This window comes from Clostridium sp. CAG:221, from assembly GCA_000435835.1.
Taxonomy (GTDB): domain Bacteria; phylum Bacillota; class Clostridia; order Clostridiales; family Clostridiaceae; genus Clostridium.
The window spans coordinates 30,899-88,569 of the sequence record FR883384.1 but is presented as its reverse complement, the minus strand read 5'-3'; the positions used below and the strand labels follow the sequence as shown (position 1 = coordinate 88,569).

The window sequence follows — 57,671 nt, the reverse complement described above, 5'->3', positions numbered from 1 at the left end:
ATTTATTCCTGAGTATAATCCATAGTCATCTGCCATTTTCACTAACTCATTTTTTACATCTTTCAATTCCTCTATAGAATCTACTGCCTCATTTCCCAAATTACAAATTTGATCTAGCCCCTCTTCTTTTATCTGCTTTGTTCCATCCACAAGCTTACCTGTGGCTTCTAACACCTGTTTTGATTTATCTCTCAGTGTGCTAGTACCACCTGCTAATTCACTACTACCTTCAGCAAGCTTTCCTACTGCATCACTTAACACTGATCCTCCATCAGCAAGTTCATTTCCTCCTTTTGCCAAGGCTTCAACGCCTGTACTTAATTCGCTTGAAGCAGACTCTAATGTCTTTCCTCCTTCTGACAAGCTATTGCTTCCTTCTGCCAGCCTACTTACTCCATCTTTGAAAGTACTAGTTCCTTCAACTAACTTACTACTTCCTTCCGCTAACCTATTTACTCCTGATTCCAATTCACCAGAAGCACTTTTTAAACTTGAGCTTCCTTCTGCTAAATTACTTGTTCCTACATATAATTCATTAGCTCCATTTACCAAATCATTACTTCCAGCATATAAATTAGTAACTCCTTCTTTAATTTGCAAAGCACTTGTATTTATATTATCTGCTCCATTAACAAGAGCATCAAAATTTTCCATAAAAGAGTTAGAGCCCTCTGACACTTCACTTAGCCCTCCCTCAAGCTGACCTGCTGCTAATAATGCTTCATTAGATTTACTTATAACTTCATCTATTCCTTCTCTCTGTGCTGTTGATACATAACTTAAAGAATTACTTATATTAAGTAATTGTTCTGCTGCCTCTGGATTTGATTCTTTTATAGCTTCATATACCTGATTTATTTGAAGATTTAAACCATCTATAGTATCAGTAGAATCTCTTAGACGTCCTATATCATTTATTCCTTCACTTAGTCCAATCTTAAGTTGGGAACTGCCATCTTTTGCTGCCTTAATACCAAAATCTATTTGATTATATCCATCTCTTAAACTCTTTATACTAGATGTAAATCCATTTACCCCTTCTGTAAATATACTTTCTGAATCATTTAAACTTGCTAACCCTTCATTTAATGAAGTAGCGCCAGCAGCTAATGTTTGCATATTATCATTGACAGTATTTATTCCATTATCTACTGCAGTTATTCCTCCTTCAAGTCCTGGAATCTTACTTTGCAATTCATTTAATCCACTATTTAGTTCTGTTGTTCCATTATATAATTCCGGTGCTTTATTATTTATTTGACTAATACCATCATTTAATTCTCTTGCTCCATCACTCATATCCTTAATACCCTGAACTAATTCAGGAGACTTTCCATACAATTGATTTATTCCATCCCTTAATTCTATCATTCCAGCTTTTATTGTAGGAATCTTATCATTTAACTGTGATAATCCACTATTTAAATCTTCACTGCCTGAAGCAGCCTTGTCTACCCCTTCATCGAATAAAATGTAATTTTCTTGTAACTCTTTTTGTCCATTTAGTAGTTCCTCTCCACCTTCTTCTAATTGATTTAATTTATCTTTTATATCTGAAAAAGATTCTACTTCATCTAATCCATCAAGTTCTTCATTAATAACTGTACCCACTAATGCTATATAAGGTACTTGAAAATCTGTAGTATTTCCTTCTATCTCTATACTATCCTTTAACTGAATATCAAAAATATTTTCCTTTTTCTTAATACCCTTGGTTAATTCATTTAAATTCAAAGACTCCTCTAACCCTGGTATGGAAATTAAAGTTATCATTGAATTGCTTCCATCATCTATAATCTTCCCTGCACTTACCTTAATATTAGAGAAAACATCATTAGGCAATATACATTCTGTGGCTGTCAATATTGGAAGATATATCTTTCTATCTTCTCCTTTAATCTTCTTTGTTTCATATTTATTATTCTTTACATTAATACTTATCTTAAATGATCCTTCTTTGCCTAAAACATCTTTAGGATCCACTTCTTTATTATTAAATTCATATTTTATTTCTATATTTAAAGGAAGCTCTTTTTCACTATTGCCTTCATAATATAATTCATTAGAATTAACATTCCATTTTAAAGTCTCACCATTTATCTTCGCTTTCTCATCACTTTTAACATTTTTTATATTACTCAAAGATGATTTATCTTCAAATTCACCTAATACCTCATCACTACTTATTTTATCTGATACAATATTACTTGTTGGTTTTCCATTTTCATCTAAAATTACATATACAGTTTCATCCTTATGCATTTCCCCTGCATAAGCAGTAAAATTACTCATTGTTGTTGCCATAACAACTAAAAATACTAATTTTTTAGATAATGACTTTCTTTTCATTTACTTTTCCTCCTTCTTACACATTATAAAATATTTACTTGTTTTTACAATTATACCTTCAAACATTAATAAAACTCCTGGTAATACAAATAGTATAACTAGCATACTTATTATTGCTCCTCTGGCCATCAACACACATAGTGAACTTATCATTTCCAATTCTGAAATAATCCCTACTCCTGCTGTAGCTCCAAAGAATGTCAATGCACTAGTTATTATTGATCTTGATGAACTTTGTAATGCTTTTATCATTGCTTCCTTCTTATCATTAGTGTTTGATAACTCTTCTTTAAATCTTGAAGTAAGAAGTATTGCATAATCTACTGTAGCTCCTAATTGTATTGTTCCTATTACGATTGATGAAATAAATGGAATTGTGGTACCTGTGTAATACGGTATTCCAAGATTTATAAAAATAGCTAGTTCTATGGCTAGCACTAATAGAACTGGTACTGATATAGATTTAAATATGACCATAATTATTAAAAATATTGCTACTATTGAAAATATACTCACCTTTTTAAAATCACTATCGGCTATTGTTACAAGGTCATTGGTAAGTGGTGCTTCCCCTCCAACTAATCCTTCTGGATCATATTTCTTCACAATCTCATTAATTTCATCTAACTGCACTGCCACTTCATTGGTAGCTGATTTATATTTTGAATTGACAATAATTCCTTCATAGCCACCTTTCTTTACCTGTTCTAATAACTCATTAGGCAAAAAGTTTTCTGGTATTCTAGATCCTAATACAGATTCTAATGCTGCCGCCATGGTAACACCATCTACATTATTTAATTCTTTAACCATTTCTTTAACCTTATATCTATCTAAATCATCACTCACCAAGATAATATTGGTTGATACCATATTAAACTCATTCTTCAACTTATCATTAGCAACTATTGAAGGTAAATTATCTGGCAGTGACTCATCAAGATTATAATAAACACTAACCTTTTCCTTACCTATAGCTGCTGGAATTAATATCAATAGAGAAATTAAAACTATTACTTTATGATGTTTAATAATAAAACTACTGCTTTTTTGAAAAGTAGGTAATATATTTTTATGTTTGTACTTATGAATTACTTTATCGAAAGTTAAAACTAAAGCTGGCAATATGGTAATTGTACAAACAACTCCTATAACAACGCCTTTTGCCATTACTAATCCTATATCTTTTCCTAAAGCTAAATCCATAACACATAGTGCTAAAAAACCTGCTACTGTTGTCAAAGCACTCCCCACAACAGATTCTATGGTAGCTTCAATAGCATTAGCCATGGCTTCAACCTTATTCTCTCTACTTTCCCTCTCCTCATCATACCTATGAAGCAAGAATATTGAATAATCCATGGTAACTCCAAGCTGAAGTACTGCTGATAAAGCTTTAGTTACATAAGATATATTTTCAAAGATCACATTTGATCCCATATTATAAATAATTGCTATTCCTATACTTGATAAAAAAACAATTGGTATTACATATGATTCCATGGTAATTGATAGGATTATAATTGATAATATTACTGCTATCAGTACATAAATAGGAGTTTCTTTATTGGCCAAATCTTTTGTATCCTTTATCACCCCTGCTACGCCACTAAGAAAAGCTTGTTTCCCAGCAATCTTACGGACATCACTTAAAGCCTTTTCTGTTTCAGTACTGGCATCTGTGCCAGCAAATTTAATTATCATTAATGTGGAGTTTTCTGAATAGAAAATATCTCTGATATCTTCTGGTAAAATTTCTTTTGGTACAGATAAATCTATTGCATCATCAATCCAGATAACATCATTAACCCCTTCTACCTTCTTAACTTCTTCTTTTAATTTGCTTACCTCTTTGTCTTCCATATTTTCTACTATAAGCATTCCTAATGATCCACAATCAAAATCATCTTTTAAAATGGATTGTGCAATCCTCGTATCTAATTCATCTGGTAAATATCCTAAAATATCATAATTAACATCTGTCTTTAAATATCCCAATACTGATGGTATTAATAAAAGAAATGCTATTACTAATATAAGCATCCTACTTTGGGCTATGGCCTTTGATACTTTATTCATCTCTATTCCCCCTCTCGTTGTGAGTTAGTGTAAAGTTTTTTACACTATTTTTATTTTAAAATCTTTATATATCAAGGTTTCGAAAGTTTTTTGCATAAAAAAAACAACGACCCCCTAATTTCATGTTAAAATTGAATCTCTGACCAAACAAAATCAACAATGAAAGGTTGTCGTTATCATGGATTCAATTATAACTTATTTACTTATATATAATTAATATTTAATTACCATTATCGGTGAATTACTTTTATTTATTTCACAACACATACCACTAAAACAAATGATATTTGATGATTCAAATAGCCCTGAATATCAAAAGTTCAAAGTAGATAGACTACCTACAATACTTAAATTTGAAAAGGTAGATTATAAATTACTTTTAGCTTATTACAAACATAAATATAACAAGACCTTAAAACCCGTCCAAAGACGGAACGGTAAGTCTATTCCTAAAAAAACTAAATGTCCTAAATGTGGTGCACCTCATGAATATATTTACGATAACAATGGCAATAAAGGTCAGTTTAAGTGTAAAGTTTGTCAACTTACATTTAAAGAAGCTAATTATGCTACTAAACCATTAGTATTTATTTGTCCTTACTGTGGTGCTACCCTTACTGAGCAAAAGCAGCGTAAGCAGTTTAAAATACATAAATGTAATAATTCTAAATGCTCATATTATCAAAGAAACATTAAGAAACTTCCTAAGGATCTTGATCCTGCCCATAAATATAAATACAAGCTTCACTATATATACCGTGAATTCAATATTAACTTCTTTAAGATGGATTTATATCCAATTTCAAAACATGCTGCAGGATTTAGTTTTAAAAAGTTTAATCCTCATATAATGGGATTATGCCTTACTTATCACGTTAATTGTAAAATGTCTACAAGACAAACTGCACATGTTTTAGAAGAAGTTCATGGAATAAAAATATCACATAGAACTGTTGCTAATTATGCTTTAACAGCAGCCGCTGTCATTAAACCATTTGTTGATACATTTAATTACAAACCATCTAAAATACTTTCTGCCGATGAAACTTATATAAAAGTTAAAGGAATTAAGCATTATGTTTGGATTGTAATGGATGCTTGTAAAAAGTCTATTCTAGGTTATCAAGTATCTGATACAAGAGCTACAGGTCCTTGTATATTAGCAATGCGTATGGCTTTTGATAAGTTCAAAAAATTTCCAGGAAAAGCTTTGAACTTCGTTGCCGATGCTTATAGCGCTTACCCGTTAGCGAAGCAACAATTTGAATTAGAAGAAAATAAAGAATTTAATCTAACTCAAGTTATTGACCTTACTAATGAAGATCCAGTATCTGAAGAATTCCGTTGGGTTAAGCAAGTAGTAGAGCGTCTAAATCGTACCTTCAAATCTTCCTATAGAGTTACTTGTGGCTATGGAAGTGATGAAGGTGCTCTTTATGGATTCTCTCTTTGGGTTGCTTATTATAACTTTTTAAGACCTCACCCATATAACTATCATCGTCCTTTAAATGAATTGGATGCTTTAAATATCGCTGATAACATGCCAGCAAAATGGCAAATTCTTATCAATCTCGGTCAACAAACCATATTAAATATGCAAGAATCTAAAACTTCTTGATAAACTATAAAATTAAATATTGATTTAATTTTTGCCTCCGATACCGAAGGTCTTTTTGTCATATTCAATTTTCGAATTTTAATTGATATTGCAAAGTTATTTTTCCATTATTATGCCAAATTAGCCCTATGCTATTTTTTCATACGAAACTTTACACTATCCGTTGTGATACATTTTAAACTGACTAGTTAGTTTAAGCAAAAGGAATTTTATGGTATTTTTTTACATTTAATCTATCCAACTTTTATTTTGCTTGATTATCACTGTAATTCTTTATTAAACAGCTTATATCTTTGTTTTTAATTAGTAGTACTAATTTTTATTAACTTTTTATTAATTAATTTTAATTTTTTCTGTATCAAGCTAAAAAGAGCCTATTTCTTATAAAATTTATTTTTTTATTATATTTACAAATTTGTAAAAGTTATTTTTAATTAAGAAATATTTTTTAACTAAAAATAAATGTTTCAGACTATTCTATAAATTATGATATTAAAGATATTTTAATGTATACTATCTTTAGAGGTGATTTTATTATGAATAACAATTTAGATATCATTACTGATTCTGGACATGAAAAAATAGCCTTAGTGCTAAAATCATTGATAGTTGGTATTATTACATCATTAGTTGTTATATTATATCGATTTTCATTATCATATGCAGAAAAAATAGCCTTTAATATTTATGAATATATCTCAGAAAATAAATGGGCTATTCCTCTGTGGTTTTTAGTATTATTTATCATTGCATACATAGTAGGTAAATTAATTGATAAAGAACCCTACATCAGCGGCAGTGGTATTCCCCAAATAAAAGCTATCATAGGCGGATATATAAAAAACAGACCACTAAGTACCATAATAAATAAATTTATTGGTGGAACTCTTTCAATCCTAAGTGGTCTTTCTTTAGGTCGTGAGGGCCCTTCTGTACAGCTTGGTGCTTGTACAGGTGACCTAATAAGCAAATTTTTTAATAGTTCAAGGCTACAAAGGCGCCTTTTAATAAGCAGTGGTGCTAGTGCTGGGCTATCAGCAGCTTTTAATGCTCCCTTATCTGGAGTGCTTTTTTGCTTAGAAGAAATATATAAATATTTTTCTCCTGTTGTTTTATTATCTACAACAGTAGCTGCTGTAGCTGCCGATTTTATATCTAAACACTTTTTTGGTTTAAATCCTGTGTTTAATTTTACTTCAACTACTGCATTACCATTAAAAAACTATTGGCTTTTACTTTTTCTTGGTGTACTCCTTGGAGTGCTTGGTGCCTTTTACAACTGGGCAACATTACTTACTCAAAAGCTATATGGTAAACTTAAGGTATCTACTTCTACCAAATTATTAATTCCATTTGCTTTAGCTGGTATATTAGGATTGATATTTCCAGTATTACTTTGTGGTGGCCATGCAGCTCTTGAAGAATTTTCACTAAGTAATACATTATTGCTTTTATTTTTAGTTTTTATTGGTAAATTATTATTTTCAATAATTAGTTTTGGTTCAGGTGCTCCTGGTGGAATATTCTTTCCTCTACTAATTATTGGTGGCTCAATAGGTTCAATTTTTGGATATATATGCATAAATTCTTTTGGTATCAATGAAACCAATTTTACAACTTTTATCATATTATCCATGGCTGGATACTTTACTGCTATTGTAAGAGCTCCTATAACAGGTATAATCTTAATTATTGAAATGACAGGTTCTTTTAACCACCTACTTCCATTATCAATAGTATCAATCATTGCTTATATCATTGCTGATTTATTAGATAGTGCTCCTATTTATGATTCATTAATGGAAAATCTACTACTTAAAAATAACATTAATGAATATCATAAAAATAGCAAGAAAAAAACAATAATCACAAATATGGTTCACTATGGCTCAACAATAGAAAAAATGGCTATAAAAGATCTTAATCTTCCTGAAAACACATTAGTTGTATCCATAAATCGTGGTGAAATATCTATCACGCCAAATGGTAATACAATAATTAAAGCTGGTGATGAAATTCTTACTATGACAGATCTTAAAGACGAATGGAAAATTAGAAATTTAATGGATAAATTAACTGAAAAATAACATGTTTCAAAAGGGAATAATGTTTTATTATTCCATTTTTGTATTTTTATGGTAATATTATCTTTGTAGATTATTTTTTTCATTAGGAGGTTTATAATGAAAAATAACACCAATAAATTAATTTATTTTGAAGAATATATACCTATTAACGGAATATCACAATATTTATTCCATTGTGGTACAGACTACAAAAATCCAGTATTGTTAATTTTGCATGGTGGTCCTGGTTCTGCTGAATCAATATTTTCATATACTTTTCAAGAAAAATGGGAAAATATCTTCACAGTTGTTCATTGGGATCAACGTGGTGCTGGAAAAACCCTTACTGAAAATCCTGATGAAGATACATTTCCAACCACAGAAATTTTACTTAATGATTTAAAAGAAATATGTGATTATTTAAAGAAAAAATATAATAAAAAGAAAATTATTTTATTAGGCCACTCTTGGGGTAGTATTTTAGGAAGCTTATATATACAATCTCACCCTGAAGATATAGAGTATTATATAGGAGTAGGACAAGTTGTAGATATGTTGGAAAATGAAAAAGTAGCTTATGATAAAACTAAAGAAGCTATCTTAAAAGCTAATAACAAACATGACTTAAAAAAACTTAATTCATTAGGTGAATATCCTGGTGAAAAATTAGATTTGACTTCTACTAAAACCATACGCAAGTTTAGAAAGATACAGGCCAAATATAATTTAGCAATAAATATTAATTTTTCACTTATTAAAAACTTTATAAAAAGTCCTATTTTTCAATTAAGTGACGTTAAAGCTTACTTAAACTCTTACAACGCTAATAAATCTATTTATAAATTTTTAGAAAACTTTACTCTTTATTCAAAACCATTAAAATATGAAGTACCTATTTTTTATATCTTAGGAGATAATGACTGGCAAACTTCATATAATATAGCTAGTAAATACTTTAATAAAATTGATGCTCCATATAAAAAACTATATGTTATTCCTAATGCTGGTCACATGACCATGATGGATGAACCTGAATTATTTTTTGAAGCATTAAGTGATATTAATACTAATTCTTTAATTAAAAAATAATAAAAAAAGCTATCTTCTATTTAAATTAAGATAGCTTTTATAATTTTCTATTTATCTATACTTTTAATAATTCTTGAAATATAACTTAAAGTATGGAAATCTCTATCAATATTTTCTTTTATATGTTTCATACCTTTAATTAACGTTTCTTCTGAAAATCTTTCCTTTAATATCAGTATTGATAATCCGTTTATTGAACCCTCTTTTGTATCTAGCACTCTAGATTTCTTAATATATTGATTTTCCATTGCAGAAAGAATTGCCTTTTCTAATTCATTACTAATATCTAATTTTGGCATTTCATCATAAACTCTAATTTTAGGACTGTTTATATCAAAGTTCTTTACTGTACTTAAATCGCAACCTACAAAAATTGTATTGATAAATTTAGCATCTCTAAAATCTACATTTGCAAGACTTGCACCTTCAAAAATTGCATCTTCAAACATAGCTTCTCTAAATTTACATCCCTTTAAATTTGATCCTATAAATTCAGCTTCTTTAAAACTACATCTGTAAAAATTACACTTTTTGAAATGAGCTCCCCTTAAGCTAGTAAAATCAAAATTTGATCCTGAAAAATCACAATTATAGCATTTGCTTCTTTTTAAATTTTTATATACAAAATTTTTATTAATTTTACTTGTATTATCATAAACAAAGTTTTCTGGTGTACTTCTATTTATTGCCATTACTGCCTCCATACATATAACTTTTAATTGGCATATTAATACCAATGCTTCTTTATGTATAGTATATGTAGTTTTGGCAAAAGTCAACGAAATAATCTAAAAAGCTTTATTTAAAAATTCTTTTTAAGTTGTAATTTTAATTTCTTCATCACTAAATTCTATTCTTTTTTTCTTAGGTTCTATATATCCTTCTGTCCTTGCAAATATATCTTTCTTATTTTCATTGGTATTTTCAATAATGCATGTCCCACCATACATATTACAGTTTTCCGATATATATTGTAACAGTTCTATAGCATCCTTAGAATAATTTAATAATTTCACTCTAACTAAAAGTCCTCCAGGATTTAACGAAAACCTATAACTAATGTCTTCATTGCCATAAATAAAGTCTAAGTCATTAAATACCTTAATATTATTAGGGAATTTTATGAAATGAAATTCTACAATTGAATTAAACCATCTTTTTATTTCAAAAAACATTTTAATAATATATTGAATATTGGCAGTCACTACCTCAAACTCATCTTCATGTATTTCTATAACTTTTTGATATCTTCTTTTAGATATCTTTAATATACTACTTAATTTAAACCATTGGTCTTCCTTTTCGATAGTGATAACCTTAAGCTTTCTTTGCCTTTTACTATTACTTTTTAAAATATAATTCAAAGTAACTCTAGGTTTACCATTAAAATGCTTAATTGATGATTCAAGCTCTCCAAAATCATTAGATTCTATATAATCAATTATTTTATACATATTTGTTTCTCCTTAGAAGTTTCTTATTTTATTATCGCCTTATATTAAGTTTTTTTAAGTATGTTATTAAAAATACATATTTTATCCTAATATATATTTATATTACAATATTTTTTTATTTTTTCAAATGTATACTTTTAGACTATATCTTCTTTTTCTTCTATATTTTTTTCAATATCTACACCTTCATAACTTTTGAAAAGTTTATATATTTCTGGACATTCTTTTGCTAGTGATATTGGTCTATGATCCCTGCCTAAGAAACAATGTTTTGTTTCTCCTGTAGTCTTAATCTCTCTTGTCTTAGCGTCTACTACCTTATATGATAAGGTAATCTTCACACCATTGAATTTTTCCACTTTTGGAATAATTATTACATCATCGTTGTATCTTACCATTCCTTTATATTCACAAGAAGCTGATAATACTGGACATATAATCCCTAGTTCTTCTAGCTTATTATAACCTAATCCAACCTGTTCCATCAAATCCGCCCTTGCCTCTTCAAACCATCTTAAATAATTTGAATGATGAATTATTCCCATTTGATCGGTTTCATAATATTGTGCTTTATGATTGTATAATTCTATTATCACAAAACCCCCTCCTTTACTCCATATATGGAAAATATTATCATAACATTATTATATATTAACTTTTTCAAGATTATAAGATTATACGAAAAATTATTTTGATTTTCAAACATTTTTACATTCCTATTTTATTAACTTTTATAGTTTAAAGCAAAAAGAAAAGCATTAGGTATTCCCTAATGCTTTTCATGTTGCGAGATAATCCATAAGCGGAGTTCTGTATTAAGCAATCATCTATCTAGGCTTACTGTTACCAGCAAGCTCAAGCGACACACCACATGGCGGGACGGGCCACCCCATAAAGCCATTACTCGGTCTTGCTCCAGGTGGGGTTTACATAGCCGATATGTCTCCATACCGCTGGTGAGCTCTTACCATCACCTTTCCACCCTTACCAGTTGCTTTAAGCAAACTCAAATCCTAAGATTTTCTGGCGGTATATCTCTGTTGCACTATCCTTCAAGTCGCCTTGACTGGCCGTTAGCCAGCACCCTGCCCTTTGGAGCTCCGACTTTCCTCTCCTAGCTTAAAGCTAGCAGCGATTGCATGTATCACTCGCAAGATTTATATTATCATAAATTCAATAATAAAACAAATGTTTTTTTAGATAAATTGTAAAATTATAAAAAGCATTATTATTATTAACCAACTGTAAAAACTTATGCCAGATAACAAAAGAGTCAATATCATTAAAACCAATACACAAATACGTGCTCTTGGATTTGGAGTACTTGGTACTTTAGGGCTGTTTTTAATTGCACAAATTACATCATTAACTGTGTCTCTAACCACTTTGCCCCAATCTGTTTTCTTAGACATATGTTCCTCCATATAAAATCTTGCTTATACTTATTTATATGCAAAAATAGAGCGTAATTCGCTCTATTTAATAACTATTTATATAAATGTGTATGGATCTTGACATTTTTTACTTTCCATAACTTCTACATCTTTAAAGTCTTTATATATGTTTTCCATAACCTTTAGGAATACAGTCCATTCTGATCCAAAATGCCCTATATCTATAATGTTTATTCCCATTTCTTTATAATCCGAAGCAAAATGATATGTAGTATCGCCTGTCACTATAGTATCTGCTCCCATGGCTACTGCTTTACCTATGAAATCTTGTCCGCTCCCATTGATTATTGCAATCTTTTTAGCAGTTTCATTACCTTTTACAAGTCTTCCATGATTAATACCTAATGATGACATCACTTTTTTAGCATATCTTTCTATAGAAACTTCTTCTTCCAATAAGCCTATTCTTCCTATTCCAGCTTTATTATCTTTAAAGTTTACTTCTATAAGCTTACTTTCTTTTAAACCTACTAATTTTGCTATAGTTTCATTCATCCCATTTTCAGCACTATCCAAGTTAGTATGAGCAGAGTATAATGCTATATCATGTTTTATAAGCTCCATAATCTTACTTCCTTGCAAAGTATCTGTTGTTATGCTACTTGGTTTTCTAAAAATTAATGGATGATGAGTAATAATTAAATCAACACCATTTATTTTAGCTTCTTCTATGACTTCATTTGTACAATCAAGAGCAAGTAATATTTTAGAAATACCTCTCTTCTTATCTCCTACCATTAATCCTACATTATCAAAATCTTCTTTGATATATTTAGGTGCAAAATCTTCTATTGATTTTATAATATCACTTAATAACATCATAATTATATCACCTTATTTTATAAATAATTCATCATGGAATTTATGATACTTATTTTTTCTTCTACTTCTTTCTTTCTTAAAATAGCACTTTCGCTATCTTCAGATATGAATCCTAATATTTTAGAATAGTTTTTTATTTTACTTTCTAAATATTCTCTCATTAAAGGATGTTTTTGTCTTAATAACATTGGACTTATTTCATAATAGATGCTATCTAGTTCAGTTGCATGACCTTCTGCTCTTCTAACTTTAAATAATTCATAATAAACGCCTTCATCAAAGCATAAATCTTCTTTAATTATTTCATAATTATTTTCATATAAGTATTCTCTTAAAACCTCTGGATTTTGTGCTGGAACTAATATTAATGATTCTAATGAATTGACCTTTTCCATATCAGCTTCAAGAATATCTCTTATTAAATTTCCGCCCATTCCAGCAATAACCACTGAATTAGCCTCTTTCATTTCCAATGGCTTTAGTCCAGAACCTAACCTAAAATCTATTTCATTTCCAACTATACCTTCAAGAATAGCATTTAATTTAGCCTTATCTAAAGGATCCTTATTTATATCACATGCAATTACTTTATTGGCCTTTTCTCTTTCTAAAGCTAAAAGGGGAACATATCCATGATCAGTTCCTATATCAGCTAAACATTCAACTTTATCTAAGTTATCAACTATAAAATCTATTCTTTTACTTACATCCATTTTTTGTACCGTTGCCAAAACTTTATAAATATCTATAAATCTTGTTTAATTCCCTGTTCCACGAGTGCGATTTTGAAAACTATATATAGCAATCTACTTTCGTTTGATATAACTCTCCAAGGGCGTAAATTCGGATACAACGCATCCTACATATCAGCATTATCTTGTTAATGATATTATGCTAATTTATATCTTGAAAGATTAATACTTGCATTTAAATCTCTATCAATAGATAGACCACAACTACATTTATAAACTCTATCTTTAAGTTTTAAATCCTTCTTAATCTCTCCACATTGACTACAAGTCTTTGATGACGGATAAAATCTATCTGCTACTACCAACTGAATTCCTCTAAATTTACACTTGTACTCCAGTTGCCTTTTGAACTCATAGAAACCTTGCTTTCTTATAGCATCAGATAAATGTTTATTTTTCATCATTCCTTTAACATTTAAATCTTCTATTACAACTCTGTATGGTTTGGTTTTCACTATACTTGTTGTAGTTTTATGAAGATAATTACTTCTAATGTTAGCCAATCTTCTGTATACTTGTTGTATCTGTTTTTCAAGTTTTATAATATTTTTAGTTTTGACATACTCCTTTCCTTTTTTATTTTGTTCGTACTTTCTACTTACTTGTTTTTGTAGTCTTTTTAATCTTTTTTCAATTTTTCTAACTACATAACTTTTATTAATATTTTTATATACTTTTCCATTGGAGCATATAGCAAGTTCTTTTAATCCTAAATCAATACCTAGTGATACATCTGTTAGCTCTTCTTGAATTTCTTCTTGTTCTATACCTATTGAAATATACCAATATTTATTATCATAGCTTATTCTTGGGTTACTGTATTTAACACCAATAGGTATTTGTTCATTAGTTTTTATCCAGCCAACTTTTTCAATATTAACAAGCTTTCCTTCTTTAACTTTTAGCTTCCAGTTATCGTTGTAGAAGGATTTTCTACTTTTTCTTCTACTCTTAAATCGAGGTTTATCTGATAGCCCTTTAAAAAATCTTTTATACGCATCACAACCATCTTTAACGGCTTGTTTCGCTACGTTATTAGATACTTTATTAAGCCATGATAATTCATCTTTTTTAAGTTGAGTAATCTCTTTTCTTAATTCATTATCTGAAATAAATTTACCACCATTTTTATAATTTTCTTCTTGTCTTGATAATGTCCAATTATATATAAACCTTGCAGTTCCTACTGATTGCCACAATTTTTGCTCTTGTATTTCACTTGGATATAGCCTAACTTTCTTCGCCAATATCATCTTTCAAAAACTCCTTAATAATTTTCTTAGCTTTATTGGCTATTTTGCCCTGAAGGCCACAACTAAATACGCAAACATATATATATATTTACATTTTCGACCTGTCTTTCAAGATCATCTTTTTGTTTATGTAAGATAACTCTACAATATCCAATAGTCTTTATATTTAGTTGTTTACCTTGTTTTAACCCTAAAAAATTATTAAGTTGTTCTTGGGAATAATATCTTGTTCTCCCTTCTGTTGCATGATGTGGTTTTAAAGTTCCTTTACTATCCCCATTTCTAAGTGTTTGAACTGTTTAACCTATTTTATTTATTAATGTGTCTTTTAATACTTTTTATTCTCTCATTATTTTCCACTAATCATAAAACATAAAAATTAGCACCTAAAGGTGCTAATTCTTAATCTAAATAGTCTTTTAATTTCTTACTTCTAGATGGATGTCTTAGCTTTCTTAAAGCTTTTGCTTCAATTTGTCTAATTCTTTCTCTAGTAACATTAAATTCTTTTCCTACTTCTTCTAATGTTCTTGCTCTTCCATCATCTAATCCGAATCTTAATCTAAGTACTTTTTCTTCTCTAGGTGTTAATGTATCTAAAACATTGATTAATTGTTCCTTTAACATTGTAAAGGCTGCAGCTTCAGCTGGTGCCGGTGCATCATCATCAGGTATAAAGTCTCCTAAGTGTGAATCTTCTTCCTCACCTATAGGTGTTTCTAATGAAACAGGCTCTTGAGCTATCTTTTGAATTTCTCTTACCTTTTCTACAGGTAAATCCATAACTTTTGAAATTTCTTCTGGGAATGGATCTCTTCCTAACTCTTGAAGTAATTGTCTTTGTACTCTTATAAGCTTATTTATAGTTTCTACCATGTGTACAGGTATTCTAATAGTTCTAGCTTGGTCAGCTATAGCTCTTGTTATCGCCTGTCTAATCCACCATGTTGCATAAGTAGAGAATTTATATCCTTTTCTGTAATCAAATTTCTCTACAGCTTTAATTAAACCTAAATTTCCTTCTTGAATTAAATCTAAGAATAACATTCCTCTACCAACATATCTTTTTGCAATACTAACAACAAGTCTAAGGTTAGCTTCTGCAAGTTTTTTCTTTGCGTATTGGCTTCCTTCTTCTATTTTCTGAGCTAATTCTATTTCTTCTTCTGAAGAAAGTAGTGGCACTTTACCAATTTCCTTAAGATACATTCTTACAGGATCATCAATTGCAACACCTTCTGGTATTGATAAATCTAAATCTAATTCTTCTTCCTCAACACCACTAACTTCATTCATATCTCCTTGAACTTCAATTCCCATTGATTCAAGAACTTCATAAATCTTTTCAATTTGTTCAGGCCCTAAATCTATATGATCTATTTCATCCATTATTTCTTTATATGTTAGTGTACCATTCTTTTTACCTTTTTCAATTAAATTCTTAACAATAACCATTTTACTGCTTCTATCTTTATTTTCTTTTTCCTTAGCTGCGTTTGCTTTTGTTTTTCCTTCCACTAATCAATTACCTCCTTCATGACCACTTACCCTCTTTTTCCATTATTTAACTGTTGCATTAATTGTGATAATTTAATAGCTAATTTAATGGACTCTTCTACTTCGCCTTTACCTTCTAATACCTTTTGCTGTCTTTTTAGATTTTCAATTTCTATTTTTAAATTTTGAGTTTTTATTTCATGAATAAAATCATCAATTTGCTTATTAACATCACCATCTAAGAATATTTTGCATTCTTTAATTTTTACCAATTCTGCAATTGTTTCTGCAGAATTCAATTTGGACTCTAAGTAAGATATAATATTATTAATATTTTCCCCTTTACCCTCAATAATAACAGTGAAAATTTGTTTATGTTCTTCCAAAATAAAGTCTTTTTTAGATATTCTCTCCATAATGTAGAATAAATACTCTGCTTCTGTAATCATAAACTTAAGTAATGATCTTTCTGCCTTTATATATCCTGCTTCGGCATGTATTTTTTTTTCATTTTCACTAATAAATCTGTTTTTATTATTGTCCATAGCACCATTTAGCTTTTTACCTAAAATATCATATAAAGCTTGCTCTTTAATTCCTGTATTTTCAGATGCCTTTTTTATGTATACATCTTTCTCTAAAGGGTTTAGATCTGCAATAATTTCCATAACATTTTGTGAGTATTTAATTATTGCTTCAGTATCTCTAAAATTAATACCTTCTTCAGCTTTTCTAAGCCTGTAATCTATCAAAGGCTCTGCGGTATTTACTAATTTTAAAAATGCTTCCTTACCATTACTTTTTATGAATTCATCTGGATCTTTACCTTTTGGTATGGATAAAACTCGTACATCAAAACCTGCATTTCTAAGTATCTCAAGTCCTCTCATAGTTGCCATTTGTCCTGCCATATCAGCGTCATATGATATTACTACCTTATCAGCATATCGCTTTAATAACCTAGCCTGATTTATGGTTAGTGCTGTTCCTAAAGAGGCTACTACATTAGTAATTCCACTTTGATGTAAAGCAATTAAATCCATATAACCTTCAACTATAATAAAATATCTTTCTTGCATATTGCTTTTTAAAGCAAAATTCAAACCATACAAATTAGTTCCTTTTTGAAAAACTAAAGTTTCTGGTGAATTCAAATATTTAGGTTTTGAATCATCTAAAACTCTTCCACCAAATCCTATAACTTTTCCTCGATAATCAAACACTGGAAACATTACACGATTTCTGAACCTATCATATTTTGTTCCTTTTTCTTTGTTAATAGATATTAATCCTGCTTCAGCCATAAGTTCCTCAGAAAAACCTCTTTTTCTTAAATGATAAATAAGATTATTCCAGCTATCATTTGCATAACCTAAACCAAACCTTTTTATGGTTTCAATCCTTATTCCTCTATTTAAGAAATATTCTTTAGATTTTTGATTATTCATTAAATTTGAAAAGAAAAATCTTGCTGCCTCTACATTTATCTTATATAACAAATCTTTTTTTTGTGCAGTCTTATTATTTTCTTTATTTCCAAAATCCAAATGAATATTCGCCCTATCTGCAAGATACCTTAAAGCTTCTAAAAACTGCATATTCTTTGTCTTCATGACAAATGAAATTACATTACCCGCTTCACCACATCCAAAACATTTATAAATCTGCTTTTCCTGTGATACAAAAAAGGATGGGCTTTTTTCATTATGAAATGGGCATAATCCACTGAAGTTTCTTCCTGTTCTTTTTAACTTAACAGTTTCTGAAATAATATCTACTATATCATTTTGTTCTTTAATTTTTTGGATAATTTCTTCTGAAATCTGCAAGGAGATTCCCCTCCCTACTTTTATTTAATTAATGCACATTATATAATTCGACATATTTTAATAAATTCCTTCTTAATTTATTTAAAATTTATTATTATGATTTTTTATTATAAATTCTTATAGAATTTTATATTTTATAACATATATTCTGCCCTAAAACTCTATTTTAAACTGCTTTTTCTAAAAAATTACAAACTTAGGTACATAAATTTTGTTAAAAGTAGCTAAGCAATAATCATCACTCATTCCTGCAATATAATCTGCTACAGCTCTTTTAGTACCTTCACTCTCTTCTATTTTTTTATATACGTCAGGCAATTCATTGGAGTTCTTAAAATAATAATTAACTAACTGCTCTAATACAAATTTAGCTTTAATTCTCTCTTCTTTTAAATGTGTACCTAAATATATATTTTTAAACATAAATTTTCTTAATTCAATCATAGCTTCTTTAACTTCTTTGCTTTGAGCTACTCCATATTTACCATCATTAATATTGTTAATTGTCTCCCTGATAATATCATTTACTAAGGTATCTATTCTCTCTGAACGACTTTTTCCCAGTACCCGTATTATTTCTTTTGGCAAAGCTTCCTCAGTTAAAAATCCTGCTCTAATAGAGTCATCAATATCATGATTTAAATAGGCTATCTTATCACTATATCTAACTATACGTCCTTCTAAGGTTTTTGATTCTGTTGTACTTTCTCCAAGCCCACTGTGATGAAGTATGCCATCAATAACTTCTTCTGTCAAATTAAGTCCTTTTCCATCATTCTCTAATTTCTCTACTACTCTTACACTTTGCTCATTGTGTCTAAATCCTTCATCTAAAAAAGAATCCAACACTTCTTCTCCATTATGAGCAAATGCTACATGACCTAAATCATGTCCTAAAGCAATTGCTTCTATCAAGTTTTCATTAAGACCGATACCTACTCCTATAGTCCTTGCAACTTGTGAAACTTCTAATGTATGTGTAAGCCTTGTTCTATAATGATCTCCAAAGGTCTTTATGTATACTTGAGTTTTATGCTTTAGCCTTCTAAAAGACTTTGAGTGAATTATTCTATCACGATCAACCATAAAACAAGTTCTAACATTATCTAGTTCTTCTTTTATCTTCCTTCCAGAGCTATACTTACTGAAAGATGCTTTTTTTATTAATGTCAAATGCTCAAACTTTTCTATTTTTTCACGTATTATCATATAACTCACCTCAAAGTTATTTATTCTATAAGTATCTCAAAATTCCTCTATTATTATATAAATAATATATACATCCTTATGAATGTATATGTATATTTCCAATATAATTCTAATATTATTATAATGAATATTGATGGAGGAGTTTTAATATGATAAATTCAGAAAATTCTTCAATAGATGAACTTTTTACAATTGATACTATCAAAAATAATATTTTACCAAAGTATTCTATATATAATGCTGATATAAATATTGTTAAAATCAAAGATACCACTAAACAGCGAGCAGTGTTTAAGATAAATTATAATAATAATTCCTATTGTATAAAAAAGGTTTATTATGATGAAGCCAATCTTCTCTTTGTATATTCTGCTATGGAATGGCTTTATAGAAACGGTATAAAAGTTCCCAAACTTCTTCCTGCAAATAATGGTAATAGGTTTGTTATATATAATAACATGTTATTTATTTTAACTTATTGGGTGGAAGGAGACAAGTGTGATTTTGATAATATTAATCATCTTTATTTATCATCTAAAACTCTTGGTAAATTACATAAAACAAGTAAGAACTTCACTCCTATTTTAGGAAGTGCCAAAAGGCAATCTTTAGATGATTACCATCTTACACTGACTAAACATTTAAATTCAATTTTGAAATGTGCTAATTTGGCTAATAATTATCAAGATAAATTTTCCAAAATATTCTTAAAAAGCTTAGACTACAATCTAGAACTTGCCAAACTTTCCCTTTCTCTTACTTCATCTATGGATAAAAATGATTTATCCACCTCACTTTGTCATGGTGACTATGTAAATAAAAATATACTAATTAATAAAGATTGTATATGGATAATAGATTTTGATAAATGTTCTTATGACTACTGTTCACATGATATTGCATATTTCTTAAGAAGATTATTAAAACGTCCATCATCTAACTGGAGCACTTATCTTACTTTAGAAGTTATTGACTCATATTTAGAAAATAACACCTTAAATGAATCTGATTTTAAATATATTTTAGCGTATCTTGCTTTTCCACAAAAGTTTTGGAAGATATCAAGAGATTACTACAATAATATAAAAAAATGTAATCCCATTTCTTTTTGCACATTACTTGAGAAAGGATTGGAAAGAAGTGAAAATCAGTTAGATTTTATCTATAGACTTATTAGAATTATAGAAGATAAATATTCCATAACTATTTTATAAAATCAATAAGAGACTATATCAGAAATGATATAGTCTCTTTATTAATTATCTAGGATTTTTAACTTGAGCTTGTGCAGCAGCAAGTCTTGCTAGAGGCACTCTAAATGGTGAACATGATACATAATTTAAACCAACATTATGGCAGAATTCAATTGAAGATGGATCTCCTCCGTGTTCACCGCAAATACCTAATTTAATATTTGGTCTTGTAGCTCTTCCTTTTTCTGCTGCCATCTTAACAAGTTGACCTACACCAACTTGATCTAATTTAGCAAATGGATCTTGTTCGTAAATCTTTCTTTCATAATAATCATTTAAGAACTTACCTGCATCATCTCTTGAGAAACCAAAAGTCATTTGAGTCAAATCATTAGTACCAAATGAGAAGAACTCTGCTTCTTTAGCAATTTCATCAGCTGTTAATGCAGCTCTAGGTATTTCAATCATTGTACCTACATGATATTCTATGGTAATGCCTTTTTCATTCATTACAGCCTTTGCAGTGCTGTCAACAATATCTTTAACAAACTTCAACTCTTTAACTTCACCAACTAATGGAATCATTATTTCAGGTACGATATCATAACCTTTTTCATTCTTAACTTCTATAGCAGCTTCTATTATCGCTCTAGTTTGCATTTCTGCTATTTCTGGATAAGTTACAGCCAATCTGCATCCTCTATGACCAAGCATTGGATTGAATTCGTGTAATCCTTCTACAGTAGCCTTTAATTCTTCAAAATCTAATGACATCTGTCCTGCAAGCTCTCTTATTTCTTCATCGCTATGAGGAACAAATTCATGTAGTGGTGGATCCAAGAATCTTATAGTTGCTGGTCTTCCTTCCAAAGCCTCATACATTGCCTTGAAATCTCCTTTTTGCATTGGAAGAAGTTTTGAAAGTGCTTTTCTTCTTTCTTCCTCAGTTTTAGCAACAATCATTTCTCTCATTGGCATAATTCTATCTTCATCAAAGAACATATGCTCAGTTCTACATAATCCAATACCTTCTGCCCCAAATTCAACGGCTTGTTTTGTATCTCTTGGAGTATCAGCATTAGTTCTAACTTGAAGTTTTCTTATTTCATCAGCCCATGACATAAATGTTGCAAAATATCCTGATATTTCTGGAGTAACAGTCTTAATTGCTTCCCCATAAATATTACCAGTTGAACCATCAATAGAAATATAATCTTTATCAGTGTATACCTTTCCACCAACTTCTAAGGTTCTCTTTTCTTCATCTACTTTTAATTCTCCACATCCAGCTACACAACAAGTCCCCATACCTCTTGCAACAACAGCAGCATGTGAAGTCATTCCTCCACGAACTGTTAAAATACCTTGAGCTGCTATCATACCTTCGATATCTTCTGGTGAAGTTTCAAGCCTTACTAAAACAACCTTTTCACCTTTTTCAGCTCTTTCTTTAGCTTCTTCTGCTGTGAAAGCTACTTTTCCACAAGCAGCACCTGGTGAAGCTGGTAATCCTTTGGCTATTGCCTTAGTGTTTTTAAGTGATGTAGCTTCAAATGTTGGATGTAGAAGTGAATCTAATTGTTTTGGTTCAACCTTTAAAATAGCTTCTTCTTTACTTAACATACCTTCTGAAACTAAATCAACAGCTATTTTCAAGGCTGCTTGAGCTGTTCTCTTACCATTTCTAGTTTGTAAGAAGAATAACTTTCCTTCTTCAATGGTAAATTCCATATCTTGCATATCTTTATAATGATTTTCAAGCTTATTAACTATATTAATAAATTGTTTATACAAAGCTGGATTTTGCTCATTTAATTTAGTGATTGGAAGTGGTGTTCTAATACCTGCAACAACATCTTCACCTTGTGCATTCATTAAATATTCACCATATATTCCTTTTTCACCTGTAGATGGGTTTCTTGAAAAAGCAACACCTGTTCCAGAAGTATCTCCCTTATTACCAAATACCATTTCTTGAACATTAACTGCTGTTCCCCATTCCCCTGGAATATCATTAAGTCTTCTATAAACTATTGCTCTTGGATTATCCCATGATCTAAATACAGCAGTTATAGCTTCAACTAACTGTTCCTTAGGATCTTGTGGAAAATCCTTTTTCATTTCCTTTTTATATAAATCCTTAAATTTAACTACCAATTCTTTCAAATCATCTGCTGTTAATTCAGTGTCATAATGAACACCCCTAGCCTCTTTCATTTCATCAATAATATTTTCAAATAGTCTTTTTTCAACACCCATTACAACATCTGAAAACATTTGCACAAAACGCCTATATGAGTCATAAGCAAACCTTGGGTTATTTGTTTGCTTTGCTACTACTTCCACCGCTTCATCATTCAAGCCAAGATTTAAAATAGTATCCATCATTCCTGGCATAGAAACTCTTGCACCTGATCTTACAGATACTAGTAGTGGATTTTCTAAGCTTCCAAATTTTTTGCCTGTTATTTCTTCTAATTTTGCAATATTATTTTGAATTTGTTCAAGAACTTCTTCTGAAATTACTTTTCCGTCATTGTAATATTTATTGCAAGCCTCAGTTGTAACAATGAATCCTTGTGGAACAGGAATTCCTAATATGGTCATTTCTGCCAAATTTGCTCCTTTACCTCCAAGGAGGTTCCTCATTGTCTCATTCCCCTCTTTGAAAAGGTAAACATACTTTTTATTATTCATCTCAATACTCCTCCGATCATTTCAATCTATGAATGTATATACTATCGAAGCTTAGCTCCGTAGTGCACTTAAGCATAAAAGCTTTCATAAGCCTTTATTTGAGAGTAATAATAAATACTTATAAATAATCTATTTATAAGTATTTAAATTAGTTAAAAGCCACTATTAAGCAGCTCTTATCTTACGTATGATATAAACCCTTTTCTTTTGCAGTTAATTTTAATTAACCTTAGTTCTCTTCCCCTAATCCTGCAAATAGTTTTGTAATATTTGTCTTTGACATCTTACCAACTATCTTAATTACTTCCCTAGAACCGTCATCAATTTTTACCTTTTCAACAATTGGTATACTATCTATTTCATGTTCTATTATTTTCTTAGCTAGAATTATTGCACTATCATCCCTGCTACCACATATTATGTTGGGCATTCTTGTCATAATTACACCTACAGGTACCTTATGAATATCAGTGCCTCCAATGGCAATTTTTAAGAAATCCTTTCTAGACACTGCTCCAACTAAAACATCATTATTTTCTACAAATAAAGTCCCTACATCGTTTAAAAATAAATATACTATTGCATCATAAACCATAGTATTTTCGTTAACGGTTACAGGCTTTGACATTACGTCATCTGCTCTTATTTTTAGTAGATTTTCTAAAACATCTCCATTTGTTTTTCGTCCTAAATAAACATATCCTACTTTAGGTCTTGCATCTAAAGTCCCTGTCATTGTAAGTATAGCCAAATCTGCTCTTAAAGCTGCCCTAGTAACACCTAGTTTTTCGGCTAAATTTTCACTAGTTATAGGCTGTCCCTCTTTGACTAACTTTATTATTTCCTCTTGTCTTTGTGAAAATTTCAAATTAATCCCTCTTTCTAAACAAATAGAAATATTCAGATAACTTTTATATTTTCATATTTACAGTATAATTATAACATTTTATCTTTTTTTTACTATGCTGATTTTTCTGAAAATTCAATCAAATTATCTGAATACATCTAGTTTATCATTATTTCAAATGAAATATCTTTATTTTTCTTTAATTTTCTTATCTATTCTTTTTTATCATCTACATCTTCAAATTTAACAGTGTAAGTAAAAGTATTTTCATCTAGGTCTATATCATTATTGTGAGTACTGCTGCTACTTGTATTTACATTCATATCTTCAAATTTTTCTTTTACCTTTTCTGTAAATCCTGCTGCTTTTTCTTTTACATCATTAACAGTCTTAGTGATATATTTGTTTACAACTTCTACAGTTCCATCACTCTTAGTAATTTCAATAGTAACTTGTGTTACCACCGCAGCTACTACTACAAAAGCTAAAATTGGTGGAATTATGATACCGATTATTCCTGCTGCGATTCCTGCATTTACTGGAACATCAACTAATACCTTTTCATCTTTTGATATTTTTATTCTAGACACATTTCCTTTGTTGATAAGGTCTTTAAGCCATATCTTAAATTCTTCAACAGTTTCTGCTCCATTGTTTACTTTCATTCCATCGTTAAATGAATTTTCATTTTTCATTTCAGATTCTAAAAGAATAATTGCATCTAAAACACTACCATTAGTATGCTCTAATGCTTCTTTTGCCTTAGCATAAGATACTCCTGTTCTTTCCCTTACCTGATCAACTTTTTCAAGTGTTATTTCCATCTCTATCACTCCTTTATATAACTTAACATTTCCAAGCTTTTTGGTCTTTTAGAATAGTTATTAGCTATTATGTTAGTAATTACTCTTTCCATCTGCTTTTTAATTTCATCATTTACGTTCAGCCTATATACTTTATCCATTGATGTATTTTTTAAAAATCTCAAAGCATTATATGCAGGTTTGCTGATAAAAAATCCATATTCTTTATTACATTCATCACAAACTCCGCCATAATGTGATAATGATATATAATCAGCTACTGATATCTTCTTCTTGCAAATACAGCATCTATCTAGTTCTAAGTTATACCCTGTAGCTTCCAATAGCCTTAGCTCAAATGCTCTTACCAGTAGTTCATAATCTAGTGCATCTGTACTTAATAAATAAAGACAAATCATAAACTCTTTAAATAGCGCAGAATTTACTTCATCATTTTCTACACATATATCAATTAGCTCGCATAAATAAGATGAATATGTTAACTTTTCTAGATTATTTAATAACCCTTGGAAAGAATTTATTATTTTTCCTTCTTGAAGATTATATAAATTCTTGCCCTTAAATAACAAATATTCACCAAAGCATAGAGGTAATGTAACTGATAAAAGCTGGCTTTTGCTTCTCTTTGCCCCTTTAGCTATACAAGTTACTTTACCTAACTCCTCTGTATACATCCATAGCAGTTTATCATTTTCTTTGTAATCTTGTACTTTTATTATTACTCCTTTAGTTTTTACCAGTGCCAAAACTCTCCATCCCCTATTATTTTAATTTTTTATATCCTAATTCCTTAAGTAGTAAGTTATTATCTCTCCACTCTTTTCTAACCTTAACCCATATTTTTAAGTTAACCTTGGCATTTAAAAGTCTTTCTATTTCATATCTTGCAGTTTCACCAATTTTCTTTAATACTGCTCCATTTTTACCTATTATTATTCCTTTATGTGATGTCTTTTCACATATTAAGTCTACTTCAATATGATAAGTTCCTTTTTCATTTTGCTTCATTTGTATTATATCTACAGCTATACCATGTGGTACTTCATCTCTTAAGTTTCTTAACGCTTTTTCTCTTACTATTTCTGAAACTATAAATCTTTCCTGTACATCAGTTATCATATCTTCTGGATAGAATTGTGGACCTTCTGGAAGATTTTGAATCATAAGATTAACTAAAGTATCAACATTTTTTCCTCTTAAAGCTGATATTGGTATAATTTCTTTAAAATCATATTCTTTTGAATACATATGAAGAGTTTTTGCTACTCTTTCATGAGTATTCTCATCAACCTTGTTTACAACTAAGAATACTGGAGCTTTTTGTGCTTTTAATGCTTCAATAATAAACTTATCACCTTTACCAATTTCATCACATGGATTAATTAGTAATAAAACTAAGTCTACTTCCTTGATAGAATCCTTTGCTGAATTTACCATATATTCACCTAATTTATGTTTAGGTTTATGTATACCTGGAGTATCAACAAATACTATTTGATAATCTTCTCCCGTAAGTATTGTTTGTATATTATTTCTAGTAGTTTGTGGTTTGTTAGATACTATAGATAATTTTTCACCCATTATTTTATTTGTTAATGTTGACTTTCCAACATTTGGTCTTCCTACAATTGTTACAAATCCTGATTTAAACATCATTTCCTCCTGTTTGCTTAAGTCTTCTCTTTAGACTTTTTACACTAATACATCTTTTATTGAACTTTATTATATACTATTTCCTCAATTTATTACAGCTTAAATATTGTAAATACTAACAATGTCAGTAAAACACCTAAAAGTCCGCCCACTATTACTTCAAAAACAGAATGTACTTCTGAATCTACCCTACTTTGAGCTGTGATAAAAGCCATAAGATAAGCTAGAATTATACATATAGGTTTTTCTGTTATAAGGGATATTGCTGTGGATAATGAAAATGCTAATGCACTATGCCCACTTGGCATTCCTCCTTTAAGTGGCGTTCCTTCACCAAAAATTGCTTTAACTATCACCGTTGTTATTATTACAATAACAAGGGCTATAAAGATCATATATGGCTCAGATTTTTTAACTTTATGGACAATTTCATAAGAAAATTGTGTTAACTTATCCCAAAAAACTATATAACCTACCAAAACTGCATTGATTGCAGTAATTAGAACCGCCCCTGCTGCTGTATTTTTAGCCACTTTTGACAAGGGATGATAAAAATTTGTATTTAAATCAACCACTGCTTCAATGGCAGTATTAATCATTTCAGCTGTAATAACCATAGTTATTGTGATTGCTAAAGCTAAAAACTCAACCTTAGATATATCTAAGAAAAAACATGCACCTAGTGCCAATACAGCTGCCACCAAATGAATTTTCATATTTCTTTGGGTCCTAGCAGCATCAACAATACCATTTATTGCATGATTAAAACTCTCAAGCATTTTCTTCATTCCCATTAATCCTTCAACTCCCTAAACACCTATCTTGAAATTTTTAATTCTCCTAGTAACTCTTCTTCTCTTTTTCTCATAATTGCTTTATCATCTTCCTCCATATGGTCATATCCTAAAAGATGTAATATTGAGTGTACTACTAAATATGATACTTCTCTTTTATACGAGTGATTATATTCCTCACTTTGCTCTAATGCTCTTTCCAATGACAAAACTATATCACCTAAAACTAATTCATCTCCATCTAAAAATGTTTCATCAAAGTTGTAATCTATATAAAAATCTTTAAAAAACTTCTTATTTGGATAATCCAGCATAGGGAATGATAATACATCTGTTGCTCTATCAATATTTCTTGTTTCTCTATTTATTTCTCTGATTTCTTCATTGTCTACAAATAGTAATGAAATTTGATACTTACAATTTACTCCTTCTTTTTTTAATACAAAATCACATACTGCTTCTAAAGAATTAATAAATTCTTCATCAACATTTAATTTTTCTTGTCTATTATCAGTATAAATCATTTTTAAACTCCTTCTATGTATAACTTCTTACATGATTAATTTTTTAAATCATAAATAAATAAGAAGGCTTTCACCTTCTCATCTACTTTTCTTCCTTAGGATACTCTACCCTTTTATGATAAAGTCCATTTAAAACTTTTAAAAAACATTTCTTTATAGTAGCAATATCTTTTAAAGTTAGTTCACAGTCATCTAATTGATGAGAATTCAACTTATCATTAATGATATTATTAACCATATCTTCTATTTTTTCAATAGTAGGCTCTTTAATTGAACGTACAGCTGCTTCAACACTATCTGCCAGCATTACTATACCTGCTTCTCTTGAACTTGGAATTGGACCTTCATATCTAAAATCCTCTTCTTTAACATCATCTGGATTATCTGAATTTTTCTTTGCTGTAAAATAGAAGTATTTCACCAGAGTAGTTCCATGATGCTCTAATATTACATCTTTAATGACCTTAGGCAACTTATATTCATCAGCTAGCTCACCACCATCTTTTACATGAGAAATAATAAGTGATGCACTTAAATTTGGATTTATCCTATTATGTGGATTATCTTGCCCCATTTGGTTTTCACCAAAGAAAAGAGGTCTTACTATCTTTCCAACATCATGATAATACGCTCCAACCCTTACAATTACCGAGTTAGCATTTATCTCCTCTGCTGCTACTTCAGCTAGATTAGCTACCATAATACTATGATGATATGTTCCTGGTGCCTCCATAAGAAGTCTTTTTAATAGTGGACTATTTGGATTAGCTAGCTCTAGCAAACTCATATTAGTAGTTATATTGAAACTTGATTCTAAAAATGGTAGCATCCCTATGGCAAGAACTCCAGAAATAACAGAACTTAAAGCTGCACATCCTGTATTTTTTAATATTACAGTTATATCACTTGATAAAAGCATTCCTGTAGCAAACACAACTATAGATACTACTATTCCCACATATACTGTTGAATATAAGATGTCATTTCTTTGGGTAGCTCTTTTTAATGTGCTTACTGCAACCATTATACTTAATAACGCCATAAGAATAAATTGTGGATCGAATTCAACTATGATACTTACTAAAATTAAATTTATTATATTTATTAAAAGAGAGATTCTATGATTTATTAGTACTGCCATAATCATTGGTACACAAGCAATAGGAATTATAAATATAGATAAGCTCTTTAATCCAAAGGATAATATAAGTGTTATTATATTAAGCAATAAAATTAAAATGGCCATTTTATAATTTTGTGCTATTTCTTTCTTTATTATGAAATACTCCAATGCAAAAACAGTCATAACTAAAACACCTAAAATTATATAAGTCACCAATGAACCTCTTCCCATATAATCGCCAACTATACCTAATTCAGTAAGTATTTCTATCTGCCTTTCTGTAATTGGCTCTCCTTCTTTAACTACTGTCTGATTTTTTTTAATCATAACCTTTTCTACTGATTTAAGGGCTTCCTTAATTAATTCCTCCCTTTTTTCAGTATCTTCTACATAATTAGGCTTTATCTGGCTATTAATCATCTTAATCATAATAACTTTAATATTTTCATCTATTTCAGTATCTAATATTTTTTCCTCTGCTACTTCTTTAGCTGATTCTAAATCAGTATCATTGTCTTCAGATATAATATCTGCATAAACAGTATCCAATATATTTAGCAATATTCTTTGAATTTCTGTATCTTTTTCAACTGTCAAAGCTAGCAATGCTTTATATTCTGTATCACTAAGAGTAAAGCTTCCAATCTTCTTTAACGCTGTTATTTTTAATACTTCATCCTCTTGACTACTTTTTAAATTAATTAACTTATTAAAAAAATTTGTTATATTTTGAGAAGCTTCTATTTTCACATCAGTTTTTAAAGAAAACTGTTTAGGCACTAATTCCCGTGCTTCATTTTCTTTAGCTTCAGTGGCCTCTTCATCTACAATATCTCTGGTGGCCTTAATATCTTCACTAGCTATATCTCCCTTAACTAAATTGTACTTTTTGGGAGTTACAGCAGTTAATAAAATAAAATAAGTAATAAAGATAAGTGCAGAAAAGATATAAAACTTCTTCCAATTTCTCTTATTATTATTTTGTTTTTTCATCATTTAAATCACCTTCTCATCCTTTAGTAGACTCAATACTCTACAACCTCATCACTTACTATATTTTGTTCTACAACAAAAACGACTTTTACATTTAAGTATTCATCATCAACTCTTTCTTTTGTCACTATTTTATCTATAATTTTACCATCTCTTTTTAAATCTTTAGATAATGATTTTTCTAAAGTATCTAAAACTAAGTTAACCCCTTCACTTTCAGTCATTTCAATGGTGGATTCTACTCTTTCATAATATATCACTTCATTAAATATTTTGCCACTCTTTTCTATTTTATCATACTTTTTAAAATCTTTTGTAGATTTTTTAATATATATTTTCTTGCCAAAGAACTCTATATAAATATCAGAATCTTTGTTGCCACTTCTCTTATATTCAACTCCAGATATTTTAATATTCATTTCCTTTTCATAAAATGTATTGGCAATAACCATACCACTTGGCCTTACTACATACTCTCCACCTTCATTGCCATCCACACCTTCAATGACCACTTCACCTTTCTTTACCACATCACTATTTTTTACAGCAGCTCTTCCTGAATAAGTATAAACTCTTTTTATTTGTCCATCCATATCAGCCACAAGATTGCCGTACTTTCCTTCATCTTTCACTGGCGGATTTACCTTTTCAGTAATTACCACCTTTAATGTTGAGCCTTCAACTCTTACCCTTAGCCACAAAATTTCAGAATTTAAACTTTCCAATTTCTTTTCTATCTCCTTTTCATCTAAGGAAGCTTTCCTCACCCCTGGAGATATTCCTATTTCCTTAAGCTGTTCCCTTATCTCAAAAGGAGTAACATTCTTTCCTACAGTTATATCTATGGACCATATATACGTTGATAAAAAAAATATAATGGCAAAAAACACTACCACAGCTATTACTATTGAATATCTCTTTTTCATATTCCCTAATAAAAAGATAGGCCCTTTTCCTTCTAATACTCTTACCTTTCCCCCTACAGAACGTACTATTTCACAAACCCTTTCATAATCCATATAATCTATTTCCAGTCTTAAGGTTGTTATATTTACCTTCTTAACCTTACTTGCAGGAATATTTTGAAGCCATAATATATTTAAAATCTTTTCTATATCTTTTACTAGTATTTCAACTTTTATTTTTCCTTTTTTTATCCCTTCCATATCTTAAATATCACTCCCCATACCCTATATAATCGAAGTACCCACTTATAATTAAAGTAGAAGTGGCTATATATAATATTTCAAATGAATTTCCTTTTATTATTAATGGATCAAGACTTGTTTTTATTTTTATTTCATTCTTTTCAAAAACTAGTATTCCCTTATGATTTTCAATAGTGATTTCATTACGCCCAATTACAGTAATCCTCGGTACATCTAAAACAATTTCCTTAGGCATTTCTAATTTATCTAGTAAAACCTTTTTTCCCCTTTTTAGCTTATCTTCCATGAAACCTCTCCTAAATAATATTCCTTCAATGTACTTTATGTTTATGTAACTAATAAAATCACAATTTATATAAAAAAGTATGTGGCAAAAATTTTTATATTTTTTAAATACTAAAAAAGGACTCAATATAATTGAGTCCTCTAAATATTTAACATTATTATCTAACTATTTAATTTACAACATAATCTATATGAACTATAGTCTTTAATCTACTTATGACATAAGCTTATCTATTCTTTAATGTTATCTTGCCCATTTAAGTAGCTAAGCTTTTTACGACCGTAAAATTTATCTTCTTTAAAAATGCTGTGGAAGGTACTTTAAAAAATATATCTATATATATTTTAGCATCTCCTTTGTGAAGTGTGGCAAAGATTTAATCATTGCTTACTTCTCTCTTGCTAATAAATAATCTTATTGTCTTAATCATAATGTATAGACCAAAAAATAGTTTTAGATTATAGCTAACAATAAAATAACAATTATTTTATTTAAGCTTTATTGCTGCAACTTCCTTTTTGATAGTCAACCGTAAAAAACATATTAATCAAATACTACTTGAATTTTCTCTTTCTTGCAGCTTCTGATTTCTTCTTTCTCTTAACGCTTGGTTTTTCATAGTGTTCTCTCTTTCTAACTTCTGAAAGAACTCCAGCTCTTGCACATTTTCTCTTGAATCTTCTTAATGCGCTTTCAAGTGTTTCGTTTTCTCCAACTTTGATTTCTGACATCTATTATCCCTCCCTCCGCTAGCTCAATTTAGTCCGATAAACTAAAGCTACGGGCTTAATAACACATGCTATATTATACTATAGTTTAGTTTGAAATGTCAATAAATTTTGTTTTTCCATTAGCCTGGTGGCCACTTCATATCTCTTGCCCCAAGCACATGGAAATGCATATGTCCTACAGTTTGACCACCCTGTTCTCCACAGTTATTTACTATTCTATAGCCCGTTTCATTAATTTTTAACTCTCTTGCTATTTTATTAATAACAACAAAGATATGTGAAACAACTTCTGCATTTTCTTCCGTTATATCATTAGCACTTACTATATGCTCTTTTGGTATAACTAAGAAATGAACTGGTGCCTCTGGACTGATATCATAAAAAGCTAATACCTTTTCATCTTCATATATTTTTTTTGAAGGTATTTCACCTTTTATAATCTTACAAAAAATACAATCGTTCATAAAATTCACCACCCTTCTAGTTAATTATGAATGATGAGTTATGAATTATGAATTAAGGAATAAACTCCTTAAAGGAGTTTAAATGAATTTTATTTTTTAAAAATTCTATAAGAATTTCATCCTTAATTCATCATTCATCATTCATAATTTACATTAGATCTCCAATAGCATATTCTCCTTCTGCTTTTTCAATCTTTATATCTACTATTTTACCAGTTATATCTGCTGCCATACAATCAATTTCAACTTTGATGTAATTTCTTGTATATCCTTCAAATATATTTGGTCTATCTTTTAATTCTTTTTCAACTAAAATGTCCATTTCTCTTCCTACAAATTTTTCAATAAAATCATGTTCATTTTTGTTGCTAAGTTCAATTAAAAGCTTACTTCTTTCATCTTTAGTCTTTCCATCAATTTGATTAGGCATATCTGCTGCCTTTGTACCTTTTCTTGGACTATATTTAAATACATGTGTCTTTGTAAGCTTGATGTCTTGTAAGAATTTATATGTTTCATTAAATTCTTCTTCAGTTTCTCCAGGGAACCCAACAATTACATCTGTTGTAATAGATACATCTGGCAGAGCTTTTCTTATGTTTTCTACAGCCATTTTATATTCTTCAGCAGAATATCTTCTATTCATTCTCTTTAACACTGTATTACATCCACTTTGAAGCGATAAATGGAAGTGAGGACATAATTTCTTAAAGCTTTTGATTTTTTCAATATTTTCTTCACTAAAGAATCCTGGCTCTAATGAACCTATTCTTATTCTTTCTATACCGTCAATTGCTTCAATATCTTCAATTATAGTAAGAAGATTTACTGTACCTTCTAAATCAAGTCCATATGATGCTGTATGTATACCTGATAAAATTACTTCTTTAAATCCATTAGCTGCTAATTCTTTTACTTCTGCTATAACCTTATTAGGGTCCTTTGAACATACAGAACCTCTTGCATAAGGTATTGTACAGAAAGTACAGAATCTATTACATCCATCTTGTATTTTTAAGAAAGCTCTTGTTTTATCTTGATATTCTTCTATCTTTAAATCTTCAAATTTCTTATTTTTAAGCACACCTTCTACGTGAACTTGAGGTTGACCTTCTTCTTTAGCCTTATTTACATAATAAACTACATCACCTTTATTACGTGTTCCAAGCACTACATCAACACCTTCTATTGCTGATACTTCTTTAGGAGACATTTGTGAGTAACATCCTACAGCGGCTATTATAGCCTCAGGATTACTTCTTCTAGCTCTGCTTATAATTTGTCTTGATTTTTTATCTCCCATATTAGTAACAGTACAAGTGTTTATTACATATACATCTGCAAAAGTATCAAAGTCTACAACTTCGTAACCTTCTCTAATAAATTTTTCAGCCATTGCTTCTGACTCATAAAAATTAACTCTGCACCCTAAAGTAGCAAATGCAACTTTCATTAAATAACTCCTCCTAAATCTCCAAGCTCATATTGGATTAATGAAGCTGCTGTAAAACCAGCAGTTTCTGTCCTTAAAATTCTATTTCCTAAAGTAACTATATGAGCTCCTATTTCTTTCAATTTTAATATCTCATCTTCCTCGATTCCACCTTCAGGGCCAATAAATATTCCTACTTCACTAATTTTATTTAATGCAGTATTTTCTTCTCTTAATTTATTTATCAATGATTTTATACCAAAGCCTTCTGCATTTTCATACGGAACAATTATTAAATCTAACTGCTTCATACCTTCTAATGCTTCATCAAAGCTTATAGGTTCTAATACTTTAGGCACTATACTTCTTTTACTTTGTTTTGCTGCTTCTAAAGCTATTCTATTAAGCCTATCTAACTTTTTAAATTCACCTTTTAACTTTACATCAACTCTTGAAGTCATTACTGGTATGAAGTCGCTAATTCCTAGCTCTGTTCCTTTTTGCACTATCAAATCCATCTTTTGAGCCTTTGGAAGTCCTTGATATAAATGTATTTTAACAGGGCTTTCATTGTTTATATCTAACTTTTCAAGTATTTCAAATTCAACTTCCTGCTTACTAGTAGAGCTTATTACTGCAAGGTATTCTGTCCCTTGGCAATCATTTAAAACAACCTTTTCTCCTGCTTCAATTCTTAAAACCTTAATAATATGCTTAACATCTTCACCTATTATTTTGGCTGTATTTTCATTTATTAATTCTTTAGGTGTAAAAAATTTATGCATTTTCCTTAGCTCCTATAAACTATTTTAATTTAGCTACTATACAGTTCCATTCTCCATCTCTGTTCTTTTCTATAACTTCAAATCCTGTAGCTTCTAGTTTTTCACATACCATATCAACTCTATCGTGAATTATTCCTGATGTTATGAATATACCATTATCTTTTAATACTCTCTTAACATCATCTGTTAATATGCATATTATTTCTGCTAGTATATTAGCAACAACAACATCAGCTTTACCATCTATTACTTCTACTAAGTTTCCTTCTAATATTTCTATATTGTTTAAGTTATTATATTTTACATTTTCCTTTGATGATTCAACGGCTACTGGATCTAAATCTACTCCAACTGATAGTTTTGCACCTAATTTAGCTGCTGCAATTGCTAGTATTCCTGAACCACATCCTACATCAAATACTGTAGCATCTTCACTTACATATCTTTCTAATGCCTGTATGCACATTCTTGTTGTTTCATGAGTTCCTGTACCAAAAGCCATACCTGGATCTAATTCAACAACTAGCTCATCATTCTTTGGCTCATATTCTTCCCATATTGGTTTAACTACTATTCTTTCTCCAACTAAAACTGGCTTATAGTATTGTTTCCAAGTGTCAGCCCAGTCTTTTTCATGTTTAACTTCGCTTTCAACCTTTCCTTCACCAACGTTTATTCCTAATTCTTTTATTTCATTAACCTTTTGCTCTATATATGTAACTATCTCTTCAACATTATCATCTTCTGAGAAATAACCTTTTACTACAGCTGCTTCTCCTCTATGTTCTAAAACATTAATATCAGCAAAATCCCATGTTAAAGGTCCTTGCTCTCTTCCTAATATATCATTAGGATCTTCTATTGCAACTCCCTTACAATCTAATCCATAAAATATTCCTGATATCGGTTCTAAAGCCTCACTTATTGTTATAACTCTGACTTCTACCCAAGTTCCATTCATCTATATCATCCTTTCTTATTTTTAACATTATGACTAATACTTAATTTTACACGTTATGACAAATAAAGTCCACCCTAATTATAATCAAAAAGAACATTCTTCACAAATCCAGAATGTTCTTTTTGATTATAGTAATTAATAATTATGAATTACGAATTAAAAATTCAGGATGAAACTGAAAGAGTTTCTAAAATCAGCTTATTTATTTTTAATTTTCATTTAACTAAATTCATCATTTACTAATTAGTTTGCTATCATATTTTTCTTATAGTTTTCAACTTCTTTTTCTTTTCCATTATTACTTTCCTTGACTCTTCCGTTGGATATATTATATAGTATGGAATTAGCTGCAATAAATAACACTCCTAATTGTGGAGCATACAAGCTACAATCTACAAGTCCTTGAATTATCACCATAACATTTAAAGCTGTTAATAAACATACATAATGATCGTATTTTTTATATATCCTCAGCAAATCACTAAAAATCTTAAGCTTAATAAATAAATATATACTAAAAGCTAGGATTCCTCCAGAAACTAAAAAAGTCAACCAAACATTATGGGAATGAATTACATTTCCATTATTATACATAAATTCAATTCCATGTTCTAAGGTTCCTAATGCTCCCCATCCTAACAACGGTTTAAGTAAAAACATTTCAATTGAGCCAAACCAAATATCATATCGAGAACCAAAAGAAGTTCTCACTTCCTCTATTACGGTTATTGAATTAATGCTTTTTTGTAAAAATACAAATGCTAATATTATAAATATAATGGTAACAATCATTATAATACACTTCTTAGTTTCTTTATTTTTCTCCACTAAAAAATAAGCTCCTATAGATGATAATAAAGCAATGAAGGCTCCTGTTGATTCTGTAAGTAATAATGAAGAAATCATAAGTACCAATAAAAAATTTAATTTTTTATTTTCAGCTTTATCATTGCAATTATATTTTAAAAAAAGGGCTATTAATATCATGCTGCCAAACCATGCACCTGTCATATTAGGATTTCCATATGTACTAAATATTCTATGGGTGGGTTTTCCCATAATAATAAATACTATCTTTTCTACAATACCAATTACTGATGTTAAGGCTGATAAGTTTAATAACAACCTTAAAGCATCATCTATCCTTTTTTTTGATATAAAATATTTTTGACTTAATATTGATACCCCTATATAGGTCAATATTAAAAAAGATCCAGCTATAGATATAATGCTTTTATTTATCACACCACTAAATAAAAAGCATAAAAAAAGCAAAATCAAACCTATAGTTAGATAATTTTTAAGCACCTTTGCTTTTTTCTTATATATGAGGTATATCCCATATATTCCAGGTATAACTGCCGTAAAAGGTGATAATATTACCATTAAAACAAATAAATTCATAATAATCACCATTAAGATATTTTTTTTGAAAATAAGCTAATTAATTCTTCAAAATAATATTCTTTAATTCCTTATTGTTTTTGGTATTTACTTTTTACTTACTAATATTATTAACCTTTAAGTGTAAATCTATAATTATTTTATATATAGTTTTTTATCTTTGGTTAAAAATAATAAAGGTTTAATTACAATTTTCTTTATAATTAAACCTTTTTATGCTTTATTTATTATATTGTAGAATTATAAACTTAGTCTTTATACCTTGTTCTGTGAACATTCTTTCATGTTCTGTAACTACATTTCCTTCAAATCCACTGTTATGTAAATCCCTTGTGATAAATTTTGTTTCCAAATTACATTCTTTAAAGTATTCTAAAGATTCATCAAACAGCTCATCATCATCTGTCTTAAACCAGATTTCTGAACCATCCTTTAAAAATTTTTTATATTTTTCAATTTGTCTAGGATGAGTAAGTCTTCTTTTTTTATGTCTATCTTTTGGCCATGGATTACAGAAGTTAATGTATATTCTACTTATTTCATCACCGTCACCTAACATGTTATCAATTATAGCAATTTCTTGTGACATTAATGCAACATTATCTATTTCTTGCCCCTTTTTCTCATAAGCTGCTTCAATATTTCTCTTAGCTAACACTAAAACTTCATCTTTTATATCTATAGTAATATAGTTCTTATCAGGATTTTCTGAACTATGAACAGCCATGAATGTTCCTTTTCCACATCCTAATTCCATGTATATAGGCTTATCATTGCCGAAAAACTCTTTCCATCTTCCTTTATACTCACTTGGATTTTGTATAAAGAACTTACATGCCTCTAATTCTGGTCTAGCCCAAGGCTTTTTACGCATTCTCATATTTTTTCACTCCAACTTCCATCTATAATCAATAAATTCCTTCTAACTATTCCTTGCTATAAATTAATTATACAGATTTATAGACTTATTTCAACAACAAAAGAAAGTTAGACTTTATAAAATACTTCTATAAACATAGAAATATTAATCTAACTTTCTTTATACTATATATTCTAACTATTATATTTTTCTACTAGTTCTTTAAAATCATCATTTTTAACGCTTATATATTCTCTGAAACTCTTATTACTTTCTTTTAAAATATTAGATAGTTCTAGCATAAATTTAGGTATATCTCGTTTTAAAATTTCTCCATATTTTTCAGCTAATCTAACTTCATTTGCTTTATGACTTCCATCAACAAATAACTCAAAACATTCTAATAATTCATTATCTACTCTTTTTTTCTTTCCAGCAAAACCTATTGCTCCAATTTCTTGAGCACCACAAGAATTTCCACATCCTGATATATATACTTTTGGAAGATACTTAGTATCTCCTTTATTTTCTTTTACATAAGTAATCATTTCTCTTAAAGTGTCTTGACTATCACAAATTCCTATTTGGCAAGTTGGTACACCTATACATGAAATACTTTGTTCGAAATCACTTTCTCCACCCATATCTTTAGTAATTTCTAAAAGATCTTTAGCTTCAACTCCATTAAGGTTTCTAAAATATATTCCTTCTGTTTTAGATAATCTTATCTCTGGTGATTCACATGTTTCCAGTATCATTATTATCTCTTTTAAATTTTCTAATGCTATTTGCCCTCCAACTGGATGTAAATATACACTATATAACCCTTCTTGCTTTTGCTCAATTAATCTATTATCAATAATATCAACTTTTATACCTTTTTTTGTATTTTTAATTTCTTCAAACTCTAAACTTAATCCACCTTTAGCTTTAGCTGCTTCCACATGTTTCTTATAACATTCTATAAAACCTTCTTCACCTAATTTTTCAACTATATATCTAATTCTTGCTTTACTCTTATTTTCATAATTACCTTCTGAAATAAAGAAATCTACCATTCCTTGAACGTAGTATAAAACTTCATTTGCATCTATTAATTCTGGATAAACTAACGCTTTTTTAGGATTTCTTCCTAGGCCTCCCCCTACATATACTCTAAAGCATTTTTTCCCTTCATTATTTACAGCCATAAATCCTAAATCTTGAACTGTACAACATGCTGTATCCTCTTCTGAGTTAGAAAATGCTACTTTTATTTTTCTTGGTAATTTATATGAAGTTATTCTCTTCATAAAATAATTATCACAAGCTATAGCATATTGAGTTACATCAAATGCTTCATTTTTATCTACTCCAGATAAAGGAGATAGTGCTACATTTCTTGGATAATTTCCTCCAGCACCTCTTGTAAAAATATTATAATTTAATGCCTCTTCCATTAAGCTACATGTATCATCTATAGTCAATCCATGATATTGAATAGATTGGCGTGTTGTAAAATGCAAATATTCTACTTCATATTTATTAGCCCATTCATATATTTTCTTTAATTGATCTAAGGCTATAACTCCAGAAGAGGTCCTAAGTCTAATAACAAAATCTTTTTGATTTCTTTGAGCATATACTCCAAATCCGCATGATATTGATCTAAAATCCATTTTTGACATATTCTTATTTAGAAATTCATACCCATTTTCTTTAAAAGGCTCTATTTCACATAATATCTCTTTTTTTATTTCTTCCATTGCTTCACCTCATACTAATCTTTTCTATCTTTACTATGCCTTCTTATTTAAATAAATATTCAAAATATATTATATATTGTTTTCATATTTCTACAATATTTTTTTATTTTTTATTATATTAAAGAAGTAAAAATTTTATAAATCCCATTGATTTTTGTAATTTTTTTCTATAAACTTAACTTAAGTAAACATATACATAAATTAGGAGTATAATATGGAAAAAGAAACACAACTTGATTCTGAAATATCAATTAAAGAAAAATTCAAAGCTTTATCTCCCAAAGAAAAATATAGCTATATATGGGAATATTATAAAATTCATATAATTATTACATTACTTTCTATAGTAGGACTAGCTTCTTTCATTCATACAATGATGACTAAAAAATCTACTTACTGTACCATAACTTATTATAATTCTTATATAGATGAAAATCAGTTATACTCCCTTAGGGCTACACTTAATGATCTACTTATTGAAAATCCTGAAAAGTCAACAATACTTATTAATCCTATCTGGAGTGACTCAAATACTGGATATAGATTAACCCCTACTGAAGAAATCGCTATAAAAATAGCTGCTAAAGAAATTGATCTTGCCATTGTTAATGAAGAATACTTCAATGCGCAAGTATCACAAGATATGTTTGAAGATATCTCCACTATAGATGGTTTTGAAAACTTAAATATTCCAGAAGAACTGCTTGTTAAAGCTTCTGACTCAAATGATACTGAAGGTATATATGGTATTAAAATAGATTCTTTAAATTTACTTAAAAAGATTGACTTTCCTTCCAAGGATAATATCCTTACAATCATTGTTAACTCCGAAAGAAAAGAACATGCCATGGATGTTTTAAATGTATTAACGAAATAAACAGCCTGTCGCTTTAAATACAACAGGCTGTTTTTAATTAAAATATATCTATTTTTTAAAGATGTTTTTAAATCCTTTTTTGTGTGGAATTTCAACATTATCTGGTTCTTCTCCACAAGCTTCCATAAATGCTTTTAATGCTTCTACTTGCTTTTCATTTAAGTTCTTAGGAATATCAACTACAACTTTTACGTATTGATCTCCTCTGCCTGAACCATTTACTCTTGGAACTCCCTTTCCTTTTAATCTGAAAAGTGTACCTGATTGTGTTCCTGCTGGAACAGTATATTTAACATCACCATCTACTGTAGGTACTGTTATTTCACATCCCAGTGCAGCTCTAGACATAGATATATGAGTATCTATATAGATATCATTTCCACGTCTATCAAACTTGCTAGATCTAGCAACATTGATTCTTATATATATATCTCCTGGAGGCCCTCCGTTAGCACCATGCTCACCTTGTCCTCTAAGTGGTAATACATTTCCAGTATCAACACCAGCTGGTATCTTAACAGTTATCTTTCTGCTCTTTCTTACTTTACCTTTTCCTGCACATGAATGACAAGGTTCTTCAACAACAGTCCCTCTACCTCCACATCTATCACATGTAGATGTAGTTACAAAGTTTCCTAATGGAGTTTGTCTTTGAACTCTTACCTGTCCTGAACCATTACATGTTGGACATGTTTTTGGAGATGTTCCAGGTTTAGCTCCTGATCCATGGCATTCTTCACAGTTTTCACTTCTATTAATTGTAATTTCTTTTTCAACACCAAATACAGCTTCTTCGAATGTTAAATTTATAGTGTACTCTAAATCAGCACCTTTAACTGGTCCATTTCTTCTTCTTGATGAACTTCCTCCACCGCCAAAGAAACTTTCAAAAATATCTCCAAAGCCACCCATATCATTGAAGTCAAAACCACCAAATCCACCTGCGCCAAATCCACTTCCATCAAAGTCAGCTGATCCAAATTGATCATATCTTGCTTTCTTTTCAGGATCAGAAAGTACTTGATAAGCTTCATTTATCTCTTTAAATTTAGCTTCTGCTTCTGCATTTCCTTGATTTTTATCAGGATGGTATTTAATAGCTAGCTTTCTAAAGGCTCTTTTTATTTCATCTTCACTTGCACCTTTTTGAAGGCCAAGCACTTCATAATAGTCTTTACTTGCCATCTACAAATGTCACCACCTTATTACAAATTTACCTTTATATAATAACATCATTATAATAATAATTGAATACTGTACTTTTAAAAAGGGAAGACGACTTTTGTCTTCCCTCAAATTAATTTAATTATTTATCATCTTTAACTTCAAAATCAGCATCTACTACATTATCATCGTGAGCTGCACCAGCACCTGCATTTGCTCCCCCCATGTTGTTTGGATCAAATCCTTCAGCACCTTGTTGTCCTCCAGCTTGTGCATACATCTTAGAAGATATAGCATAGAATTCTTGATTTAATTCATCCATAGCCTTCTTAATTGCTTCTAAGTCTTCACCATCTTTGATAGCTTTTAATGCATCTAATTTAGCTGTAACTTTTGCTTTATCATCAGCAGATACTTTATCTCCTAATTCTTCTAAAGTTTTTTCAGTTTGATATACTATTTGATCAGCATTATTCTTAACTTCTATGTTTTCTTTTCTCTTCTTATCTTCTTCAGCAAATCTTTCTGCTTCTTTTACTGCCTTTTCTACTTCTTCATCTGAAAGGTTAGTTGAAGCTGTAATTGTGATGTTTGCTTCTTTTCCTGTTCCTTTATCTAAAGCTGAAACTTTAACTATACCATTTGCATCTATATCAAATGTTACTTCGATTTGTGGGATTCCTCTTGGAGCTGGAGCAATTCCTGATAAAGTAAATCTTCCTAAAGTCTTGTTATCAGCTGCCATTTGTCTTTCACCTTGAACTACGTGAATTTCAACTGATGTTTGACCATCTGCTGCTGTTGAGAACACTTGGCTCTTCTTAGCTGGGATAGTTGTATTTCTTTCAATTAATGGTGTAGCTATACCACCCATTGTTTCAATACCTAATGTTAATGGTGTAACGTCTAATAATAATACGTCTTTAACTTCTCCTGTTAATACACCTGCTTGTATTGCAGCACCTACAGCAACACATTCATCTGGGTTAACTCCCTTAGATGGTTCTTTTCCTGTAAAGTTCTTAACTGCTTCTTGAACTGCTGGTATTCTTGTTGATCCACCAACTAAGATAACTTTATCTATTTGGCTTATTGAAAGTCCTGCATCAGCTAAAGCTTTCTTCATTGGTTCAATTGATCTTTGAACTAAGTCATGAGTTAATTCATTAAATTTAGCTCTAGTTAAGTTTAAATCAATATGCTTTGGACCTGTTGCATCAGCAGTGATGAATGGTAAGTTAATGTTTGTTTGCATTGAAGATGATAATTCAATCTTAGCTTTTTCAGCTGCTTCTTTTAATCTTTGAAGAGCCATTTTATCATTTCTTAAATCAATACCATTTTCAGCTTTAAAAGTTTCAGCTATATAATCCATGATTTTCTTATCAAAGTCATCTCCACCAAGCTTAGTATCTCCATTTGTTGATAATACTTCAAATACACCATCACCAAGTTCTAGGATAGATACGTCGAATGTACCACCACCTAAGTCATATACAAATATCTTTTCACTGTGTTCTGTTTTATCTAATCCATAAGCAAGTGAAGCTGCTGTTGGTTCGTTTATTATTCTTAATACTTCTAATCCTGCTATTCTACCAGCATCTTTAGTTGCTTGTCTTTCAGCATCATTGAAGTAAGCTGGAACTGTAATAACTGCTTGAGTTACTGGCTCACCTAAATAAGCTTCTGCATCAGCTTTAATTTTTTGAAGAATCATAGCTGATATTTCTTGTGGTGAATATACTTTATCATCTATATGAGTTTTATGATCTGTACCCATTTCTCTCTTTATTGATATTATTGTATGATCTGGATTAGTAATTGCTTGTCTTTTAGCAACTTGACCTACTAATCTTTCTCCGTTAGCTTGGAATGAAACTACTGATGGAGTAGTTCTAGCTCCTTCTGAGTTAGTAATTACAACTGGTTCTCCACCTTCCATAACTGCTACACATGAATTTGTTGTACCTAAGTCAATACCTATAATTTTTCCCATAATTATTTTCCTCCTAAATTTCTATCTATTAAATTTAAACTAATTTGCTACTTTTACCATTGAATATCTTATTACTTTGTCACCTTTTTTGTATCCTTTTAAGAATACTTCAGCAACAACATTTTTATCATAGTTCTCATCTTGAATATGCATTACTGCTTGATGCATATTAGGATCAAATCCCTCTTCAACACTTATTTCTTCAACACCAAGTTTTTCAAGTGAAGTTTGGAATCCCTTAATAGTCATCTCAATTCCTTTTTTCAAATCTTCAACGCTTCCATCAACTGCTAAAGCTCTTTCAAGATTATCTACTGTTGGAATAACTTCTTTTAATACATCTACACATGCATCTGCATATATTCCTTCTTTTTCCTTGGCAGTTCTCTTTCTGAAGTTTTCATATTCAGCTGTAATTCTTAACAATCTATCTTTAAATGCTTCAACTTCTTTTGAAAGTTTATCATTTTCTTCTTTTAACTTTTTAACTAAAGCTAAATCATTTTCTTCATTGTTTTCAGCTTCATTAACTTCTTCAGTAACTTCTTCAGCACTTTCTGCTCTACCTTCTGTTTCATCAATGATTTCTTCATTTAAATCTCTATTTTCTTCCATTCAATACACCTCTTCTCGCATTACTCAAGACTCTGATTTCTTAAACTTTTATTTAATTCTTTTATTACTTGAGCCATTATTGAAATTACTTTAGAATAATTAATTCTCTGTGGTCCAATTAAACCTATATTACCAATTGGTCTTCCACCTAAACAATATTCTGCTGTTATAACAGAACAATCTTTGGCTTCGGGAATATAATTTTCATCTCCAATCTTTATGGTAATATCACCACTTGGCTCTAGCAATTCAATGACACAATCTTTATTACTTATAAGCTGAAGCATATCTTTAACTTTTTCAATATCGTTATATTCTGCATAATTGAAAAGATTTGTAGTTCCTTCAACTAATAAATCTGATTTTGTACTTTCATTTAAACTCTTATATAGAGCTGGAAGTATTGCATTAAATAAATCATCAAACCCTTTAAGTTCTTCCTTTATTTCATTAATAATCTGTAGATTTATTGCATCTATTGTAAGATTCTTCAACTTAATATTAAGAACTTCGTTGATTCTATTTAATTCATTTTCCATAGGCATATGTGATACCCTTATTCTATGATTTTTTATAACTCCACTATCTGTAACTATTACAGCTACTATATTGGACTTATCGATACCTATAAGCTGTATCGATACTATCCTGCTTCTTTTCATGGAAGGAGTTTCCACTATACATGTTAAATTAGTTAACTCTGATAATAACACACATGCTTCTTTTAATACCTTATCAACTTCATACATAGCTGAATTAATAATATATTCCTTAATTCTAAGCTCTTCTTCTCTTGTAAGCTGCTCCCTCTGCATCAATTGATCTACATATAATCTATAGCCTTTGCTAGAAGGGATTCTGCCTGCAGATGTATGAGGCTGCTCTAAATATCCCATCTCCTCTAAGTCGGCCATTTCATTCCTAATAGTGGCAGATCCTATACCTAAATCGTATTTTTTAGCTATTGTTCTTGATCCAACAGGTTCACCTGTCACAATATAGTCGTTTATAATGGCTTGGAGTATTTTAATTTTTCTATCATCAATAGACAATCTCATCACCCCTATTGTTAGCACTCACTAACCTCGAGTGCTAATGACTACAATATCAATATATTCTTATTCGCTTTTTTTGTCAATTTTATATTTTCTCATATTTTGTTATGTATTATTTTTTCATTTAAAATAATACAACTTTTCTCTATTTTTCTTTAAATTACTCTCGTTTTCTACTCAATCTATTTTTCCAATATAAAGTCTGACATAGCCTCATTTGCTAAACTTATTCCTTTTACTGTAAGAGATAATTTATCATCTTTCATTTGAAGAAGTCCTCTTTTAATATTTTTCTCTATTACATTTCCATATATACTGTCTATATTAGTGTTAAACTTTTGCTTAAATTCCATTTTACTTACACCTTCATTAAGTCTTAATCCCATAAACATATATTCTTCCATTTCATCTTTAATGGTGTTTTTATATCTATCAACTTCAACACTTTCATTATTTTGCATTTTTTCTATATAATTTTTTACATTTGAATCATTAACAATTCTGAATCCATCTATATATGAACTAGATGACGAACCTACTCCTATATATTCTTTAAGTTTCCAATAAACTTTATTATGTTCACATTCTCTTCCTTCTAAACTATAGTTAGATATTTCATACTGATGATAACCACCACTACCAAGTACATCTTTTGTTAGCTTATCCATCTCTCTTTCCTCTTCTTCAGATGGTAGATTTAATTTATCCTTCATATGCAATGTATAAAAAGCAGTACCTTCTTCTATGATAAGGCTATATGCTGATATATGCTCTGGCTTTAAACTACATATCTTTGCAAGAGTATCCTTCCATAAATCCACTGTCAAATTTGGCAGACCATACATAAGATCTACGTTTATATTATTAAAACCTAGCTTCCTAGCTAATTTATAATTTTCTACAAATTCTTCATAAGTATGTATTCTTCCTATTACTTTAAGGAGCTCATTATTACATGACTGCAAACCAAAGCTTATTCTATTTATTCCACCATCCTTCATGGCAATAAGCTTTTCCTCATTAACTGTACCTGGATTACATTCCATGGTAAACTCCATATTATCTGCAAACTGAAGCTTATTTACTGTTTCAAGGAGCTTTTTAATTTCATGTACTTCTAAATATGAAGGAGTTCCTCCACCAATAAATATACTTTTTATTTTGTATTTCTGACACTTATCTAATATCTCTTTACATAAAGCTTCTATATAATCTTCCCTATACTTCTCCTTTCCTGAAAAAGATGGAAAATCACAATAAAAACACTTCTGTTTGCAAAATGGTATATGTATATATAAACTTGTTTCCTTCATTCTTATTCCTCCAAATTTTTATAGCACTATAATTTTCTTTTTAACGCATTAGTAACGACGTATATAAGAAGTGGCTAATTTATTAGTATCCCATATGATAAAAATTTTATAATTTTCTAAGCGTAAAAAAAATAATAGCCACTTACACTATGGCTATTATTATATATTACTTTATGAAACTATACTATTTTAAATTAATACTGCTTTTTTATATCCTTTTTTCATTACATAGCTTCATTTTGCTATCTTCCTTTACTAAATAGCAATTCATTGCTATGAAAGCTATAACACACAGCATACTACAAAGCAAAAAAGAAGTTCCTAATGAATAATCAGCAACTAATCCTATCAGCGGGTTAATAGCTGCAGAAACCACACTACCTATTACAGAATATATGGATAAAATCGTTGCCCTCTCTCCGGTGGTTACAGACTTATTTTCTATCTCCATGACTATTGGTGCAAACAATGCATCACTTAGTGAAATACTCATTACCGAAATAACACTTACCACTGCTGATGTTGTTCTCCACAATATCAACGTTGCTACTAAAATAATTAAATATAATATATTTATATATTTTCTTTCACCTAAGATTCTTTTAAAGTAATATGATTTCCCTGTAATCAAAGATATTATTTGAGAAAGAGCTAATATAATACCAAATTTTTTTACGTCTATGCCACAACTAATATATTTATTTTGATTTAAATATACGGTTATGCCTTGTACGATTTTAATCCCTCCATTTTCAGTAGCACAAATAAACCTATAAAAAATATAGGTATTTTTCCTTAATGAAGTTTTTAAATTGGTCTAAACATATATTTATCTCTCCTTTATATTTCAACCTAATTTTACTATTTTTATAAAAAAGATGCAACAATCATATATTATAAGCATAAAAAGCCATACCAAGGAACTTTTCTTGATATGGCTCTTCATTGCCGCAAATAAATTTTTCAAAATAATGCAAAACTCAATAATTAAATCTTTATATTATTATATTTCTATAAAGTCCATATTAATAACATTATTCTTAGTAAAATGTCTTTGAGCTTCTTTTATATGCACATGTATTATTTCATTTTCAAATTTAACATCTAAGTCTTTGCAATAATCAGTAATAACAATATATTGTTCTAATAGATTACTTGAAAGAAAGATAGGTATTATCTGTCCATCTTTTCTTCTAAGTGTTCCAGTTACTAACCCCTTATTCCTTAGTTTCTTACCTTTAATTCCTACATCCCTAATACTTAATTCCAGCATAAAGCTTTTCTACCTATAAAAATAATTTTCTATATAATATACTTGTTCCAATGATGAATTGTGAATTATCAATGATGAATTACAGAACACTATTAATTTTTTCTAAACTCTGTGAGTTTATTCCTTAATTCATCATTCATCACTCATCATTCATCATTAAAAAAAAAGCTAGAGATTTTAAAATCTCCAGCTTTTTTACTAGTCTACTTTTAGTACTGCCATGAATGCTTCTTGTGGTACTTCTACAGATCCCACTTGTCTCATTCTCTTCTTTCCTTCTTTTTGCTTTTCTAAAAGTTTCTTCTTTCTTGAAATATCTCCACCATAACATTTAGCAAGAACGTCTTTTCTCATAGCTTTAACAGTTTCTCTAGCTATAACTTTAGATCCAATTGCTGCTTGTATTGGAACTTCAAACATTTGTCTTGGAATTATTTCTTTTAGCTTTTCAGCAATTCCTCTACCTTTATGGTAAGCTCTTTCTTTAGGAACTATCATTGATAAGGCATCAACAACATCTCCATTTAATAATATATCAAGCTTAACAAGTTCAGTAGTAGTATATCCTTTAAATTCATAATCAAATGAAGCGTATCCTCTTGTTCTTGACTTTAATGTATCGAAGAAATCATATACTATTTCATTTAAAGGAATTTCATAGTTAATAGAAACTCTTGTTGTTTCAAGATATTCCATATCTATATAAACTCCTCTTCTTTCTTGGCATAAATCCATTATAGCTCCTACATACTCTGTTGGGGCAATAATTGATGCCTTAACAATTGGCTCTTCCATATAATCTATCTCTGTTGGTTCAGGAAGATTAGTAGGGTTAGTAAGTTCAATTGTTTCTCCATTAGTCTTAGTAACCTTGTAAACAACTGATGGAGCTGTTGTAATAATATCTAAATTGAATTCTCTTTCAATTCTTTCTTGAATTATTTCCATATGAAGAAGACCTAAGAATCCACATCTAAATCCAAATCCTAATGCTATAGATGTTTCAGGTTCAAAATCTAAAGCAGCATCATTAATTTGTAACTTTTCTAATGCTTCCTTTAATTCATCATACTTAGCACCATCTACTGGATATATACCTGAATAAACCATTGGTACAGCTTTTTTATATCCTGGAAGTGCTTCTGCTGTTGGACGATCTGCTTCTGTTACTGTATCACCAACTCTGGCATCTGCCACATTTTTGATAGATGCTGTTATATATCCAACATCTCCTGCACTTAATCCATTTATAGGCATTAATTTAGGCGTAAATACCCCTACTTCAGTTATGTCATAAACCTTATTTGTTGCCATAAGCTTTACTTTTGTTCCTGGCTTAACTTTACCATCTATTATTCTTACATAACATACAACACCTTTATAGCTGTCATAGTATGAATCGAAAATAAGTGCCTTTAATGGTGCATCTTCATCTCCATTTGGTGCTGGAATCTTTTCTACGATTGTTTCTAAAACATCTTCTACGTTTAATCCAGTCTTAGCAGAAATCATTGGAGCATCTTCTGCTTCAATACCAATAACATCTTCAATTTCTTGCTTTATTTCATCAGGTCTAGCTGATGGTAAATCAATCTTATTTATTACTGGTGCTATTTCTAAATCATTATCTAATGCTAAATAGCAGTTAGCTAATGTCTGAGCTTCTATCCCTTGTGCTGCATCTACAACTAATATTGCTCCTTCACAAGCAGCTAAACTTCTTGAAACCTCATATGTGAAGTCTACGTGTCCTGGAGTATCTATTAGATTTAAGATATACTCTTCTCCGTTTTCTCTTTTATAGATAAGTCTAGCAGCTTGAGATTTTATAGTAATTCCTCTTTCTCTTTCAAGTTCCATATTATCAAGAACTTGTTCTTCCATTTCTCTTTGAGTAAGAGTTCCTGTCTTTTCTAATAATCTATCTGCTAATGTTGACTTACCATGGTCAATGTGTGCTACAATTGAAAAATTTCTAATTTTTGATTGTCTATTGCTTGTCATATATAATAACTACCAAAATTAGTAGCTTCTTCACCCCCATTATATTAAATCAGAGTAAATTATATCATAAATTATCCTGTCAGTGTCAAGATTCTTGGTTAATTAACAAATTAATCTATATTTTTAATTTTGTTCTTTAAACCATTCTATGAAATCATCAACAATTATGTCAATTTTACTTTTACTTTTTTTATTCTCCTCTGTATTTTCTGTTATTTTTTCTAAAGTATTCTCTATCTTAGAAATTTGCTTAATAAAAAAATTTCCTATGGATTTAATTTTTGTTATAAATATATTATTTTTGGTGAACTTTATTTCATTTTTTCCAATTTGAACTTGTGCAGTATCCTCTTCTTTATTAAGATATATTTTTATATTGGCCTTATCTTTTATAAACTCTGAAAAATCTTCACCAAATTCCTTTGTAACAATTTGATAATTATCAATGGTATTACCAAATGGAGATAATGCTTCTGTATTTTTGATATTTACGATAATACAACCTATCATAACCATAATAAAAAGGATTGTGGGAATTATCCCCTTCTTAAGCATAAAAATGCACCCCTTATTGTTTTTAACGCAATTATAGCGTTTTTACCATTTAAAGGATGCACATATTTTAAATTCTTTATTCAAATTAATTGGAATTATTTATATATTCAGCTATTATTCTAGCAATATATTTAGCTGTATTCTTAGCTTCTTCCACAGTATTTCCTGCTGAACCATCTTCAATAATAATCATATTATCGCTTAAACCTAAATTAAATGTTCCATAACTTGTATTATATAAAAATATTCCTTGGTATTCCTCTCTCACAAGGCTTGGAAACAACCTTCTACTAATGGATAACATATTATTAGCAACAATTTGATTTTGTTCAAGCCTAGGGCTACTTTCACCAAGAACAAACATAAATTTAGCTAAAGATTGATTATTTAAGTTAGCAGCAATAAGATTTTTATTTTCAGATGAATCTCTATGCAAGTCTATGATAAGTTTAAAATCTCCATATTTATCTAAATAACTTTGCACTGTTTCCTTGGATCTAAGATAACACCCTATATATTCAGTGTCATGAAGGGTTTTATCATGGATTGTGGCAATTCCATATCCATTTTCAAGTTCACTGGCCAGTACATCTCCTACAGCTGCAACTGTTAACTCCTCATTATCACTTCTAAAATTAGCCGCTGCCCCTACTTCACTAAAAGCTTCATGGGCATGAGTATGATATATCAAAACCTCTGGACTTGCAATATTTAAAGTTTTTTTTAACGCTTCGTTATAAGCATCTGACTCTCCACTATTAATTTCCTCTTCAGTTACTTTAGATATACTTCCATCATCTATTTCATAAGGATTAATATGGCTATTGGTGTTACTCACTATTTCTCTTACTGGCTTTGAACCTCTATATATCATATCATCTGCTTCAGAGAATATGTTTAATTCACCGGCAACAATGGATATGGAGTTTAATTTATCTATTCCTGCTGCTTTCATAAGTATGTTTTTTATGCTTAAATCGTTTTCTGCATAGTCAGTTTTATCATATACTGACTCCTTAACTATGGGCATAGAATAATTTAATAGTTCTACATAAGCGTATCCGCCTCTCTCATTATAGCTGTTCATTACAGCTATACATCTAAAAAAAAAGATAATAAAAAATGCTAGCATAACAGCCAAATCTATACTTAGTTTACTTCTTTCATGATGGTCTTTTCTATTATTTGCAATTCCCTTCATAATATAAGTTCACCTCTCTTATTTATCTATATGTCTTGGTGAACTACTTATTCTCGTTGCTTACCTTTAATTTTCATTTATATATTCAGCAATTACTCTTGCCATATATTTAGCTGAAAGCTTTGCTTCCGTAGCAGTATTTGCTATTGAGCCATCCTCTAAAAGTATAATATTATTGCTTAAATTTAAATTGAAAGCATTTATACCAGAATCATAAACAAAAATATTAGTGCTTCTAAGAAGACTTGGGAATAATCTATTAATAATTTCTATGAGCTTATTATCAAGCTCAGTATTGCTAGAATAATTTCTGCTGTTTCCAGCTACCACAAACATCACCTTGGCAACTGTTTCACCATTAATCTCTGTTGTAACAGCCTGCCTATTACTATTTGAATCTCTATGTAGATCTATAATAAGTTTAAAATCACCATACTGGTTTAAATAAGAACTTACTGTTTCATTAGATCTACCATAGCAATCATTATATGAAGTATCATGGATAGTCTTGTCATGGATTACAGCTATGCCATACCCCTCTTGTAATTCCTTTGCAAGAACATCTCCAACGCCAACCACATTATAATCATTGTTATCTGTATTATAATTATATCCTTCATCTACATTTCCACCATCATAATAGCTTTCATGGGTATGTGTATGATAAATAAGTACTTCTGGATTAGCTTCATCCAATGTTTTCTTTAAGCTTTCATCATATGCTGGGCTTTCTTTGGCTATAGCTTCCTTTTCTTCTTCTGTAATCATAGCAACACTATTTGATTTGATTTCATAAGGCTGTATGCCACCATTATTAGCTACTGCTCCTGTAATATTATCATTTATTTGTGCAAATACTGACAATTCATTATTTACAATATCCTGAAATCTTAAATTAGATAACCCAAATGATTGTAAAATAACATTCTTTATACTTAAATTGTTTTCCGCATAATCACTGGCATCATAATTTAACTCCTCCACCACCGGCATACAAAAATTCAATAACTGAACGTAAGCATATGCGCCTCTTTCCCTATAATTATTTAATACCACTATACATCTTATACAAAAAAATACAGCTATAATTAGAATAACCACTATATCAATGCTTATCCTGCTCCGCCCTCTTCTATTTTCACCTCCATGAAAAACATAACTCATTCATAACTCACCTCACTTATACATTTATATGTTTAAGTGACATAATTATTACAAATGATACTAGTAAATATCTATATTATTTTAATTTAAAAATTTATTTATTTCTTCCATTTCCATTTCTGGCTGTACTGCTATATTTATTCCATCAGCTATTATCTTAGCAAGTGATTCAATGATAGTATCTATATCTTTTGGTGTTACAATCAATTCTCCTACAAATGGTGTTAATATTTCTCTTATAAGCATTTGTTTTTCATTTTTATCCACCTTTTGTAACATAGAATAAAAATCTTTTCCACTTTCAACTTTTCCTATAAGATCATCAAGTACCATATCTATGGTGTCATTAGCTATGGTGGCAGCATCCACAACTGTAGGCACTCCTACTGCTAATACTTTTACCCCTAAACTCTTTTCATTAATTTGCATTCTATTATTTCCAACACCAGCTCCTGGAGAAATTCCTGTATCGCCTATTTGAATAGTTCTATTGACACGTTCTAACTTTCTTGATCCTAAAGCATCAATACATATAACCAAATCTGGTTTAATTTTTTCCACTACTGCTTTAACAATTTCACCGGTTTCAATTCCTGTTATACCCAGTACTCCTGGTGCCAATGCACATACTGATCTTACATAATCCTCTAAAGCATCTGGCATAAGTTCCTTTATATGTCTTGTTACCATTATTTTTTCTACTACTTTAGGACCTAAAGCATCTGGAGTAACATTCCAATTTCCAAGTCCAACTATAAGCACTAATTTATCTTTAGTAACATCTGCCAACCTTTTAAGAACTTTACCTACTACCATAGATAACTCATTCATACATTCACCATCATAGCTTGTAAATTCCGGAAAATCTATAGTGATATAATGACCTTTAGGCTTTCCTAACTCCTTACCTGCTTCATCACTTTCTATGGTCACTGTAGTTACTTTTATATCGCCCTCATTTTCCTCATCTACCTTAACTCCGTCAAGTTCTCTCTTATTTTCTTCAGTATATGCTTGCTTCGCTTCTATGGCTAAATCTGTACGTATACTTATCATTATTTTCCCTCCTATTTTTACCTTTTTTCACATTTACAAAATTATTTTCCCAAATTACTTTTAATTTCATACTTGAACTTCTAAACTTTCAATGATATAATATGATTTGTTGAAAATGAACTCGTACGCAGATTTCCCCAAAAAACTGCAAGAGGCCCTATAAAAATTTAAGGGGGTGAATTGAATGGCAAACATAAAATCAGCAAAGAAGAGAATCAAAGTTACTGAAACTAAAACTGCTCAAAACAGAATGATAAAATCAGCTTTAAAAACTGCTATAAAGAACTTTGAAGCTGCAGTAACTGCTAACAACGCTGAAGAAGCTAAAACTTCATTCGTTAAAGCATCTAAGTCTTTAGACATGGCTGCTCAAAAAGGTGTTGTTCACAAGAACATGGCTGCTAGAAAGAAGTCAAGATTAGCTGCGAAATTAAACGCTATGGCGTAATCAATAAGGAGTCGGTGATTTTTAATCACCGACTATTTATTTATATAAAAAATCACCTTTTATTCAAAGGCGATTTTTATATAATATTCACTTTAGATATCTAGCTCCTTAAGGCTTCCAAAGGTATTTTTTATGTCATAAGCAATCTTATACGTGGAATTTCCTTTTAAAATATTTCTCGTTGTATATGACTTGATTTTATCATATTTTTCAAAGATACTTCTTGCCTTATCAATATCATTATAAACAAGCCAATAACCACATCCTAAGCATTTTTTATTGCTACAATTCATAAAATCTTTTACATCTTCTATAGGAAAGCCTAAAAAGACCCCTAACTCATGAGGACATTTAAATTTATTGTACCTATTCTTAAGCATGTTTATATATTTATTAATTTCATCAGAAGGTTCGTAACCTATATTTAATAAAAACTCTTTATTTTCTCTTTTAAATATATGCTCCTTAAGATTTTCCTTATTATAAACAAGTATGATAAGCGATTCTTCACCTTCCCTAAGCTCCATATGCTCTAACTCTATATCCTCCAAAAAATCCCTTCCATATTTTATCCATTTTCCATATATATTATTTCCACTTTTCTTTAAAGTTATTGTTGCTGATGGCTTGGCTCCTGAAATTACCAGAGAGGCATTGTAAATTAGAAATTTCTCAATGCACTCTCTTTCTGTTAAATTGTTTAAACTTTTGTAAAATTGTATCTTTTCCATAAAAAACTTATGCCTTTGCTATAGCCATGCCAAATGCTAAACATTCTTCACAATTATCTTCAGGTTCATTTTGAACTATTAGTCCATCACTTATAAGCTGACCTCCATAAGATGTAATTCTATCTTCAAAATCTCTCATCCACTGTCCATCTCCCCATCCGTATGAACCAAATAAAGCCACCTTTTTTCCTTTTATCTTTGCTGCTATACTTTCAACAAAAGGTTCAAATTCACTTTCCTCTAGGATTTCATCTCCCATAGCTGGACATCCTAATATAACTACATCTTCATTGTCAAAAACTTCATTTGAAGCTTCTGATACATTTATTAGCTCAGCTTCCTTACCTCCTTTAACTATTCCATCAGCAATAACTGATGCCATCTTTTCTGTATTTCCTGTTCCTGACCAAAAAACTATTTTCATATTACCACCCTCCTAATTATTAATGATATTCATTCTCAATTAAATGTTATATTATCTAGATTTATTTGTCAATAATTTATTGCTAATAAAAATAGATCATATATTTTTAAAAGATTTAACTTTAATTAAAATAAAAAAGATGTACTAGGCTTTAATATATCCACCTATTACATCTTCATCTTTAAACACTTTTTCTCTATATCTTACTTAGCTAAGAAAGTTTTAAATAGCATAAGCTCCATTTCTGTAGATTTATCCCCTGAGGATGATTTTAACTTATTTTCTGTATCAACGCATATTCTAATAAATTGTCCTAACTGCTTCAGTGAAAATTTATTGGCTTGATTCATAAGCTTTTCACAAACAAATTGTGGTAGCCTATACTTGCTCATAAAATAATCTGCTCTCTTTCCTTTGCTCATATAAATTTTAATTTCATATAACCTTTTAAAATGATTTTCAATGGTTGTTATTATAAGAATATGTTGATCTGCCTTAAATAATAAATCATCTAACAAATCCAAGGCCTTATCAACCTTCTTATTGGAAATATACTCTACTAAATCAAAAACATCATCTTCACTTTTATTGGCAATAAGCTTATCTATATCTTCTTTTTCAATTTCCCTACCATATGTATAAGCACATAATTTATCTATTTCTCTTTTTATTATATCGAAATTATTTTGCACCTTTTCAGCAAAATATCTTACTTGTATTTTTCCTATATTCTTTCCCTTTTCCTTAAATATATCTTCTATCTTTTTGTAATACTTATCCTTCTTAAGCTTATCACAATGAACTACCTTAATATATTTATCAAGAGTTCCTAGTTTTTTATTTTTTTTAGGAGTATCTCTTTTATCATTAAATAAATAATACATTATTAGCACAGTATAAGGCGGAAGATTTTTTACATACTTAGAAACTTCTGAGTATACTTTAGCTCCTTCTTTATCAGCTTTATCTTTTAAAAAGTTAGCTCTATATACAACAACAACTTTTTTGTCACCAAAGAAAGGCATAGTTTCACATGCATTTTCTATATCATTAAAAGTAGTAGTTAAGCCATCTAGTCTTTCGTAATTTAAACTCATAAATTCATCAGGTACTACCTTCTTTACAAGAGCATTAACATTTTCTTTTATAAGTTCTTCATCTAAACCGCAAAAAACATATCCTGAACCTATGTCACCTTTTTTTAACTCGCTTTCAAAACCATCTATAGTAATCAATAAATTATTACACTCCTATCTTCTAGATATTATAATATCCTTTACTATCCATACATCTTCAATGTCGCCTTTTGTAAAATCAATTATTTCATAATTATAATTTATTTTATCATAATTAATCTTAAGTAGACACTGTTCTTTCTTTGTCTTTAATATATAATTTTCTCCACTTCTCTTTATATAAACCCCATCTTTTATTAAAAACTTTTTAAAATCATTATTTAACGTTTTTTCACATAAGGTTATCTTTTTTAGCTTATCATTGTCCTCTCCTTCATTATACTGAATAAGTGCCCTTCTCCCCCTAAAACTTATTACCATTGCACCTTCATTATAATACTTAATATTAACTACAGGGCTATACACCATAATAACCACATAAATAAATACTATAATTGGGTAATATATAAATTGCTTATATCCCTTTTTATAAAAATAATATGTTATGAGCATGGCAATATAAAAATAAGCAGCTCCATAATAAATATAAAATATATCAATTGTGATTTTATCAAAAAAATTCATAATATTATCCATTAAAATTATAATATATTTACTAACAAATAAAATATAATTAAAAACTATTGGAATCTTTAAAAATA

At 29.6% G+C, this 57,671-nt stretch carries 51 protein-coding genes, 1 other RNA gene and 2 pseudogenes (1 of these 54 cut by a window edge); 6 read left to right on the top strand and 48 right to left on the bottom strand.

Going from position 1 to position 57,671, the window contains the following annotated elements:
- Together Q5O44_RS04625 and Q5O44_RS04620 are read right to left on the bottom strand one after the other, a co-directional pair.
- Nucleotides 1-2,349, bottom strand: the 5' portion of a protein-coding gene (locus Q5O44_RS04625; protein WP_022167221.1) for a hypothetical protein. 153 nt of this gene lie to the left of the window's left edge; only the first 2,349 of its 2,502 coding nucleotides appear in the window; it begins with the start codon at nt 2,347-2,349; the stop codon falls past the left edge of the window.
- Entirely contained in the window at nt 2,350-4,428 is a 2,079-nt protein-coding gene (locus tag Q5O44_RS04620) for an RND family transporter (protein WP_022167220.1), read from the bottom strand.
- Nucleotides 4,429-4,708: 280 nt separating this feature from the next.
- Here Q5O44_RS04620 and Q5O44_RS04615 point away from each other — a divergent pair, with 280 nt between their 5' ends.
- The 3 genes from Q5O44_RS04615 to Q5O44_RS04605 all read left to right on the top strand — a co-directional run bounded on the left by Q5O44_RS04615 (nt 4,709) and on the right by Q5O44_RS04605 (nt 9,201).
- Nucleotides 4,709-6,046 (top strand): DDE-type integrase/transposase/recombinase, encoded by a 1,338-nt coding sequence (locus Q5O44_RS04615; protein WP_022167219.1) that lies wholly within the window; start codon nt 4,709-4,711, stop codon nt 6,044-6,046.
- A 536-nt stretch (nt 6,047-6,582) separates the two neighbouring features.
- On the top strand, nt 6,583-8,133 hold the full coding sequence (locus Q5O44_RS04610; protein ID WP_022167218.1) for a ClC family H(+)/Cl(-) exchange transporter: 1,551 nt from the start codon (nt 6,583-6,585) through the stop codon (nt 8,131-8,133).
- Between the two features lie 96 nt (nt 8,134-8,229).
- The gene (locus Q5O44_RS04605) at nt 8,230-9,201 is read left to right on the top strand and encodes an alpha/beta fold hydrolase (protein ID WP_022167217.1); all 972 of its coding nucleotides are present in this window, start codon (nt 8,230-8,232) and stop codon (nt 9,199-9,201) included.
- Nucleotides 9,202-9,248: 47 nt separating this feature from the next.
- Here Q5O44_RS04605 and Q5O44_RS04600 read toward each other — a convergent pair whose 3' ends face one another.
- From Q5O44_RS04600 to Q5O44_RS04545, 12 genes and pseudogenes are all read right to left on the bottom strand, one after another.
- A complete protein-coding gene (locus Q5O44_RS04600) occupies nt 9,249-9,893 on the bottom strand; it encodes a pentapeptide repeat-containing protein (protein WP_022167216.1) in 645 nt (214 codons plus the stop codon).
- Nucleotides 9,894-10,016: 123 nt separating this feature from the next.
- Nucleotides 10,017-10,655, bottom strand: coding sequence for a hypothetical protein (locus tag Q5O44_RS04595; protein WP_022167215.1), 639 nt, complete (start codon nt 10,653-10,655; stop codon nt 10,017-10,019).
- 137 nt (nt 10,656-10,792) lie between these two features.
- Entirely contained in the window at nt 10,793-11,251 is a 459-nt protein-coding gene (locus Q5O44_RS04590) for a thioesterase family protein (RefSeq protein WP_022167214.1), read from the bottom strand.
- Nucleotides 11,252-11,438: 187 nt separating this feature from the next.
- Nucleotides 11,439-11,806, bottom strand: an RNA gene (gene rnpB / locus Q5O44_RS04585) — RNase P RNA component class A.
- A 45-nt stretch (nt 11,807-11,851) separates the two neighbouring features.
- A complete protein-coding gene (locus tag Q5O44_RS04580) occupies nt 11,852-12,067 on the bottom strand; it encodes a hypothetical protein (protein WP_022167213.1) in 216 nt (71 codons plus the stop codon).
- Between the two features lie 78 nt (nt 12,068-12,145).
- Entirely contained in the window at nt 12,146-12,928 is a 783-nt protein-coding gene (locus Q5O44_RS04575) for a Nif3-like dinuclear metal center hexameric protein (RefSeq protein ID WP_291660927.1), read from the bottom strand.
- Nucleotides 12,929-12,948: 20 nt separating this feature from the next.
- Nucleotides 12,949-13,644 (bottom strand): class I SAM-dependent methyltransferase, encoded by a 696-nt coding sequence (locus Q5O44_RS04570; RefSeq protein ID WP_022167211.1) that lies wholly within the window; start codon nt 13,642-13,644, stop codon nt 12,949-12,951.
- Nucleotides 13,645-13,820: 176 nt separating this feature from the next.
- The gene (locus Q5O44_RS04565; RefSeq protein WP_022167210.1) at nt 13,821-14,936 is read right to left on the bottom strand and encodes an RNA-guided endonuclease TnpB family protein; all 1,116 of its coding nucleotides are present in this window, start codon (nt 14,934-14,936) and stop codon (nt 13,821-13,823) included.
- Nucleotides 14,937-15,013: 77 nt separating this feature from the next.
- Nucleotides 15,014-15,235: pseudogene (locus tag Q5O44_RS04560) on the bottom strand (IS607 family transposase); the annotation flags it as partial.
- A gap of 103 nt (nt 15,236-15,338) precedes the next feature.
- Nucleotides 15,339-16,454 carry an RNA polymerase sigma factor RpoD gene (gene rpoD / locus Q5O44_RS04555; RefSeq protein WP_022167209.1) on the bottom strand — a complete coding sequence of 372 codons (1,116 nt, stop codon included), beginning with the start codon at nt 16,452-16,454 and terminating at the stop codon, nt 15,339-15,341.
- Nucleotides 16,455-16,480: 26 nt separating this feature from the next.
- On the bottom strand, nt 16,481-18,262 hold the full coding sequence (gene dnaG, locus Q5O44_RS04550) for a DNA primase (protein WP_022167208.1): 1,782 nt from the start codon (nt 18,260-18,262) through the stop codon (nt 16,481-16,483).
- Nucleotides 18,263-18,442: 180 nt separating this feature from the next.
- Nucleotides 18,443-19,471, bottom strand: a complete 1,029-nt coding sequence (locus Q5O44_RS04545; protein WP_022167207.1) for a deoxyguanosinetriphosphate triphosphohydrolase — start codon at nt 19,469-19,471, stop codon at nt 18,443-18,445.
- A gap of 149 nt (nt 19,472-19,620) precedes the next feature.
- Here Q5O44_RS04545 and Q5O44_RS04540 point away from each other — a divergent pair, with 149 nt between their 5' ends.
- Nucleotides 19,621-20,685, top strand: a complete 1,065-nt coding sequence (locus Q5O44_RS04540; protein WP_022167206.1) for a CotS family spore coat protein — start codon at nt 19,621-19,623, stop codon at nt 20,683-20,685.
- A gap of 45 nt (nt 20,686-20,730) precedes the next feature.
- On the opposite strand, the gene ppdK is transcribed toward Q5O44_RS04540, so the two are convergent.
- From ppdK to Q5O44_RS04450, 18 genes are all read right to left on the bottom strand, one after another.
- On the bottom strand, nt 20,731-23,361 hold the full coding sequence (gene ppdK, locus Q5O44_RS04535) for a pyruvate, phosphate dikinase (protein ID WP_022167205.1): 2,631 nt from the start codon (nt 23,359-23,361) through the stop codon (nt 20,731-20,733).
- 229 nt (nt 23,362-23,590) lie between these two features.
- Nucleotides 23,591-24,229 (bottom strand): helix-turn-helix transcriptional regulator, encoded by a 639-nt coding sequence (locus Q5O44_RS04530; RefSeq protein ID WP_022167204.1) that lies wholly within the window; start codon nt 24,227-24,229, stop codon nt 23,591-23,593.
- 191 nt (nt 24,230-24,420) lie between these two features.
- The gene (locus Q5O44_RS04525; protein WP_022167203.1) at nt 24,421-25,032 is read right to left on the bottom strand and encodes a DUF4342 domain-containing protein; all 612 of its coding nucleotides are present in this window, start codon (nt 25,030-25,032) and stop codon (nt 24,421-24,423) included.
- A 5-nt stretch (nt 25,033-25,037) separates the two neighbouring features.
- Entirely contained in the window at nt 25,038-25,778 is a 741-nt protein-coding gene (recO, locus tag Q5O44_RS04520; protein ID WP_022167202.1) for a DNA repair protein RecO, read from the bottom strand.
- A gap of 16 nt (nt 25,779-25,794) precedes the next feature.
- Nucleotides 25,795-26,685 carry a GTPase Era gene (gene era, locus Q5O44_RS04515; RefSeq protein WP_022167201.1) on the bottom strand — a complete coding sequence of 297 codons (891 nt, stop codon included), beginning with the start codon at nt 26,683-26,685 and terminating at the stop codon, nt 25,795-25,797.
- A 92-nt stretch (nt 26,686-26,777) separates the two neighbouring features.
- Nucleotides 26,778-27,479, bottom strand: coding sequence for a diacylglycerol kinase (locus Q5O44_RS04510; protein WP_291661636.1), 702 nt, complete (start codon nt 27,477-27,479; stop codon nt 26,778-26,780).
- 23 nt (nt 27,480-27,502) lie between these two features.
- Nucleotides 27,503-28,003 carry an rRNA maturation RNase YbeY gene (gene ybeY / locus Q5O44_RS04505; protein ID WP_022167199.1) on the bottom strand — a complete coding sequence of 167 codons (501 nt, stop codon included), beginning with the start codon at nt 28,001-28,003 and terminating at the stop codon, nt 27,503-27,505.
- Between the two features lie 82 nt (nt 28,004-28,085).
- Nucleotides 28,086-30,122, bottom strand: a complete 2,037-nt coding sequence (locus tag Q5O44_RS04500; RefSeq protein WP_022167198.1) for an HD family phosphohydrolase — start codon at nt 30,120-30,122, stop codon at nt 28,086-28,088.
- A gap of 29 nt (nt 30,123-30,151) precedes the next feature.
- Nucleotides 30,152-31,285 carry a sporulation protein YqfD gene (yqfD, locus tag Q5O44_RS04495; RefSeq protein WP_022167197.1) on the bottom strand — a complete coding sequence of 378 codons (1,134 nt, stop codon included), beginning with the start codon at nt 31,283-31,285 and terminating at the stop codon, nt 30,152-30,154.
- A 10-nt stretch (nt 31,286-31,295) separates the two neighbouring features.
- A complete protein-coding gene (gene yqfC / locus Q5O44_RS04490; RefSeq protein ID WP_022167196.1) occupies nt 31,296-31,574 on the bottom strand; it encodes a sporulation protein YqfC in 279 nt (92 codons plus the stop codon).
- A 554-nt stretch (nt 31,575-32,128) separates the two neighbouring features.
- On the bottom strand, nt 32,129-32,305 hold the full coding sequence (gene rpsU / locus Q5O44_RS04485) for a 30S ribosomal protein S21 (RefSeq protein ID WP_003441547.1): 177 nt from the start codon (nt 32,303-32,305) through the stop codon (nt 32,129-32,131).
- A gap of 119 nt (nt 32,306-32,424) precedes the next feature.
- Nucleotides 32,425-32,769 (bottom strand): histidine triad nucleotide-binding protein, encoded by a 345-nt coding sequence (locus Q5O44_RS04480; RefSeq protein WP_022167195.1) that lies wholly within the window; start codon nt 32,767-32,769, stop codon nt 32,425-32,427.
- 148 nt (nt 32,770-32,917) lie between these two features.
- Nucleotides 32,918-34,222: a tRNA (N(6)-L-threonylcarbamoyladenosine(37)-C(2))-methylthiotransferase MtaB gene (gene mtaB, locus Q5O44_RS04475; protein WP_022167194.1), complete on the bottom strand. Its 1,305-nt coding sequence runs from the start codon at nt 34,220-34,222 to the stop codon at nt 32,918-32,920.
- A complete protein-coding gene (locus tag Q5O44_RS04470; RefSeq protein WP_022167193.1) occupies nt 34,222-34,986 on the bottom strand; it encodes a 16S rRNA (uracil(1498)-N(3))-methyltransferase in 765 nt (254 codons plus the stop codon). Before Q5O44_RS04470 ends, mtaB begins: the two co-directional genes overlap by 1 nt.
- Nucleotides 34,987-35,005: 19 nt before the next feature.
- On the bottom strand, nt 35,006-35,947 hold the full coding sequence (gene prmA, locus Q5O44_RS04465; protein WP_022167192.1) for a 50S ribosomal protein L11 methyltransferase: 942 nt from the start codon (nt 35,945-35,947) through the stop codon (nt 35,006-35,008).
- A gap of 243 nt (nt 35,948-36,190) precedes the next feature.
- The gene (locus Q5O44_RS04460; RefSeq protein WP_022167191.1) at nt 36,191-37,351 is read right to left on the bottom strand and encodes an O-antigen ligase; all 1,161 of its coding nucleotides are present in this window, start codon (nt 37,349-37,351) and stop codon (nt 36,191-36,193) included.
- Nucleotides 37,352-37,571: 220 nt separating this feature from the next.
- Complete coding sequence (gene trmB / locus Q5O44_RS04455) at nt 37,572-38,231, bottom strand: tRNA (guanosine(46)-N7)-methyltransferase TrmB (RefSeq protein ID WP_022167190.1); 660 nt, start codon at nt 38,229-38,231, stop codon at nt 37,572-37,574.
- A 173-nt stretch (nt 38,232-38,404) separates the two neighbouring features.
- Nucleotides 38,405-39,955 carry a nitrite/sulfite reductase gene (locus Q5O44_RS04450; protein WP_022167189.1) on the bottom strand — a complete coding sequence of 517 codons (1,551 nt, stop codon included), beginning with the start codon at nt 39,953-39,955 and terminating at the stop codon, nt 38,405-38,407.
- Between the two features lie 214 nt (nt 39,956-40,169).
- On the opposite strand from Q5O44_RS04450, the gene Q5O44_RS04445 reads away from it, so the two are divergent.
- Entirely contained in the window at nt 40,170-40,832 is a 663-nt protein-coding gene (locus tag Q5O44_RS04445) for a hypothetical protein (protein WP_022167188.1), read from the top strand.
- Between the two features lie 48 nt (nt 40,833-40,880).
- Here Q5O44_RS04445 and dnaJ read toward each other — a convergent pair whose 3' ends face one another.
- The 12 genes from dnaJ to gpr all read right to left on the bottom strand — a co-directional run bounded on the left by dnaJ (nt 40,881) and on the right by gpr (nt 54,231).
- Nucleotides 40,881-42,017 (bottom strand): molecular chaperone DnaJ, encoded by a 1,137-nt coding sequence (gene dnaJ, locus Q5O44_RS04440; protein WP_022167187.1) that lies wholly within the window; start codon nt 42,015-42,017, stop codon nt 40,881-40,883.
- A gap of 121 nt (nt 42,018-42,138) precedes the next feature.
- The gene (gene dnaK, locus Q5O44_RS04435; RefSeq protein ID WP_022167186.1) at nt 42,139-43,995 is read right to left on the bottom strand and encodes a molecular chaperone DnaK; all 1,857 of its coding nucleotides are present in this window, start codon (nt 43,993-43,995) and stop codon (nt 42,139-42,141) included.
- Between the two features lie 39 nt (nt 43,996-44,034).
- Nucleotides 44,035-44,610: a nucleotide exchange factor GrpE gene (gene grpE / locus Q5O44_RS04430; RefSeq protein WP_022167185.1), complete on the bottom strand. Its 576-nt coding sequence runs from the start codon at nt 44,608-44,610 to the stop codon at nt 44,035-44,037.
- A 20-nt stretch (nt 44,611-44,630) separates the two neighbouring features.
- Nucleotides 44,631-45,662 carry a heat-inducible transcriptional repressor HrcA gene (hrcA, locus tag Q5O44_RS04425; protein ID WP_291661656.1) on the bottom strand — a complete coding sequence of 344 codons (1,032 nt, stop codon included), beginning with the start codon at nt 45,660-45,662 and terminating at the stop codon, nt 44,631-44,633.
- Nucleotides 45,663-45,847: 185 nt separating this feature from the next.
- The gene (gene hemW, locus Q5O44_RS04420; protein ID WP_022167183.1) at nt 45,848-46,978 is read right to left on the bottom strand and encodes a radical SAM family heme chaperone HemW; all 1,131 of its coding nucleotides are present in this window, start codon (nt 46,976-46,978) and stop codon (nt 45,848-45,850) included.
- Between the two features lie 208 nt (nt 46,979-47,186).
- On the bottom strand, nt 47,187-47,492 hold the full coding sequence (locus tag Q5O44_RS04415; protein WP_302637395.1) for a hypothetical protein: 306 nt from the start codon (nt 47,490-47,492) through the stop codon (nt 47,187-47,189).
- Between the two features lie 489 nt (nt 47,493-47,981).
- Complete coding sequence (locus Q5O44_RS04410; RefSeq protein ID WP_022167181.1) at nt 47,982-48,251, bottom strand: hypothetical protein; 270 nt, start codon at nt 48,249-48,251, stop codon at nt 47,982-47,984.
- A 198-nt stretch (nt 48,252-48,449) separates the two neighbouring features.
- A complete protein-coding gene (gene lepA / locus Q5O44_RS04405; RefSeq protein WP_022167180.1) occupies nt 48,450-50,255 on the bottom strand; it encodes a translation elongation factor 4 in 1,806 nt (601 codons plus the stop codon).
- A 123-nt stretch (nt 50,256-50,378) separates the two neighbouring features.
- Nucleotides 50,379-50,810 (bottom strand): hypothetical protein, encoded by a 432-nt coding sequence (locus tag Q5O44_RS04400; protein ID WP_022167179.1) that lies wholly within the window; start codon nt 50,808-50,810, stop codon nt 50,379-50,381.
- A gap of 85 nt (nt 50,811-50,895) precedes the next feature.
- Nucleotides 50,896-52,011: a stage II sporulation protein P gene (locus tag Q5O44_RS04395; protein ID WP_022167178.1), complete on the bottom strand. Its 1,116-nt coding sequence runs from the start codon at nt 52,009-52,011 to the stop codon at nt 50,896-50,898.
- Nucleotides 52,012-52,077: 66 nt separating this feature from the next.
- Nucleotides 52,078-53,175 carry a stage II sporulation protein P gene (locus tag Q5O44_RS04390; RefSeq protein WP_022167177.1) on the bottom strand — a complete coding sequence of 366 codons (1,098 nt, stop codon included), beginning with the start codon at nt 53,173-53,175 and terminating at the stop codon, nt 52,078-52,080.
- Nucleotides 53,176-53,256: 81 nt separating this feature from the next.
- Nucleotides 53,257-54,231 (bottom strand): GPR endopeptidase, encoded by a 975-nt coding sequence (gpr, locus tag Q5O44_RS04385; protein WP_022167176.1) that lies wholly within the window; start codon nt 54,229-54,231, stop codon nt 53,257-53,259.
- Nucleotides 54,232-54,415: 184 nt separating this feature from the next.
- Here gpr and rpsT point away from each other — a divergent pair, with 184 nt between their 5' ends.
- Nucleotides 54,416-54,679, top strand: coding sequence for a 30S ribosomal protein S20 (gene rpsT, locus Q5O44_RS04380; RefSeq protein WP_022167175.1), 264 nt, complete (start codon nt 54,416-54,418; stop codon nt 54,677-54,679).
- Nucleotides 54,680-54,771: 92 nt separating this feature from the next.
- Here rpsT and Q5O44_RS04375 read toward each other — a convergent pair whose 3' ends face one another.
- The 4 genes and pseudogenes from Q5O44_RS04375 to Q5O44_RS04360 all read right to left on the bottom strand — a co-directional run.
- On the bottom strand, nt 54,772-55,410 hold the full coding sequence (locus Q5O44_RS04375; protein WP_022167174.1) for a DUF3793 family protein: 639 nt from the start codon (nt 55,408-55,410) through the stop codon (nt 54,772-54,774).
- A gap of 7 nt (nt 55,411-55,417) precedes the next feature.
- Nucleotides 55,418-55,834 (bottom strand): flavodoxin, encoded by a 417-nt coding sequence (locus Q5O44_RS04370; protein ID WP_022167173.1) that lies wholly within the window; start codon nt 55,832-55,834, stop codon nt 55,418-55,420.
- Nucleotides 55,835-56,037: 203 nt separating this feature from the next.
- The gene (holA, locus tag Q5O44_RS04365; protein ID WP_022167172.1) at nt 56,038-57,069 is read right to left on the bottom strand and encodes a DNA polymerase III subunit delta; all 1,032 of its coding nucleotides are present in this window, start codon (nt 57,067-57,069) and stop codon (nt 56,038-56,040) included.
- A gap of 15 nt (nt 57,070-57,084) precedes the next feature.
- Nucleotides 57,085-57,671 (bottom strand): annotated as a pseudogene (locus tag Q5O44_RS04360) (hypothetical protein); the annotation flags it as partial.

Coding starts and splice junctions, on each gene's coding strand:
- Q5O44_RS04620 (WP_022167220.1), bottom strand. CDS start 4,428: ATGAATAAAGTATCAAAGGCCATAGCCCAAAGTAGGATGCTTATATTA.
- Q5O44_RS04615 (WP_022167219.1), top strand. CDS start 4,709: ATGATATTTGATGATTCAAATAGCCCTGAATATCAAAAGTTCAAAGTA.
- Q5O44_RS04610 (WP_022167218.1), top strand. CDS start 6,583: ATGAATAACAATTTAGATATCATTACTGATTCTGGACATGAAAAAATA.
- Q5O44_RS04605 (WP_022167217.1), top strand. CDS start 8,230: ATGAAAAATAACACCAATAAATTAATTTATTTTGAAGAATATATACCT.
- Q5O44_RS04600 (WP_022167216.1), bottom strand. CDS start 9,893: ATGGCAATAAATAGAAGTACACCAGAAAACTTTGTTTATGATAATACA.
- Q5O44_RS04595 (WP_022167215.1), bottom strand. CDS start 10,655: ATGTATAAAATAATTGATTATATAGAATCTAATGATTTTGGAGAGCTT.
- Q5O44_RS04580 (WP_022167213.1), bottom strand. CDS start 12,067: ATGTCTAAGAAAACAGATTGGGGCAAAGTGGTTAGAGACACAGTTAAT.
- Q5O44_RS04575 (WP_291660927.1), bottom strand. CDS start 12,928: ATGTTATTAAGTGATATTATAAAATCAATAGAAGATTTTGCACCTAAA.
- Q5O44_RS04570 (WP_022167211.1), bottom strand. CDS start 13,644: ATGGATGTAAGTAAAAGAATAGATTTTATAGTTGATAACTTAGATAAA.
- Q5O44_RS04565 (WP_022167210.1), bottom strand. CDS start 14,936: ATGATATTGGCGAAGAAAGTTAGGCTATATCCAAGTGAAATACAAGAG.
- Q5O44_RS04545 (WP_022167207.1), bottom strand. CDS start 19,471: ATGATAATACGTGAAAAAATAGAAAAGTTTGAGCATTTGACATTAATA.
- Q5O44_RS04540 (WP_022167206.1), top strand. CDS start 19,621: ATGATAAATTCAGAAAATTCTTCAATAGATGAACTTTTTACAATTGAT.
- ppdK (WP_022167205.1), bottom strand. CDS start 23,361: ATGAATAATAAAAAGTATGTTTACCTTTTCAAAGAGGGGAATGAGACA.
- Q5O44_RS04525 (WP_022167203.1), bottom strand. CDS start 25,032: ATGGAAATAACACTTGAAAAAGTTGATCAGGTAAGGGAAAGAACAGGA.
- era (WP_022167201.1), bottom strand. CDS start 26,685: ATGTTTAAATCAGGATTTGTAACAATTGTAGGAAGACCAAATGTTGGA.
- Q5O44_RS04510 (WP_291661636.1), bottom strand. CDS start 27,479: ATGGGAATGAAGAAAATGCTTGAGAGTTTTAATCATGCAATAAATGGT.
- ybeY (WP_022167199.1), bottom strand. CDS start 28,003: ATGATTTATACTGATAATAGACAAGAAAAATTAAATGTTGATGAAGAA.
- Q5O44_RS04500 (WP_022167198.1), bottom strand. CDS start 30,122: ATGATGAAAAAACAAAATAATAATAAGAGAAATTGGAAGAAGTTTTAT.
- yqfD (WP_022167197.1), bottom strand. CDS start 31,285: ATGGAAGGGATAAAAAAAGGAAAAATAAAAGTTGAAATACTAGTAAAA.
- yqfC (WP_022167196.1), bottom strand. CDS start 31,574: ATGGAAGATAAGCTAAAAAGGGGAAAAAAGGTTTTACTAGATAAATTA.
- rpsU (WP_003441547.1), bottom strand. CDS start 32,305: ATGTCAGAAATCAAAGTTGGAGAAAACGAAACACTTGAAAGCGCATTA.
- Q5O44_RS04480 (WP_022167195.1), bottom strand. CDS start 32,769: ATGAACGATTGTATTTTTTGTAAGATTATAAAAGGTGAAATACCTTCA.
- mtaB (WP_022167194.1), bottom strand. CDS start 34,222: ATGAAAGTTGCATTTGCTACTTTAGGGTGCAGAGTTAATTTTTATGAG.
- Q5O44_RS04470 (WP_022167193.1), bottom strand. CDS start 34,986: ATGCATAAATTTTTTACACCTAAAGAATTAATAAATGAAAATACAGCC.
- prmA (WP_022167192.1), bottom strand. CDS start 35,947: ATGAATGGAACTTGGGTAGAAGTCAGAGTTATAACAATAAGTGAGGCT.
- Q5O44_RS04460 (WP_022167191.1), bottom strand. CDS start 37,351: ATGAATTTATTTGTTTTAATGGTAATATTATCACCTTTTACGGCAGTT.
- trmB (WP_022167190.1), bottom strand. CDS start 38,231: ATGAGAATGCGTAAAAAGCCTTGGGCTAGACCAGAATTAGAGGCATGT.
- Q5O44_RS04450 (WP_022167189.1), bottom strand. CDS start 39,955: ATGGAAGAAATAAAAAAAGAGATATTATGTGAAATAGAGCCTTTTAAA.
- Q5O44_RS04445 (WP_022167188.1), top strand. CDS start 40,170: ATGGAAAAAGAAACACAACTTGATTCTGAAATATCAATTAAAGAAAAA.
- dnaJ (WP_022167187.1), bottom strand. CDS start 42,017: ATGGCAAGTAAAGACTATTATGAAGTGCTTGGCCTTCAAAAAGGTGCA.
- dnaK (WP_022167186.1), bottom strand. CDS start 43,995: ATGGGAAAAATTATAGGTATTGACTTAGGTACAACAAATTCATGTGTA.
- grpE (WP_022167185.1), bottom strand. CDS start 44,610: ATGGAAGAAAATAGAGATTTAAATGAAGAAATCATTGATGAAACAGAA.
- hemW (WP_022167183.1), bottom strand. CDS start 46,978: ATGAAGGAAACAAGTTTATATATACATATACCATTTTGCAAACAGAAG.
- Q5O44_RS04410 (WP_022167181.1), bottom strand. CDS start 48,251: ATGCTGGAATTAAGTATTAGGGATGTAGGAATTAAAGGTAAGAAACTA.
- lepA (WP_022167180.1), bottom strand. CDS start 50,255: ATGACAAGCAATAGACAATCAAAAATTAGAAATTTTTCAATTGTAGCA.
- Q5O44_RS04400 (WP_022167179.1), bottom strand. CDS start 50,810: ATGCTTAAGAAGGGGATAATTCCCACAATCCTTTTTATTATGGTTATG.
- Q5O44_RS04395 (WP_022167178.1), bottom strand. CDS start 52,011: ATGAAGGGAATTGCAAATAATAGAAAAGACCATCATGAAAGAAGTAAA.
- Q5O44_RS04390 (WP_022167177.1), bottom strand. CDS start 53,175: ATGAGTTATGTTTTTCATGGAGGTGAAAATAGAAGAGGGCGGAGCAGG.
- gpr (WP_022167176.1), bottom strand. CDS start 54,231: ATGATAAGTATACGTACAGATTTAGCCATAGAAGCGAAGCAAGCATAT.
- rpsT (WP_022167175.1), top strand. CDS start 54,416: ATGGCAAACATAAAATCAGCAAAGAAGAGAATCAAAGTTACTGAAACT.
- Q5O44_RS04375 (WP_022167174.1), bottom strand. CDS start 55,410: ATGGAAAAGATACAATTTTACAAAAGTTTAAACAATTTAACAGAAAGA.
- Q5O44_RS04370 (WP_022167173.1), bottom strand. CDS start 55,834: ATGAAAATAGTTTTTTGGTCAGGAACAGGAAATACAGAAAAGATGGCA.